The organism is Dankookia rubra (assembly GCF_004355005.1).
Classification (GTDB): domain Bacteria; phylum Pseudomonadota; class Alphaproteobacteria; order Acetobacterales; family Acetobacteraceae; genus Paracraurococcus; species Paracraurococcus ruber_A.
Genome location: NZ_SMSJ01000022.1, coordinates 1 through 56,368, shown reverse-complemented (window position 1 = coordinate 56,368; position 56,368 = coordinate 1). Strand labels below are relative to the sequence as shown.

Sequence of the window (56,368 nt, the reverse complement as noted above, 5' to 3'; positions counted from 1 at the left end):
CCAGCCCTGTTCTGGGATCTCCCAACAGGACAGGTGACCCTATGCCGCAACGCCCCGACGACGCGCACGAGAAGGCCCGCGACCTCGGCGAGAAAGCGCTCGAGGACTTGGCCCAGGGCCGGGAGAAGGATGCCGACCGGCATATCGAGCAGGCCAAGCGCCTGGACGAGAGCGCATTGCGCGAGCTGGTGCAGGACCTCGACGAGGATGCCGGCGCCAGTCCGGACGCGGTAAAGGACCGCTAAGTCAGGGTGCGGGAAGACCGCGGCTCACCCCGGCCGGACGCCTGCGTCGGGCCGGGGTGAGCCCGGCCCGCGACCAGGGCGGGGGCGGCACCCCGCCCCCGGCCCTCAACGGTACCAGCGCTGCTGCCGGGCCCAGGCCTCGCGCTCGCGTTCTTCTTCCCAGCTGTCGCGGTGCCATTGCTCCTGCCGGCGCCGGGCCTTCTGCTCGCGCTGGCGCCATTGGGCCGCGCGCCAGCGTTCGTAGTCGCGGCGGCGGCGCTGGTTCTCCCACCAGCCCGGCGGCGGGGGCGGCTGTGCGACCGCAGGCCCGGCCAGCGGCGCGGTGAGGCCCGCGGCGCCGACCAGCCCGGCCAGCAGGGCGCGGCGGCTTGCCGTGACCATGCGGCTCAGCGGCGCGGCGCGGTCAGGGCGCCGCCCGCGGCGCCGATGCCACCGCCCACCAGAGCCCCGGTGCCGACGTTGCCGCCGGTCAGGGCGCCGACGCCCGCACCCGCCCCGGCGCCGAGCAGGCCGCCCGAGACGGCGCGGCCGCCGGTGGTCTGGCCGCAGGCGGCCAGGGTCAGCAGCAACAGGGTGGCGATCGCAGTCCGTGCCATGTATTCCTCCGCGGTTCGTACCGCAGCGGAACGCAGCGCGGCGGGCGAAGATCGCGTGGCAAAGACTTCAAATAACGCGTCAGTAACGGCTACTTCAACGCCTGCGCTGCCTGCAGCACCTCGGCGGCATGCGCCTCCGGCTTCACCTTGCGCCAGACCCTGGCGACGCGGCCGGCGGCATCCACCAGGAAGCTGCTGCGCTCCATGCCCATGTATGTTTTGCCGTACATGGACTTCTCCACCCAGGTACCATAGGCGGCGGCCACCGCATGGTCCTCGTCCGAGGCCAGCGGGAATTCCAGGTTGTACTTCCTGGCGAATTTCTCGATGGGCGGCAGCTTGTCCGGGCTCACCCCGATCACCGTCAGGCCGAGCTTGCCGAGTTGCGGCAGGGCTTCCTGGATGCCGCAGGCCTGCTTGGTGCAGCCGGGCGTATCCGCCTTCGGGTAGAAGTAGAGCAGGAATGGCTTGCCCTTCAGCCCGTCGAGGCTGACGGTCCGGCCGCCGCTGGCCGGCATGGAAAAGGCCGGCGCCGGAGCGCCCTCGATCGGTCCTGCGTCGCTCATTCCCCAGCCCCCGTTCCCAAGGCGCCGAGCCGCCGCTCGAAGATCGCGCGGACCACCCTGGCCGTCTCCGCCATCTGTGCGCGCAACCCGCCGAGATCAACCGCCGGCGCGAGCAGCAACGGCGCCGTCGCGCGCAGCAGCGCCGCCGCGGCCGGCGCCGGCAGCGCCGGGTCGCGCGACCTGCCATGGGTCAGCCGGACCAACCCGATCACCGTCCGCCAGAGCCGGTCGGCACGGATCAACGCCGCGGCTTCCTCGGCCGGCAGCACCCCGGCGTCGCGCAGCCGGGCCAGGGCAACGCGCGTCGTGGTCGCCAGCACCTTCGGGTTCCCGGCGGCATGGCGGAGCTGCAGCGCCTGGGCGATGAACTCCACCTCGATCAGCCCGCCCGGCATCGCCTTCAGGTCCCAGGGCCCCTCCGGCGGCAGGTCGCGCAGCATCCGCTGGCGCATCGCCACCGCGTCCGTCAGCGCGGTGTCCGCCGCGCCCGGCCGGGTGACCGCGGCGCGCAGCAGCTCGGCGATCCGCCGCCGCATCGCCGGGGGACCCGCGATCGGCCGCGCCCGGGTCAGCGCCATGCGCTCCCAGGTCCAGGCCTCGGTCATGTGGTAGGCCTCGAAGGTCGAGAGCCGCACCGCCACCGGCCCCTTGTTGCCGGAGGGCCTGAGCCGCATGTCGACCTCCCAGAGCCGCCCTTCCGCCCCCGGCGCGGTAATGGCGCTGACCACCTGCGGCGCCAGGCGGAGGAAGTACTCGGACGGCGCCAGCGACCGCCGCCCCCCCTCGCTGCCCGTCGCCTCCGGGTCGTGGTCATACAGCAGCACCAGGTCGAGGTCGGAGCCCGGCAGCATCTCCCGACTGCCGAGCTTGCCCATGGCCAGCACCGCCAGCGCGCCGCCCGGGACGCGGCCGTAGCGCTCGGCGAAGTCGGCCGTGATGCGCGGCAGCAGCGCGGCGATGGCGGCATCGGCCAGGTCGGACCGCAGCTCGCCGGCCGTGTCGGCATCGATCACGCCTTCCAGCGCCGCCGCGTCGATCTCGAATTTCCGCGCCGTCGCCAGCCGGCGGGCGGCATCCATCGCCTCCTCCAGGTGGCGGGCATCCTTGACCAGGGCCGGCAGCCCGGCCGCCGGGTCGGCGGCGCCGGGCGAGACCCCGCCGCCGGCCAGCAGCCCGTCCAGCGCCGCCGGGTTGCGCGCCAGGTGCTCGGCCAGCTGCGGCGCCGCGCCCAGCAGGAAGGCGATGCGGTCGAGCAGCGCCGGGTTGCGGTGCAGCAGGGACAGCAGCTGGACCCCCGCCGGCAGCCGCGACAGCACGGTGTCGAACCGCACCAGCGCCTGGTCCGGGTTGGACTGCCGGCCGAAGGCGGCCAGCAGGGTCGGCATCAAGGCGGTCAGCAGCTCCCGCGCCCGCTCGGACCGGGTCGCCCGCGGCCGGCCGTGGTGCCAGGACCGCACCATGGCGCCGACCGAGGCCGGGTCGGCGAAGCCGAGCCGCTTCAGCGTCGCCATCGTGCCGGGATCGTCCTCCACCCCGGTGAAGACCAGGTTGCCGGTATTGGCGCCGTCCGGCGCCTCGACGCTCAGCGCCGGCGCGGTCTCGAAGAAGCTCTCGTAGTGGCGCTCGACCCGGGCGAGATGCGCCATGAAGGCGGTGGCGAAGGCGTCCCCGTCGGGGAAGCCCATGAAGGAGGCGATGCGGGCCAGCCCCGCCGCGTCCTCCGGCAGCCTGTGCGTCTGCCGGTCGGCCACCATCTGCAGCCGGTGCTCGAGGTCGCGGAGGAAGACATAGGCATCGGCCAGGTCCGCCGCCGCCCGGCGGTCCAGCCGCCCGGCCCCGGCCAGCGCCGCCAGCGCGCCGAGCGTGGTCGGGTCGCGCAGGCCGGGGTCACGTCCGCCCCAGATCAGTTGCAGGACCTGGGCGGTGAACTCGATCTCGCGTATGCCGCCCCGTCCGAGCTTCACGTCGTGCCCGGCCAACGCGATCGTCGCGCCGGCGCCCTGGGCGCCCTTGTGGACATGGATCTGCCGCTTGATGGAATGGATATCCGCCACGGCGGCGAAATCGAGGTGACGGCGCCAGACGAAGGGGCGGATCTCGCGCAGGAAATGCTCGCCGAGCGCCCGGTCCCCGGCGACCGGCCGGGCCTTGATCATGGCGGCGCGTTCCCAGTTCTGCCCCATGCTCTCGTAGTAGACGATTGCCGCATTGACCGAGACCGCGAGCGGCGTCGCCGCCGGGTCCGGGCGCAATCGCAGGTCGGTGCGGAAGACGTAGCCCTCGGCGGTGCGTTCATCGAGCAGGCGCACGAGGTCGCGCGCCAGGCGGACGTAGCAGGCACCGGCGCGATCCGTGTGATAGGCAGCGGCTGCCGGATCATAGAGCACCATGAGGTCGACATCCGAGGAGTAGTTCAGCTCCCGCCCGCCGAGCTTGCCCATGCCGAGCACGATGAGGCCGCTGCCCTTGCCGACGGCCTTCGGGTCGGCGCGCGTACCGTTGGCCGGCCGGGCGATCCGCAGGTCGCCGCGCTCGGCCGCCGCCAGCAGCAGGTGGGCGCAGGCGAAGTCGATGGTGCCGTCGGCGAGGTCGGAGAGCGCGCCGGTGACGGCATCCAGCGGCCAGAGCCCGGCCAGGTCGGCCGCGGCGATGATCAGCGCGGCCTGCCGCTTCACCCGCCGCAGCATGGCCCCGACCGCGTCGCGCGCCGCGCCCGGATCGGCATGGCGCAGCGGGGTCAGGGCGAGGTCGAAGGCCTCGTCCGGGCCGCGCTCGGCCAGCCGCAGCAGCGCCGCCGGCTCGCGCAGCGCGAGCTCCGCCAGGTAGGGGCTGTGGCCGCCGAGCGCGGCGAGCAGCGCCGGGCCGCCCGGCAGCGCGGCGACCGCGCGGGCGGCGGCATCTCCCTCGGTGAATTGCTGCAGGAGGCGGCCGGCGGCCTCCCGGTCATAGGGGCGCGGCAGGTGGTCCGGCGTGAATGCGGGTATGGCCATGATCCCGGAGGGAAGGCGTGAGCGCCGCCCCAGGTCAAGCGGTTCGCCCGCCCGGGAACAACGGCGCGGCCGGGGCGGGGCGGCACTGGAGCTGGCGCTGGGCGCATCGCTGCGCCGCCGTCCTCGTCTTCCTCGCGGTCGCGCTGCTGCTCGGCCTCGGCGGCATTGCCTGGCGGCTGGCGGAGAAGCCGCTCGACCTGCCGCAGCTCGCACGGCGGATCGAGGCGACGGTGAATGCCCGGCCGGGGGGCGCGCGCCTGAGCATCGGCGAGGCCGCGGTCGCCTGGGAGGGGTTCCGCGGCGGCACCGCCGCGCCGCTCGATATCCGGCTGCGCGCGGTGCGGCTGCAGGCCGCCGGCGCCGAGATCGACCTGCCCGAGGCGGCCTTCACGCTTTCCTTCCGCGCCCTGCTGCGCGGCGTCGTCGCGCCGGCGACGATCGAGCTGCGGCGGCCCCGGCTGCGGGCGACGCTGACCGAGGGCGGCATCGCCCTCGGCCTCGGCCCCGCGGCCCCTGGCTCGGCCGCGTCGCAGGACGCCGCGGCGGAGCCGCTGGCCGAGACCGACGTGGCGACGCTGCTGGCCGGGCTGATGCTGCCGGCCTCCGACCGCGACGCGCTGGCGGCGCTGCGCCGCATCCGCATCAACGGCGGCGAGGCGGTGCTGGCCGATCCCGCCGCCGGCCTGACCTGGACCCTGCTGGAGCCGCATATCGACCTGCGCCGCGCCGCGGATGGCGGGCTGGCCGGGGAAGGCGAGGCGCTGCTGCGGGCCGGCGCGGTCAGCGTGCCGGTGCGGCTGTCGGGCGAGGCGCGCGGCACGCCGATGCGGATCTCGCTCGGCCTGCTGCTGCCGGCGCTGCGGCCGGCGGAACTCGCCAGCATATGGCCGCCGCTGGCGCCGCTCGCGGTGCTCGACGCGCCGGTGACCCTGGCCGCCCGCGCCGAATTCGACGCCGCGGCCCGGCCCGACCGCATGCAGGCGCGGCTCGAGGCCGGGCCGGGCGCCCTCGTGCTCGCCCCCGGCCGCCGGCTGCCGGTCGCCGGCCTCGCCGCGACGGTCGAGGGCAGCAGCCGGGCGCTGACGATCCGCGAGGCGGTGCTGCGGCTGCCCGGCCCCGGGGGACCGGCATCCGGGCGCCCGGGGCCGAGCCTGACCGCGCGCGGCGAGGTGCTGCAGCGCGACGGCGCCTGGCGCGCCGCGCTCGACCTCGGCACCGAGCCCTTCCAGGCCAGCACCCTGCCCGCGCTCTGGCCGGCCGACCTGGCGCCGGAAGCCCGTGCCCTGGCGCTGCGGAGCCTGCCCTCGGGCCAGTTGCGGGAGGCGCGGGCGCGGCTCGACCTCGTGGTGCCGCCGGGGCTGGATGCGGTCACGCTGGAAGGCGCCCGGCTCGGGCTCGGCCTCGCCCGGGCGGTCGTCGACCTCGGCGCCGGCCGCCGGGCCGCGGTGGAGACGGCGGAGCTGGCCGCCAGCTACACCCCCGGCCTGCTGCGGCTGGACCGGCTGTTGCTGCGGCCGCCCGCCGCCCCGGTCGGCGCGCGCCCGCCTGGCGGGGCCCTGCAGGGTGGCGGCCGGCCGCCGCCGACCCTGGTGGCGGAAGGCGAGGCCCGGCTGGCCGATGAGGCGGGCGGGGCACGCTGGCAGCTGCAGGCCGGGCTGACGCTGGATGCCCTGGCCGCCGGCGAGCTCGACGCCTATTGGCCGAAGGGCCTGGCGGAGAATACCCGCGACTGGATGGTGCAGAACCTGACCGCCGGGCTGATCCGCAACGGCCGCTGGCAGGTGCAGGCGGCGGCGCCGGCCTCGCTCGACCGCGTCGAGCTCACCGGGCTCGCCGGCACGGTCGAGATGGTGGACGCGACGGTGCACTGGCTGCGCCCGGTGCCGCCGGTGACCGGCGTCTCGGGCAGCGCCGAATTCGGCCCGGGCTGGGTCACCCTGCGCGGCCGCGGCGGCCGCCAGGCGCTGCCGGACGGACGGCCCGGCGGGATCGAGCTGAAGGAATCGACCGTCCGCTTCACCGGGCTCGACACCGACAGCGAGCAGGCGGAGATCACCGGCCAGACCACGGGGCCGCTGCCCGAGATCTTCGCCCTGCTGCGCCACCCCCGGCTGAAGCTCTTCGAGAGGCGCAAGCTGGAGGTCCAGGCCGCCGGCGGCCAGGCCGAGGCGCGGGTGTCGGTCAGCTTCCCGCTGCTGGCCGACCTGCCGATGGACCTGCTGAGGATCGGCGCCCGCGGCCGGGTGACCGAGGCCCGGCTCCCCGGCGCCCTGGTCGAGCGCGACGTCGAGCGCGGCAATTTCGACTTCGCGGTGGACACCGACGGGCTGAAGCTGAACGGCCAGGCGCTCTGGGTCGGCGCGCCGGTGCGGCTGAACCTCGAGATGGACTTCCGCAACGGCGGCCAGTCCCAGGTGACCGAGCGCGGCAGCCTGACCGGCCGGTTCGACGCGGCGCAGGTCAATGCGCTCGGGGTCGAGACCGGCAAGGTCCTCGATGGCCAGGTGGCGCTCGACGCGCGCTACGAGCGCCGCCGCAGCGGCCAGGGCAGCGTCGCCCTGCGCGGCGACCTGCGCGACGCCCGGCTGGGGGTGGAGCCGCTGGACTGGGCCAAGCCGCCCGGCACGCCCGGCCGGTTCGAGGGCACCTTGCGGCTGCAGGGCGAGACGCTCGGCAGCATGGAGCAGATGCTGCTGGAAACGCCGGACCTGGCGCTGCGCGGGCGCGGCGTCTTCGGCCCGAAGGGCCGGCTGGAGCGCTTCGAGCTGGCCGAGGGCAGCCTCGGCATCTCCCGCTTCGCCGGCGAGGTGCGCCGGCCGGAGCGTGCCGGCGGCCCCTGGCAGGCCGACCTGCGCGGCCCGCTGCTCGACCTGCGGCCGGTGCTCCGGACCAAGGACCAGCCGCCGTCCGCCGGCCCGCCGGACGAGAACGGCCTGCCGCTGCAGCTCGACCTGCGGTTCGAGCGGATGACGATGGGCGAGGGCCGCTACCTGCACGCTACCCGGGCGCGGGTGCGGAGCGATGCCGCCGGCCTGCTGCGGGAGGCGCGGGCGACCGGCCGCACCGGCAGCGCCGCGGGCGGCGAGTTCGACCTGACCCTCGCGCCGCAGGGCCAGCACCGGCTGCTGCGGCTGACGGCGGCGGATGGCGGCGCGCTGCTGCAGGCGATGGACCTGACGGATTCGATCCGCGGCGGCAGGCTCTCGGTCAGCGGCAACTACGACCAGCTGCGCCCCGGCGCGGCGCTGGCCGGCACCGCGGAGCTCGAGCAATTCGTCCTGCGCGACGCCCCGGCCCTGGCCAAGCTGCTGCAGGCGATGACGCTCTACGGCCTGGTCGAGGCGGTGCAGGGCGGCAAGGGGCTGGTCTTCAGCCGCCTCGTCGCGCCCTTCTCCCTGACGCCCGAGGCGCTGGTGCTGACCGACGCGCGGGCCTTCTCCGCCTCGCTCGGGCTGACGGCGAAGGGGAGGCTGCTGCGGGAGAAGCGGGTCGCCGCGGTCGAGGGCACCATCGTGCCGGCCTATGTGTTCAACACGCTGCTGGGGCGGCTGCCGATCCTCGGCCGGCTGTTCAGCCCGGAGGCCGGCGGCGGCCTCTTCGCCGCGACCTACCGGGTGCAGGGGCCGCTCGACGACCCGACGGTGACGGTGAACCCGCTGGCGGCGCTGACGCCGGGCTTCCTGCGCGGGCTGTTCGGTCTGGGCGGGGCGCCGGCGCGATAGGGGACCGGGCAGCGCCGCCGGAGCCGCGCGGCGGATTCACCGTATCCTCAGATTTCCGCACCAGGGTGCAGCCTCCTTCGTGCCCGGAGTGCCCATGTCCACCACCATCGCCCTTCCCGCCGATCGCTCGCGGACGACGTCATCCTGGCGGCTCGGCCTCGCGCCGAAGCTGCTCGGCGTGGTCGGGCTGCTCGGCCTGCTCGCGGCGGGCATCGCCACGGGCGCCGTCCACACGACCGCGCGCCAGGCCGAGAGCATAAAAAGCCTGGAAGGGGTGGGCAACCGCGGCATCGTCCTCGGCCGGGCGGACGTGAATTTCGTGGCCTGGGTACGCAGCGTGGAGTTCCTGCCGCTTGAGCTCTCGGCCGAGCAGCGCCGGCACTGGGAGGAGAAGGCGGCCCACCACCTGAATCGGCTGGAGAAGCGGCTCGACGAGCTGCGCCCCGCGCTGGTCCTGCCCAAGAACAGGCGCGACCTGGTCAAGGTCGACGCTGCCGTCGGGTCATACAAGAAGGTGCATGCCGAGGTGCAGGCGCTGGCCCGCGCCGGGAAGCTCGAGGCGGCCACCCGCGCCGCCATGGCCGCCGCCGCCGAGGTGGACGCGGCGGGCGAGCTGCTGAACGAGATGCAGATGCGCGCCATCCGCATGCTCGAATCCGTGAAGACCGCGGCACACGCGGAAACCGCCAGTGCCCAAGCTTGGCTGATCGGCGGCTCGCTCGCCGGCATCCTGCTCGGCACCTCCCTGGCGCTGCTGATCGTGCTGCGCGGCGTGACCGGGCCGCTGAAGCGGCTGACGGCGACCGCCGGCGGGCTGGCCGAGGGCCGGATCGACACGCCGGTCGAGGCGACCGCCCGGGCGGACGAGGTGGGCGCCATCGCCCGCGGCCTCGAGGTGCTGCGGAACGCGGCGCTGCGCACCCGGACGCTGGAGCAGGAAGCCGCCGCCGCCCGGGCCGCGGCCGAGGCGGCGCGGCTGCAGGCGCAGCGCGACCTGGCCGACCGGGTGGAACGCGAACTGGGCGCGGTGGTGCAGGGCCTCTCGGCCACGGTCGGCACGCTGGAGACCGGAATCACCCGGCTCGACGGCACGGCGCAGGGCACGGCGGAACGCGCCGCCTCCGTCGCCGCCGGCGCCACCGAGGCGACCAGCAACGTGCAGACCGTCGCCGCGGCGGCCGAGGAACTGGCCTCCTCGGTCAACGAGATCACCCGCCAGGTGACCGCGGCGGCGCAGGTCGCGCGGCGCGCGGTGCAGGATGCGCGGGAGGCGGACGGGACCGTGACCGGCCTGTCCGAGGCGGCGCAGCGGATCGGCGACGTGGTGCGGCTGATCGGCGACATCGCCGGGCAGACCAACCTGCTGGCGCTGAACGCGACGATCGAGGCGGCCCGCGCCGGGGAGGCCGGCAAGGGCTTCGCCGTGGTGGCGAGCGAGGTGAAGACCCTGGCCAGCCAGACCGGCCGCGCGACCGAGGAGATCGGCGCGCAGATCGCCGCCATCCAGGCGGCGACCGACCGCGCGGTGCAATCCATCAAGGGCATCGCCGAGGTGGTGGCGGAGGTCGACGGCATTTCGGCGACCATCGCCGCGGCGGTCGAGGAACAGGGCGCGGCGACGCGCGAGATCGCCCGCAACGTCGCCGAAGCGGCGCAGGGCACCAACGACGTCTCCGCCAACATCGCCCATGTCAGCGCCGGGGTGGAGCAGACGACGGGCGCGCTGGCCGGGCTGCGCGACGCGACCGGTGCGGTGGCGCAGCAGGGCGGCGCGCTGCGGGACGGGCTGGCCGGGCTGCTGCAGGGGCTGCGCGCCGCCTGAGGCGGGCATCCTTCTGCGGGTCCCGGGTTCCCGCAGGGTCGCGCCGGGAGCGTCAGCCCGCCCGCACCAGCACGTGCCGCTTGCGGCCGAGCGAGAGCTTGGCCGCGCCGTCGCGCAGGTCACCCGGGCCCACCGCCTGCTGCGGGTCGGCGACCGGCGCGTCGTTCAGCCGGACGCCGTTCTGCGCCACCAGCCGACGCGCCTCGCCCTTGCTGGCGACCAGCTTCGCCGCCACCAGCAGGTCGGCCAGCGGCGCCGGCAGGGCATGCACCAGGCTCGGCAGGCTTTCCGCCGCCTCGCCCTGCTCGAAGGCGCGGCGGGCGGTCTCGGCCGCGGCCTCGGCCGCGGCGCGGCCATGCAGCAGCGCCGTCGCCTCGGTCGCCAGGACCTTCTTCGCCTCGTTGATCCCGGCGCCGGCCAGCGCGCCGAGCCGGCGGACCTCGTCCATCGGCAGCTCGGTGAAGAGCGCGAGGAAGCGCGCCACGTCGGCATCCTCGGTGTTGCGCCAGAACTGCCAGTAGTCGAAGGGGCTGAGCTTCTCGGCGCTGAGCCAGACCGCGCCGGCCGCGGTCTTGCCCATCTTGGCGCCCGAGGCGCTGGTGATCAGCGGCGTGGTCACGCCGAAGGCCTCGGCGCCGTCCATCCGGCGGCAGAGCTCCGCCCCCATGACGATGTTGCCCCATTGGTCGGAGCCGCCCATCTGCAGGGTCACGCCGTAGCGCCGCCGCAGCTCCGCGAAGTCGTAGCTCTGCAGCAGCATGTAGTTGAACTCGAGGAACGAGAGGTTCTGCTCGCGGTCCAGCCGCAGCCGGACGCTGTCCATGGTCAGCATGCGGTTGACCGAGAAGTGCCGGCCGACCTCGCGCAGGAAGGGGATGTAGCGGAGCTGGTCGAGCCATTCGGCATTGTCCAGCATGATCGCGTCCGTCGGGCCTTCGCCGAAGCTCAGGAAGGCGTCGAAGACGCGGCGGATGCCGGCCTTGTTGCGCTCGATCGCCGCATCGTCCAGCAGCGGCCGCGCCTCGTCCCGGAAGGAGGGATCGCCGACCTTGGTGGTCCCGCCGCCCATCAGCACCACCGGCCGGTGGCCGGTGCGCTGCATCAGCCGCAGCAGCATGATCTGCAGCAGGCTGCCGACATGCAGGCTGTCCGCCGTGCAGTCGAAGCCGATATAGCCCGAGACCGGCCCGGCCTTCAGCCGCGCATCCAGCGCCGCCGCGTCGGTGACCTGGTGGATGTAGCCGCGCTCCTGCGCCTGGTGCAGGAACTCGCTCTCGGGGCCGCTCATCGCCACAACTGGATCCTCGGGTAGGGCCTGCTGGCTTCGCAGGGGCGGCTCCCCTAGCATAGGGGCCGCATGCTTAGAACCATCGGGCTGATGAGCGGCACCTCCCTCGACGGGGTGGATGCCGCCTGGGTGGAAACGGACGGCGAGGCGATCGGGCGGATGGGCCCGGTGCTGACCCTGCCCTACGAACCCGCGCTGCGCCGCGACCTGCGGCGGCTGCTGGACCTCGTTGCCGGCGCGCAGCCGCGCGACATGGCTGCGGGCGCGCATTCGCGCGACGTGGCTGCCGGCGCGCATTCGCGCGACGCGGGGGAGATCGCGGAAGGCGACCCCTTCCTGGCCGACTGCGTCCGCCGGCTGACCGCGCGGCATGCCGAAGCGGTGGCGACGCTGCGCGCCGAGGTCGCCCGGGTGCTGGGCGAGGCGACCGACCTGGTCGGCTTCCACGGCCAGACCATCCTGCACCGCCCGGCCCGGCCGGGGGATGCCGCGCCCGGCCGCACCTGGCAGGTGGGCGATGCCGCTTGGCTGTCCCGCGCCACGGGGCTGCCCGTCGCGCACGACTTCCGCAGCGCCGACGTCGCCGCCGGCGGCCAGGGCGCGCCGCTGGTGCCGGTGGTGCATGCGGTGCTCGCGGCCAGCCTGCCGAAGCCGCTGGCGGTGCTGAACCTCGGCGGGGTCGGCAACGTCACCTGGATCGGGCCCGACGGGGCGCTGGTCGCCTTCGATACCGGCCCGGCCAACGGGCCGCTCGACGACTGGGCGCGCAAGCACGCGCAGACCGACTACGACCGGGACGGGCTGCTGGCCCTGGCCGGGCAGCCGGACGGCGCGGTGCTCGGCCGGTTGATGGCGCACCCGTACCTGGCGGCGCCGCCGCCGAAATCGCTCGACCGGCTGGATTTCGACCGGGCGCTGCGGGAGGCCGGGGCGCAGGCGCTTTCGCCGCAGGATGGCGCGGCGACGCTGGTCGCCTTCGCCGCGGTCTGCGTCGCCGCGGCCGGCCGCCACTTCCCCGACCCGCCGCTGCAATGGCTGGTGGCCGGCGGCGGCCGGCGCAACCCGGCGATGATGCGGGCGCTGGCCGGCACGCTGGAAGCGCCGGTGCGGCCGGTCGAGGTCGCCGGCTGGAACGGCGATGCGCTGGAAGCCCAGGCCTTCGGCGTGCTGGCGGCGCGCTGCTGGCACGGGCTGCCGCTGACCTTCCCCGGCACCACCGGCGCGCCGCGGCCGCTCGGCGGCGGGCGGATCGTCGGAAGGTAGCGCCTACTCGGCCGCCTGGTCCTTCGCCGCCGCGTCCTTCAGCCAGGGCCAGCGTGCCAGGCTCACCGGGCTGTCCGGCGCATAGGCGATGCAGCTGCCGAGCATGGCCGGCCGGCGCTTCGGCACCGCCCCGCCCCCGGCCAGGATGCGCGCCGTCTCCTCCCGCTCCCGCTGCGCCCGGATGGGATAGAGGGTCTGGAAGGCGACGGTCGCCATCTGCCCGAGCACCTCCCGCAGATGGGTGCAGCCGAGCGCGCCGCCGACCCGCTCGGCCACCGCGCGGTTGAAGCCGGCGCCGATCCTGAGCCCCGCGAGGCGGGCGAAATTCGGCGCGGCGGAGGGACAGACGGCATAGGGCGTGTGGTCGGAGGACGCCTCGGCCGAGACGATCTCCATGTCCTCCCGCACCGTCAGCCGCAGCCAGAGCCCGTGCAGCGGCTCGCCCGGCCGGATGGTACCGCGGTCCTCGTTCTCGAAGGGATGGGCCTTGGTGTCGAGCAGGTAAGCCTCGATGTCGTAGAGCCCGTCCTCGCGCCGCCAGCCGCGGATGTCGATCTCGCGGCGGTGCAGCATCTCGCGCGGGGCGGGCGGCGAAAGGGGCATGCGGTCGGGCTCCGGATGGCGGGGCGGTCAGGACGGTCGACCAACTGCCTAGCCTGCTTTCGATCGGCGTTGAACCACCGCCGGGCGTGGATCAGCCCTGCGGCGGTGCGGCACGTGACGCCTGGCGGGCGCCGGCGAAGCCTATTCTCCGCCCTGTGATCGGCACTCGACCGCTTCCCCCATCGTAGGCGGATATACCATCCGCTAATGGTTCCCAGATGGATGCCGGACCCGGGGGGATAGCGACCATGCCCGAGGATGGCCGGCCCGACCTGCCCGACATCGATTGCATCCGCGGCTTCGCCGGGGCCTCGCCCATGGCGGTCGCGGTGCTGCAGGGCCCGGCCCACCGAATCCGCTACGTGAATGCCGCCTTCCTCGCCGCCACCGGCCGGGACGAGGCGGTGCTGGTCGACCGCCGGGCGGCCGAGGCCTTCCCGGCGCTCGGCCCGACCAGCCTCGCGGCGCTCGACCAGGTGCACGGCACCGGCGAGGCCTGCCGGGCCGAGGCCATGCCCCTGCCGCTCGGCCCCGAGGCCGAGGCGCCCGGCCCGGCGGACCAGCCGCCGCGGCTCTGGGATGCCGAGCTCTCGGCGGTGCGCGGCGGCGGCGGCGCCATCGCCGGCGTGCTGGTGCTGCTGCGCGACGTCACCCTGCGGGAGGCTCAGGCGGCCCGCTACCGCGCCCTGGTCGAAGCCGGCTCGCTGGCGGTCTGGATCGCCGGGCCGGACGGCGCGATCCGCGAGGCGACCGGCTGGGACGGGCTGACCGGCCAGGGCCCGGCCGACTCCGCCGGCCTCGGCTGGCTGGCGGCAATCCATCCGGAGGACCAGGCGCGGGTCCGCAGCCGCTGGCTGGCGGCGATCGCCGGCGGCGAGGCCTACGAGGCCGAGTACCGCCTCGGCCGGCCCGATGGCGGCTGGCGTTGGACCGCGGCGCGCGCGGTGCCGCGGCGCGATGCCGCCGGGCGCATCCTCGAATGGATCGGCGCCAACACGGATATCGAGTTGCGGCGCCAGGCCGAGCTCGGCCTGCTGGCCAGCGAGGACCGCTTCCGCACCCTGGCCGAGGCGATGCCCCACCTGGTCTGGCAGACCGATGCGACAGGCGTGCCGGAATACCTCAACCGCCGCTGGCGGGCGCTGACCGGCCTCGGCCTGACCGCCCTGACCGGCAGCGGCTGGATGGCGGCGCTGCATGCCGACGACATCGCCCGGCTGGCCGACGCCTGGGCCGCCGCGCTGGCGGCCGGGGCGGACTACGACGCCGATGCCCGCATCAGCACCGCGGCCGGGGCCTACCGCTGGCACCGCGTGCGGGCGGCGCCGGTGCGCGACGCCGGCGGCACCATCCGCCACTGGGTCGGCACCTGCACCGACATCGAGGAGCGCCACCAGGCGGAGGACCGGCTGCGCGAGGCGCTGGCGGCGCAGGAACGCCTGCTGCGGGAGGCCGAGCACCGCATCAAGAACAGCCTGCAGCTGGTCGCCGGCCTGCTGCGCCTGCAATCCGGCCGGGTCGAGGAGCCGGCGGCGCGCGAGGCGCTGGAGGCCGCGACCGCCCGGGTCCAGGCGGTCGCGGAGGCGCATCGCGCCCTGCAGATGAGCCCCGACCTGCGCAGCGTGCGGCTCGCCGACATGCTGCGGGAACTGGCGGCCGGCGCCTCGGTGCAGCAGCCCGGCACCGATATCCGCATCGCCGCGCCCGAGGACCTGACCCTCGACGCCGAGCGGGCGATCCCGCTGGCGCTGATCCTGTCGGAGCTGGTGGCGGATGCGCTGCGGCACGAAAGGCCCGAGGGGGCGGCGCATCCGGTGCGGCTCGAAGCCTGGGTGGAAGCGGGCTGCATGGCGGTCGCGGTGGCCGATCGCGGCATCGGCCTGCCGGCCGGCAGCTCGGCCGGGCGGCTCGGGGCGACGGTGATCCGGGCGCTGGCCAAGCAGATCGGCGCCGAGCTGGCGACCGAGAGCGCGGCGGGCAGCGGCACCCGGGTGACGCTGCGGCTGGGGCTGGAGCCGGCGGGCCCTGCCCTGGGCTGACGCGGCCCACCTTCGGCGCGAAGCCGAGTCGCGGGCGACGCGCCGTGCCCGGCCCTCAGCCCATCCCGGCGCCGAGCGGCAGGTCCAGCCGGCAGACCAGCCCGGTCGCCTGCCAGTCCAGCGCCACCGTGCCGCCGAGCTGGCCGCGCACCGTGCCGTCCAGCACCCGGCCGCCGAAGCCGCGCCGCGGCGGCGGGCCCGTCACCGCCGGCCCGCCCGCCTCCGCCCAGTGCAGCCGCAGCCGCGGCGGCTGGCCGTCCGGCACCTCCCAGCGCACCGCCAGCCGGCCGCCGGGCACCGACAGCGCGCCGTGCTTCACCGCATTGGTCGCCAGCTCATGTACCGCCATGGCCACCGGCTGGGCGGCGACCGCCGGCAGCAGCACCGGCGGCCCGTGCAGCTCGACCCGCTGTCCCGCGAGGAAGGGCGCCAGCTCGCCCGCCAGCAGCTCGCGCAGCTCGGCACCCCCGCTGTGGTCGTCGGCCAGCAGGCTCTGCGCCCGCGACAGCGCGGAAACCCGCCCCTCCACCGCGCGGACATAGGTGGGCAGGTCCTCGGCCCGGGTCAGCCGCAGCACGGACTGCACCACCGCCAGCGCGTTCTTCGCCCGGTGCTCGACCTCCCGCGTCAGCAGCGCCTGGCGCGCCTCGGCCCGCTTGCGGTCGGTGACGTTGAGGAAGAGCGCGGCGAAGCGGCCCGGCTCGGTCCGGTAGGCCAGCACCTCGAACCAGCGGTCCAGCGCGGCAACGCGGTATTCGACATGCGCCGGCTCGCCGGTCTCGATCACCCTCGCATAGGTCTCGACCCAGTAGGGCTCGAGGCCGGGGATGACCTCGCGGGCCAACCGGCCGATCACCCGGCCGGCGGGCAGGCCGGTCAGGTGTTCCCAGGCGGCATTCACCTCGAGGTAGCGGAAATCGACCGGGCGGCCCGCGGCGTCCCGCACCAGCTCGCAGAGCGCGAAGCCCTCCTGCATCCGCGCGAAGAGGCCGCGCCAGCGCGCCTCGCTCGCCCGCAGCGCGGCCTCGGCCCGGGCGCGGCCGACCGCGCCCCAGGTGCGCTCCGCCACCTCCTGCACCAGCACCAGGTCTTCCTGGGTCCAGCGCCGCGGCGCCGCGCGGTGGACGAAGAGCGAGGCGGCGAAGCGGCCCGCCTTGACCAGCGGCACGGTCACCGCGGCGCGCACCGCGGCGGCGCGGAAGCTCGCGGCCGTCGACCGGCCGACGGTCAGCGGATCGTCCCGGGCATCGGCCACCGCGATGGTTCGGCCGGCGCGCAGCTCGGCGATCAGCGCCGGGTCATAATCCTCCAGCCGCTGCTGGCCGGCGAGGCTCGGCACGCCGGGCCCGCACCACTCGCCCTCCACCGTGAAGTGCTGCCCGTCGGGGTGGACCTCGGCATAGCCGGCGCGGTCGCAGCCGAGATGCGCGGCCAGCGCCGCGGCGGCGGTCGCCATGACGGCGCGCGGCTCGGCCAGCTCGCGCAGCCGGGCTTCGAGGCCGAGACGGAATTCCTGCCGGCGCTCGGCCATGACCCGGCCGGTGGTCTCGGTGCAGGCGCAGAACATGCCGGCGACCGCGCCCGTGTCGTCGCGCACGGGGGTATAGGAGAAGGAGAACCGGGTCTCCTCCGGATAGCCGTTGCGGTGCATCAGCAGGGCGATGTCGTCCATATGCGTGCCTTCCCCGGCGAAGGCGCGCTCGAGGATCGGCTCGACATCGTCGAGGATGTCGAACCAGACCTCGCGGAAGCGCCGGCCGAGCGCGGCCGGGTGGCGGGCGCCGCAGATGGTGGCGTAGCCGTCGTTGTAGAGCATGGTCCGCTCCGGCCCCCAGGCGACGAACATCGGCTGGCGGGCGCCGAGCATGACGGCGACGAGCGTCTTCAGCGCCGTCGGCCAGGCGCCGGCAGGGCCGAGCGGGGTGGCGGCCCAGTCCATCGCGCGCAGCCGCGCGCCGAGCTCCCCGCCACCGGCGAGGAAGGCCTCGGTGGCTGGCTGGGCGCCACGCTCTGGGACCTCGGAAATTATCACGGACATGTGGTTGTGAACCCGGCCAGGCCGGCCTGCGTCAATACCGAACCGAAACACGGCTCCGGCATATGGGTTGCCGGAGCCGCTGCCGCCATCTTTCGTCCGGCCCGGCTCGCCGCGACATTGCCGCCGAATTGCCGACCGCGTCAGTCCACGCAGCAGCTCGTCGCGCTGCGCGCCGGCGGCACGTCGAGCGCCGGGTTCTCGGCGAAGAACCCCTCCGGGTGCAGCCCGAAGCTGTGCCAGAGCACGAGGTCGGCGCCGTCGAGCGGCCGGTCGGCCGCGGTCCAGGCGGGCAGCCCCTCGCCGCCGCGGCTCTGGTTGGGGTAGCGGCCGGCGGCGTGCAGCTCCTCCGGGTCGAAGGCCGTCACCCAGAGCTGCTTCGTCATGAAGGCGGCGCGGCGGGTGACGCTGGCCGCGGGGCTCGAGAAGGTCGGCAGCGGGTTCTGCACAACCAGCCGGTAGGCGGTCGGCTGACCGAGCGCGTTGCGCGCCGCGGTGCTCTCGACCCGCCAGCCGCGGGCGGCAGCGAAGTCGACGTTGCGCTGGGCGCGAAGCTCGCTCGCCAGCACCGTCTCGCGCAGGGTGAAGGCATTGCCGTGCGGGTTGTCCGGACCCTCGGGCAGGGCGACGGTATCGACCTCGACCACCCGGTTCGGCGTGCCGTCCACGTCCATGTCGAGCCGCATGTTGAAGACGTGCTGGTGGTAGTGCGCCTGGACGCCGGGGGCGACGATGCTGCCGAAGCGCGGCTGCTCGCCTGGCCGCAGCCCGGCGGTGTTCATGATGCCGGTCGCCTTCATCTCGAAATGGACCGAGCCGTCCTGGTGCAGGTACCAGAAGGAGCCGTATTCGTAGTTGCCGATCGTCGAGATGGAGGAGATCACCAGCCGCCGGGCGCGCCGCACCTCGACCTTGCCGGTGAAGAGGTCGGTGTGCTTCCAGAGGATGCCGTGGTCTTCCTCATGCAGGCAGATGGCGCTTTTTATGCAATAGGGGTCGCCCTTGCTGTCGGCCAGCCAGGCATCGAAGTAGCGGATGACGCCCAGGCAGTCGCAGCCCAGCGTCAGCGAATTCGCCAGCACGCCGATGCCGTATTCGCCGACGTCGAAGGCGTTCTTGCGGAAATGCCCGCCGCCGGGATGGGCGTAGGGCACCACCATCTCGGACAGCGCGGCGCGGTGCAGCACCGGGCGCAGCCGGCCGGCATCCTCGTAGCCCAGGGCATGCAGCACCAGTCCTTCGCGGGCGTTGAAGCCGACGCGGAAGCGCCATTTCTGCCAGGCGACCTCGTTGCCCTCGACCCTGAAGCTCGGCCCCTCGGGCTGGGTGATCTCGAGCGGGCGGATGTCGTCGCGGAAGCGGTCGCGGAACTTGGCGGCGTAGTTGCGGTCGGCCGCCGGGACCTCCGCCACGCCGTGGTCGTCGATCCGCAGCACCTCGGCGCGGTCGAGGTCGATGACGGCGCAGAGCCCCTCGATCGGATGCGCATAGCCGTTGTCGTCGGGCGATGACCGCAGCCAGCAGAAGGTGTGCGAGATGCGCCGCCCTTCCTCGTCCGGCAGGCCGTAATTGCCGGCCGACCAGGGGTCCACCTGGACCCGGTCGATCTCGGTGATGCCGCGCTTCGCCAGGGCGGCGACGAAGCGCGGGTCGGCCCGCGCGACGCGGCCGACCAGCAGGACGTCGTCGATCAGGATGCGCGGGCGGACGCCGGGGACATGGCGCCAGTCGAGCACCGTGCCGGCGGCGAGGTCGAGCCGGGCCTCGAAGACCCGGCCGTCGGTGCGGTCGAAGGCGCAGACGAAGGCGCGGCGGGGGACGGGACCGCCGGGGCGGAAATCGCGCACGGCCTCCTTCGCGGGCTCGTCGAGGGTGATCGTCTCGAACATCATCCCAGGCCCGAGGTCGTGCGCGCCGCGGACCAGCGCGGCGGCCTGGCGGATCTCGTCGGGGGTCAGCGGGTCGAGCGGGTGGCGGGCGGGGGTCATGCGGGGGGCTCTCGCGCGGTCTGCGCGGGAGGCTACGCGGTTGCCGGGCGCGGGGTAAGCCGCAGGCGCCGCCTACGCTTCCGCCCCCTCGTCCCGCAGCAGGCTCTCGACCATCGCCACCGGCACGTCGCCGGCGGTGAAGGCCTCGCCCGGGCCGCGCAGCAGGACGAAGCGGAGCGCCCCGTCGCGCACCTTCTTGTCCTTCCGCATCCGCCCCAGCAGCGCGGCGGTGGAATAGGTGCGCGGCAGGTCGCGGATCCGCGCCGGCATGCCGCAGGCCTCGAGGTGGGAGATCACCCGCCCCGGCAGTTCCTGGCTGCACTGGCCGAGCCGGGCCGAGAGCGCCGCGGCGAGGCCGAGGCCGACGCCCACCGCCTCCCCGTGCAGCACGAGGCCGCCATAGCCGCTCTCCGATTCCAGCGCATGGCCGAAGGTATGGCCGAGGTTGAGCAGGGCGCGGCCACCCTCGGCGCTCTCCTCCCGCTCGTCGCCGGCGACCACGGCGGACTTCAGCCGGCAGCTCTCCAGCACGGCATGGCCCTGGCACCCGGCATCGCCGGCGACCAGCGCCGGGCCATTCGCCTCGCACCAGCGCCACAGCGTCTCGCCCGACAGCAGGCCGTGCTTGGCGACCTCGCCGTAGCCGGCGCGGAGTTCCCGCGGCGGCAGGGTGCGCAGCGTCGCCATGTCGGCCAGCACGATGCGCGGCTGGTGAAAGGCGCCGACCAGGTTCTTGCCGAGCGAAAGGTTGATCCCGGTCTTGCCGCCGACGCTGCTGTCCACCTGGGCCAGCAGGCTGGTCGGCACCTGCACGAAGGGCAGGCCGCGCAGCGCGACGGCGGCGGCAAAACCGGCGAGGTCGCCGACCACCCCGCCGCCGAGCGCCACCACCGTGGTGCGGCGGTCGGCCCCGGCGCCCAGCATCTGTTCCAGCACCGACTGCAGCACGGCGAAGTTCTTGCTGGCCTCGCCGGCCGGCACGACGATCTCGGCGAGGGTCGAGAAGCCCGCCTCCTCCAGCCCCGCCCGCAGCGCCGGCAGGTGCAGCGGCGCGACATTCTCGTCGGTCACGATCACCACGCGCCGGGCCGGCAGCACGGGGGCCAGCAGCGCGCCGGCGCGTTCCAGCAGGCCCTCGCCGACCACGATGTCGTAGCTGCGCTCCCCCAAGGTCACCGGCAGCCGGGCCGGCGGCGCCCAGCCTTCCAGCGCCTCCTGCACCCGGCGGGTGGTGGAATCGGGGCTCTCATCGCTGCACTGGATCACCAGGTCGGCCTCGGCATAGAGGGGGTGGCGCGCCGTCATCAGCCGCTGGAGCACCTCCGCGGGGTCGGCGTTCAGGAACATCGGCCGATGATCACGGCCCGCCACCCGGCGCATCAGCACCGGCAGCCGGCAGCGCAGCCAGACGGAGATGGCCCCCGACCGGCGGATCGCCGCCCGGGTGCGGTCGTCGGCGAAGGCGCCGCCGCCGGTCGCCAGCACCACCGGCGGGCCGGCCAGCAGCCGGGTGATCACCCGGCGCTCCCCATCCCTGAAATGCAGCTCCCCGTAGCGGGAGAAGATCTCGGTGATCGGCAGGCCGGCCGCCGCCTCGATCTCGGTATCGGCGTCGAGGAAGGGCAGGCCGAGCCGCAGCGCCAGCCGCCGGCCGATGGAGGACTTGCCCGATCCCGGCATGCCGACGAGCACGACGCTGCGGCCCTGCAGCCAGGTGCTGGCGGCCGGGCGCGGCGCATCCGCCGCCCAATCGGGCGGGGCGGCGGCGGGAAGCCCGGCAGCGGGACCGGCGGGCGCCCCCGGGGCGGGGGCGGGCGCCGGGCCGGACGATGCACAGGCGGTGGCGATGTTGCGTGACACGGTTCCCAAGGCTAGCACACCGCGGCTTCCGCGCGAGGACCCCGCCCGCAATGTTCCGTAGGCCCGTATTGCTGCTCGCCGCGATCCTGCTCGCCCTGGTCGCGGTGGGGCTGGTCGTGGTCGGGGCCTTCCCGCCCGACGTGTCCCCCAAGCCGGTGGAGCGGGTGGTGCCCAACGACCGGTTCCAGACCCGCTAGCCCCCAACCCCAGGGGGACCATCTTGGCCGGCCGCCACCTGGAAGCCTTCCTGGAAATGCTGGCGGCCGAGCGTGGCGCCGCCCGCAACACGCTGGCGGCCTACAATGCCGACCTGGTCGATTTTTTCGGCTTCTGCGCCCAGGCCGGCGCGGCGCCGGCGGAGGCCGGGGCCGAGGTGCTGGGCGCCTATCTGCGGCGGCTGACCGATCTCGGCCTGCGCCCGCGCACCGCGGCGCGGCGGCTTTCGGCGCTCAGGCAATTCTTCCGCTTCCTGGCCCGCGAGGGCATCCGCCCGGACGACCCGACCGAGCTGCTGGCGGGACCCAAGGCCGCGGCCAGCCTGCCCAAGGCGATCACCGAGGCCGAGGTGGAGACGCTGCTGGCCGGCGCCGCCGCCCTGCCCGGCCATCGCGGCCCCCAGGCGGCGGCGGCGGTCGAGCTGCTCTATTGCTCCGGCCTCCGGGCCAGCGAGCTGGTGGCGCTGCCCGCCTCGGCGCTGCGGCCGGATGCGCCGCTGGTGGCGGTGCGCGGCAAGGGCGGGCGGGAGCGGCTGGTGCCGGTCTCGAACCGCGCCCGGGCCGCGGTGGTGGCGGCGCGGGAGGCGCTGGCCGGGACCGGCCGGAAGTCGGCGACCGGCCCGCAGGCGCTGCGCTGGCTCTTCCCGGCGCGCGGGGCCTCCGGCCATATGACCCGGCAGGCGCTGGGGCTGCTGCTGAAGGATGCGGCGCTGGCGGCCGGGATCGACCCGGACCGGGTCAGCCCGCATGTCCTGCGGCATTCCTTCGCCAGCCACCTGCTGGGCCGCGGCGCCGACCTGCGCAGCCTGCAGGTGCTGCTCGGCCATGCCGACATCGCCACCACGCAGGTCTATACCAAGGTGCTGGAGGAACGGCTGAAGGCGCTGGTCGAGGCGCACCACCCGCTGGCGGAGCCGGCCGGGGATTGACGCCCAGGCGAAGGAATCCATCGCTTCGGACGCCAGAGGCTGCACGGTCCGCGAGGCAGCCTTGTCCTCAACCGTCGCGGTCGCCTGCGCCGCCGCGTCCCGGATGTCACGGCTTCACCGCCGCCAGCGAATAGGCCAGCGGCAGCCAGGGCCGGTCCGGCCAAGTCCAGAGCCCCTCGGCATCCCGCACCAGCCCCTGGAACATCCGCCAGGTGACCCGCGGGTGCTCGTGCAGCCAGTCGAGCGCCATCCCGGCCCCGCGCAGCGCGCCCACGACCTCGGCCAGCGGGTGCATCCAGACGGTCTCGGTCCGGTGCTGCAGCGGCGCCCCGGGATTCGCGTAGTCCGTCGTCTGCTCGTAGACCACCGCCTCGCGCCGGAAATAGGGCACCAGCCAGCCCGGCCGGCCCGGCATCTGGCTGGGCGCCTCATCGTCGAGGACATAGGCGGCCGGATGCGCCTCCGCGAGGTAGAGCCGGCCGCCGGGCCGCAGCGCCCCGGCCACGATCCGCGCCCAGCCCGCCAGGTCCGGCAGCCAGCAGAGCGCGCCCCAGGTGACGAAGACCAGGTCGAAGGCGGCCGGCTCGGCCACCGCCTCGGCCGCCTGGTAGAGATCGGCCTCGACGAAGCGGGCGCAGTCGCCGAGGCCGAGTTCGGCCGCCAGCGCCCGCGCCGCCGCGATCGCCCTGCCGGAGAAGTCGAGCCCGACCGCCTGCGCCCCGCGCTGCGCGAGCGTCAGCGTGTCCCGGCCGAAATGGCATTGCAGGTGCAGCACCCGCAGCCCGGCCACCGGGCCGAGCTCGGCCTCGACGATCGCGTCCAGCCGGCCGCGCCCGGCCCGCAGCGGCGCGAGGTCGTAGCCGCCGGGGCCGAGATGAACGCCGACCCGCTCGTCCCAGAGCACCCGGTTCGCCGCCCGCCAATCCTGCCCGGCCGCCATGCGATCCTCCCCGCACATCCTCCGCCCGGGGGCAGCGTGGCGCGGCGGGGCTTGGTCTTGCTAGGGTTTTCCGCAGTGGCCGCCGCCACCCGCGGTGGCATGCCGCCGTCACCGCTTCCGCCGCCGGTGCTTTTCCGCTAACCCCGCGCCCCAGGGGGCAAGGCATGCGGCGCAGCGGCCCCGCGCGCCGCGGCGGTCCCCGTCCGCCATTCGCCTGGCCCACCGCGCCGCGCCACAGGGACCCGATGCGCCACTTCCTCGACTTCGAAAAACCCATCGCCGAGCTCGAAGGCAAGATCGAGGAGCTGCGCCGCACCACCGATGCCGGCGGCATCGACGTGGCCGACGAGGTCGGCAAGCTGCGCGACAAGGCGCAGTCCCTGCTGAAGACCACCTACGCCAAGCTCTCGCCCTGGCAGAAGGCGCTGGTCGCCCGGCACCCGGACCGGCCGAAATGCCTCGACTACATCCGCGCCCATATCGAGGAATGGACGCCGCTGGCCGGCGACCGCGCCTTCGCCGACGACGCGGCGGTGGTCGGCGGCCTCGGCCGCTTCCGCGGCCGCGCGGTCGCGGTGCTCGGCACCGAGAAGGGCGCCGACACCGAGGGCCGGGTGAAGCATAACTTCGGCATGGCCCGGCCGGAGGGCTACCGCAAGGCGCGGCGGATCATGGAGCTCGCCGGGCGCTTCGGCCTGCCGATCCTCTCCTTCGTCGACACCGCCGGCGCCTTCCCGGGGATCGAGGCAGAGGCGCGCGGCCAGGCCGAGGCGATCGCGCGGTCGATCGAGGCGGGGCTCGAGGCGCCGGTTCCCTTCGTGGCGACGATCATCGGCGAGGGCGGCTCGGGCGGCGCCATCGCGCTGGCCGCGGCCGACCGGGTGCTGATGCTGGAGCATTCGATCTATTCGGTGATCAGCCCGGAGGGCTGCGCCAGCATCCTCTGGCGCGACGCGGCGCAGGCGCCGGCGGCGGCCGAGGCGCTGAAGCTCACCGCGGAGGACCTGCGCCGGCTGAACCTGGTGGATGCGGTGGTGCCGGAGCCGATGGGCGGCGCCCACCGCGACCCCGAAGCCGCGCTGAAGGCCGTGGGCGACAAGGTCTGGGAGAGCCTCGAGCCGCTGCTGGCCTATGACGGCGCCACGCTGCGCGCGCGGCGGCGGGAGAAGTTCCTGGAGATGGGGCGCAACAGCGTCGCCTGACCGGGCGGCCTGAAGGCAAGGCTGGGGGAGAAGGTATTCTCCCCCAGGCCCCCTCATCTATTTTTCCGAGTCTTGCACTCGCCGCGCGGCGGCGGCCAACCCACACAAGGGAAGGGTGGGGCTTGGGGAGGGAATACTTTTTTCCCTCCCCAATCCTTTGGTCGGGCGACTGGACAAGCCGCCCCCGATGCCCTCCCCTGCCCGGCCCCGCCTCGGACCTCCACCCGCCGCATGACCCCGCGTGACACTGCCGACCCGGCGCCGGCGAGCATGACCCCGGCCGAGCTGCGCGCCGCCTTCCTCCGCAGCTTCCCCGGCATCGCGCCTGCCATCATCATCGCCGCCATCGACCAGACCATCGTGGCGACCGCGCTGCCCGCCATCGCCGGCAGCCTCGGCGCGGTCGAGCGGATCTCCTGGGTCGTCGTCGCCTGGCTGATCGCGGCAACCATCGCCGCCCCGGTCTTCGGCCGGCTGGGCGACGCGCATGGCCGGCGCCGCATGCTGTTCGTGGCACTCGGCATCCAGGCCGCCGGCGCCCTGGTCTCCGCCACCGCGCCCAGCTTCGCCGTGCTGATCGGCGGGCGGCTGCTGCAGGGCTTCGGCGGCGGCGGCCTGGCGACGCTCGCCATGGCGCTGATCGCCGAGGCGGTGCCGCCGCGCGAGCGCGGGCAGTTCCAGGCCTATATCGTCGCCAGCTTCACCACGGCGTCGCTGCTCGGCCCGCTGCTCGGCGGCTGGCTGGCGCAGGGCTTCGGCTGGCGCGGCGTCTTCTGGGCCATGCTGCCGCTGAGCGCCCTCGCCTGGGGCCTTGCGCTGCGCATCCCGGCGCGGCCGGGCAGCGGCGGCGGCGGTTTCCGGCTGGATGTCGCCGGCGTCGTCCTGTTCGCCGCCTTCGTCACCCCGGCCCTGCTGGCGCTGCAGGCGGCGCAGCGGATGACCCTGGCCGGCCTGCCGCTGGTGCTCGGCCTGGCGGCGCTGGCCGGGCTCGCCCTGGCCCTGCTGCTGCGGCAGGAAAGGCGGGCGCGCGACCCGCTGCTGCCGCTCGGCCTGCTGGCGGAGCCGACCATCCTGCGCAGCAACCTCCTGACCGGCTGCGCCCATGGCGCGCTGGTCGGGCTCGTCACCTTCCTGCCGATCTGGCTGCAGAGCGTGCGCGGCCTGCCCCCGGCCGCGGCCGGGCTGATGCTGCTGCCGCTCTCGCTCGGCGGGGCGATGGGCGGGCTCACCGCGGGGCGGCTGATGACCCGGACCGGGCTGGGCATGCCGATCGCGGGGTTCGGCCTGGCGCTCGCCGCGGTGGCGCTGCTCGGGGTCGCCTGGCTGGCTCCCGTCCTGCCGCAGCCCTGGCTGGCGCTGCTCTTCGTGCTGGTCTCCTTCGGGACGGGATGTTCCTACCCCACCTCGCAGATCACCGTGCAGGTGGCGGCCGGGCCGGCCTGGCTCGGCGCCGCGGCGGGATCGGTGCAGTTCTCCCGCACCCTGGGCGCGGCGATCGCCACCACGCTGCTCGGCGCCCTGCTCTTCGGCACCCTGGCGGCCGGCGACCCGGAGGCCGCGGCGCTCTTCGCCCGGCTGGTACGGGAAGGCCCCGCCCTGTTGCCCGGCCTGGCCGAGGCCGAGCGGGAGACGCTGCGGGAGGGGCTGACCACCGCCTTCCGCGCCGCCTTCGGCGGGGCGGCGCTGCTGGTCGCCGCCGGCAGCTGGCTGGCCTGGCGGGTGCCCGTGCAACGAATCTGAGGCGCCGGGGCGGGGCTGCCTTAATCGGGCTGCAATGCCGCCGGCGATAGGCTCGGCCCGTCGCATATGGAACGCCTCATGCAGCTTCGCTTGACCATCTCGCACCGCGTCCATGCCATCACCGCCATCGCGATGCTCGGGCTCTGCATGCTGGCGGGGCTGGCGACGCAGGAGGCGGCATCCGTGCTGCAGCGCGACCGCGTCGCCCTGCTGCAAAGCGTGGTCGACACCGCCCTCGCCACCGCCCGCCGCTTCGAGTCCGAGGAGCGCGAAGGCCGGCTCGACCGTGCCGCGGCGCAGCGCGAGGCGGCGGCGGCGATCCGCGCCATCCGCTACCGCGGCAACGAGTACGTCTGGATCAACGACCTCGCGCCGCGCATGGTCATGCACCCCTTCCGGCCCGACCTCGAGGGCCGCGACCTGGCCGAATTCAAGGACCCGAACGGCTTCCGGCTCTTTGTCGCCTTTGCCGAGACGGTGCGGCGCGACGGCGCCGGGACGGTGCGCTACCAATGGCCGCGCCCCGGCGCCCCGGCCGGCGCGCCGCCGGTCGACAAGCTCTCCTACGTCGCCGGCTTCGCCCCCTGGGGCTGGGTGATCGGCACCGGCGTCTATGTCGACGACCTCGCGGCGGAGACCTGGTCGCTGGCCTGGCGCAACCTCGCCGCCCTGGCGGTCGCCGGGCTGCTGGTCGGCCTGCTCGCCTGGCGGGTGGCGCGCGGCGTGGTGCGGCCGCTGCGCGCCGCGACCCGGGCCACCACCGCCATGGCCGATGGCGACCTCGGGGTCGCCTCGCCCGGCGCCGGGCGGCCGGACGAGATCGGCGACCTCGCGCGGGCGCTCGAGGGCTTCCGCGCCCAGGGCCTGGAGAACCGCCGGCTGGCCGAGCAGGCGCTCGCCGAGCAGGCGGCGCGGGAGCGGCAGGTGGCGGCGATGGACCGCTATACCGTCGAGTTCAGCTCGGCGATCTCGGCCGTGCTGCATTCGCTGGCCGTCTCGGCGGACGAGATGCGGGTGGTCGGCGCCGGCGTCGCCGAGGTCGCCGGCCGAACCCAGGCGCGGGCCGACAGCACCGCCGCCCAGGCGACCGAGGCGGCGCAGATCCTCGGCGGCGTCGCCGGCGCGACCGAATCCCTGACCGGGAGCGCCAACGAGATCGCTCGCCGGGTCGCCGAATCGACCGAGGCCGCGCGGCGGGCGGTGGCGCGCGCCCGGGCAACGGACGAAACCGTGAAGGGACTCTCCGCCGCGGCCAGCGAGGTCGGCGACGTGGTCCGGCTGATCGCCGACATCGCCGGCCAGACCAACCTCCTCGCGCTGAACGCGACGATCGAGGCCGCGCGCGCCGGGGAGGCCGGCAAGGGCTTCGCGGTGGTGGCGAGCGAGGTGAAGCAGCTCGCCGCCCAGACCGCCCAGGCGACCGAGCAGATCGGCCGGCAGGTCGCCGCGATCCGCGGCGCGACCGGCACCGCCGTCGCCGCGGTCGGCGAGATGGCGGAGGGCATCGACCTGATCAGCGACATCGCCGCCGCCATCGCAACGGCGGTCGAGGCGCAGCGCGTCGCGACCGCCGAGATCGCCGCGCAGGTGGCGGCGACCGCGACGGCGACCGCCGGCACCAACGACCGCATGCGGGAGGTCTCCTCCCTGGCCGGGGAGGCGATCGCCGCCGGCGCCAGCGTCCGCCGCGCCTCCGAGAGCATGTCCGAGGTGACCACGACGCTGCGCGGCGAGGTCGACGACTTCCTCGGCGCCATGCGCAAGGTGGACGTGAAGGAGCGCCGCCGCTGGGAGCGCATCCCCGGCGGGGATGCCCGCGCCCGGCTTCGCGCCGCCCAGGCCGACAGCCCCGCCGCGGAGACGCGGATCGCCGACATCTCCCGCGGCGGCGTCGCGCTGCGCGGCTTCCCCTCGGTGCTGCCGGGCGGCAGCGAGGTCGAGGTCACCCTCCCCGGCAGCACCGACCCGGTCGCCGCGCGCGTGGTGCGGAGCGACGCGCGGGAGGTGGTGCTGTCCTTCCGCCAGGCCCCGGACTTCCTGGTCCGCATCGACCGCGCGCTGGAGATCATCGGCGGCGTGAAGCAGGCGGCCTGAACCGCAACGCCCCGCCCCGCACCCCGCCTGGACCCGGCAGGGTCAGGCCGGCGCCGCCACCACGCCCAGGTCCGGCTCCTGCCGCGGCGCCTCGGGCCGCGGCGCCGGCGTGGTCAGCACCGGCGGGGCGGCATGGCCGGCCTGTTCCGTCGCCAGGTCCAGCGCCTCCGTCAGGCTGCCGGCCAGCAGCAGCGGCGCCGCCTGGCTCTCCGACTTCAGCGCCGCCGCCAGCGTGCCGTCCTGATCCGGCGCCCAGGCCAGCGCCAGGGCCGGCGTCCCCGGCAGCCGCCGCCGCGCCCTTCGCAGCAGGTAGCGCGCCGTGGCCGCGCTGCTGCCGCCCTCGATCAGGCAAAGGCAGATCAGCTTCGGCGGCGCGCCGGGCCCGGCCGCCAGCCCGCCGATCTGCACCCCGAAGCCGCGCCGCTGCAGCACCTGGCCGAGCATCACCGCGGCCAGCGCGTCGAAGGGTCCGCGGCCGGGTAGGCACAGCACCGCGCCCGGCACGTGCCAGGCCGCCGGCACCGGGGGCGGCGCCTCGGCGCCCGGTGCCTCCGCCTCGGTCGCCGTCGCCGGCGGCAGGTCCTCCGCCTCCTCGAGGTCCTCGATCAGCAGCTCGACGCTGCGCTGCAGCGCGTCGCGCCGCTCCGGCGACAGCGCGCCATGCACCGCATCGGCCTGGGCCAGCCGCAGCGCCGGCAGGGCGACGCCGTCGAAGTAATCGGCCAGCGGCTGCTCCTTCAGGCATTTCTCCGCCTGCTCGGCGAGCGCATCGGCATCGCCGGCCAGGGCCCGCTGGTAGAAGGTCTCCTCCGGGTCGAGCGGCGGGCTGTCCCCCAGCATGACCTCGAGGAATTCGAGCCGGTCCACGTGCCGGCCCAGCACCACCAAACAGACCGTCAGCGGCACCGCCAGCAGCAGCCCGATCGGGCCCCAGAGCCAGGTCCAGAAGGTCGCCGCGGCGATCACCGCGATCGGGGACAGCCCGGTCGAGTGGCCGAAGACCAGCGGCTCGACCACCTGGCCCATCAGCATCTCGCTGACCGCGAAGAGCGCCAGCACCCAGACCAGCGTGCTCCAGCCCGGGTCCACCGCCAGCGCCAGCAGCACCGGCCCGGTGATGGTGATGAAGACGCCGATGAAGGGCACGAAGCGCATCAGCCCGGCGACGAAGCCCCAGAGCAGGGGGTTGGGGATGCCGATGGCCCAGAGCGCGGCGGCGACGAACAGGCCGAAAGCGGTGTTCATCCCGGTCTGCGCCAGGAAGAAGCGGGACAGCCGGTAGGCCGCGTCGTCCATCGCCGCCATGGTCCGGTGCAGGTCGCGCGCGCCGGCCAGGCGGATCAGCCGGTCGCGCAGGTCCTCCCGGTAGAGCAGGATGAAGATCACCAGGATGGCGACGATGCCGGCGGTGGCCAGCGGCCCGAGCAGCGGCTCGGCGACCCGCCGGATCATCTCGAAGGGCGTCGGCTCCGGGTTGTGGATCTCGACCGGGATGGGGTCGGTGGCCGGCTGGCTGGGCGTCGCGCTGGTCTTGGCCGGCGTGCCCGGCTTCTCCGCCCCGGCGCCGCGGCCCATCTCCTGCATCGCGCCGGTGACGCGGTCCAGCAACCCGCCCGAGGCCTGCAGCCGGCCGAGCTTCTCGCTGACCGCGGTCTGGTAGGCCGGCAGGTTCTCCGCCAACGAGGTCGCCTGGCCGGCGATCAATGCGCCCATGCCGAAGATGACCGCGCCGGCGAGGACCACGGCGACCAGCACCGAGGCGGCGCGCGGCAGGTGCACCCGCCGCAGCAGCCGGGTGACCGGCGCCAGCACGAAGGAGAGCAGCACCGCCAGCACCAGCGGGATCAGCAATTCCCTGCCGAAGTAGAGCACCGCGCCGACCAGCAGCGCGCCCTGCAGCAGCTGCAGGCCGGAGCCGGGGACGCCGGCGGCGGCGACGCCGCGGGTATTGGCGCCGGGGGAGGGCGTGTCGGGCATGCGGGCTCGGGTGCCTCCAGGCCCTGCGGTCGGGGCCGGGTCTTGGGGCCGGGGATCGGCCACCACAGCCGAACGCCGGGCCGGCCGGTCCGTTGCGCCGGGCGGTGGGTCGCGACCGCGCCAGGGGGCTTCAGGAGGGGGCCTCAGGCCGGCCCCTTGCCCGCCCCGCCGTCGTCCCCGGCACCGTCCTCCTTCTCGTCCCCTTGGGCCTCGTAGACGCCGAGCAGCCAGTGCAGCACCCGGTCCGCGTCATGCGGCCGCCGCTCCCGCTGGGTCGGTCCGCCGAGGCCGTGCAGGTCGGCCTCGGGCGCCGTCGGCGCATGCACCGTCAGGGCCAGCACCGGCAGCGCCGGCCTCGCCCGGCGCAGCAGCCGGATGATCCCGCGGCCATCCGCGCCGGAGGGGTGGAGCTGCAGGTCGACCACCGCCGCCGCCGGCCGGATGGCCGCGGCGATCGCCGCTTCCAGGCCGGCTTCCGGCAGCACCAGGGCCTCGAACCCCGCCATCGCCGCGATGTCCTGCAGGTCGGCGGCGATGTCCGGGTCGATCCCGCAGAGCAGGACCACCGGCTGCGGCCGGCCGCCGGCGACGATGCGCTCGGCATCCTCCCAGATCGCCAGCAGCGCGTCATGCGCGCTGCCGTGCGGGCCGGTGTGGCGGGTGCCGTCGGCGCCCTCGACCATCAGGCTGGCCTGCGACCGGACCAGCCGCCAGCGCAGCGGCGGATCGAAGTCCGGCCGCTCGAAGCGGAGCTCGAGGCAGCGGCCCCAATGCGGGTGCAGCCGGTCGGCGACCTGCCAGCCGGGACGCGAGAAAACGAACCGCGTCGCGCATTGGCGGTCCGAGGCGGTGACGCCGCCGCCACGCCGGGCGGCCGATAACGGGATGACGTTCATGGACCGGGTACCCTGGGACACGTATCGCCGGGCGGGTCTGGTCCCGGCACGGTCGCGCAACTTGAGGGCGATAATCATACCAAGGAATGCATCAATGCTATCATATTTGCTTTTGCGGCGAGAAAGCCGGGACCTGTGACCCTGGTGCCGCCCGGCGCCTTTGCGCGGTGGCGGTCCCGGGGCAGGGCCGCGACCGTCCTGCCGGCGGGTGCCCCGGCTCGATGGGCCGGGTCCGGGGGATGCCCGGCGGCGGCCACCCGGGACAGCGACGCCGCATGCCCCGGGCGGGCCTGGCCGGCCATGCGCGGCATCGGCGGACCGCCGCCCGGGATCGCCTGCCGGGGCGGCGGCGGCGGAACGGGCTCCAGGGCCGGGGTCCACCCTCGCGGGACCCTGGCCGAGCTCAGCGGTAGCGCAGCGTCACCACCGTGCGGACCTCCCCGGTGGCGGGAATGGCGATGCTGGCCGCATCGAAGTCCGGCGGACCGAAGCGGCCGATCGGCGCGTCGTTGCCGAAGCCCACCGCCTCGGTCGGACGGCCGAGCCAGTCCTTGCCCAGCCGGCCATCCGCATCGGCGTCGTGATAGGCGGAAACGCCGAAGCGCCCTTCCGGCAGGCCGCTGATGCGGAACTGCATCGGGCCGAGGCGGGCCGGGGCGCGGGCGATGAAGCGGCAGGTGCCCTCCGGATAGCCGTCCGGCGGGCAGGCGGCGACGCGGACCATGCCCTCGGCCGAGGCGACGTCGCGCAGGGTGACCAGGAGGTCGCCGGCCAGGGCCGGCCCGGAGAGGAACGGCAGGGCGAGCAGGAGGGAAAGGACCAGGCTGGGGCGGCGGAGGGACAAGTCGGGAACTCCGGGTGGGGCAGGGCTGGGGGCGTGGCTTCGCGCCGCGGGCGGATGGGCGGCCAGATCCGGACGCGACCCGCTGTAGCGCAGCGGCGGCCGGCCGGCGCGCGGGAAATCCGCTTGCCGCCGCCGGCGGCGGGTGTAGCCTTTCCGGACCGGTGCGCAGACACCGCAGGAGGATGTTCCATGGATGGCAGCGTTCCGGGCGCCGCGCGCCCAGGCTTCAAGCTGAAGATCACCAAGAAGGCGGACAGCCCGCTGGTCGCCGGCCGCCGACGCTTCTTCAAGTACCGCGACCTCGGCGTGGCGGATGCCACCGACGGCGCGGTGCGGGCGCAGGTGATGGAAGCCGTCACCGGCATGACCGAGCCGACCGGCTGGCACGTGCACCATTGCCAGGCGCAGTTCATCTACGTGCTGAAGGGCTGGGTCACGCTGGAATTCGAGGACGGCTCGCAGCACCGCATGGAAGCGGGCGACAGCGGCCTGATCCCCGGCGAGATGAAGCACAACGAGATCGCCACCTCGGACGACGTCGAGATCCTCGAGCTCTCGGTCCCCGGGCCGATGGGCACCACGCCCTGCGAGCCGCCGCCCGGCATGGGCTGAGCGAACCGATGGCCGCAGCGCCGCCCCACCCCGCGAAGCAGGGCTTCGCGGGGACCCCAGGGGATGGCGCGCGGGCCTGAGTTCGGATCGCGCTTCGCCGGGGGCGCCGCGCGGCGGCGGCGCCCTCGGCTCGTCGTGCCGCCGGGGGGAACGACCAATGATACTCGATCGACGCGCGCTGCTGCTCGGCGGCGCGACATTCGGCGCGCTGCCGCGGATGGCGCGCGCCCAGGCGCAGCAGACCATCCGGCTCGGCATCATCTCCGACATGAGCGGGCCCTTCGCCGACCTGTCCGGGCCGAATTCGGTGCTGGCGGTGCGGCAGGCGATCCAGGACGCGGCGGCGCTGGGACTGAAGGTCGACCTCGTCGCCGCCGACCACCAGAACAAGCCCGACCTCGCCACCAACATCGCCCGGCAATGGCTGGACCGCGACGGCATCGACGCGCTGATCGACGTCCCCGCCTCCTCCGCCGCCCTCGCCGTGAACGGCGTGGTGCGGGAGAAGAACAAGGTCTTCCTGGCCAGCGCGCCCGGCACGGCGGAGCTCACCGGCGCGCAGTGCAGCCCGAACACGGTGCAGTGGACCTACGACACCTGGATGCTGGCGAACTCGACCGCGCGGGCGATGACGCGCGGAGGCGGCGATACCTGGTTCTTCGTCACCGCCGACTATGCCTTCGGCACCTCGATGGAGGCCGAGGGCGGCAAGATCATCGGCGCCGAGGGCGGCAAGATCCTGGGCAATGCCCGCTTCCCCTTCCCCGGCACCACGGACTTCTCCGCCTTCCTGCTGCGGGCGCAGGCGAGCCGGGCCAAGGTCATCGGCATCGCCGCCGGCGGCACGGACCTGGTGAACTGCGTGAAGCAGGCGGCCGAGTTCGGCATCCAGAAGCGCGGGCAGAAGCTGGCGGCGCTGATCCTCTTCATCTCCGAGGTGCATTCGATGGGCCTCGAGGCGGCCAAGGGGCTGGTCTGTTCCGAAAGCTTCTATTGGGACGTCAGCGACCGCACCCGCGCCCTGACCAGGCGGCTGAAGCAGAACTTCAACGCGCCGCCGCCGACCATGGTGCAGGCCGGCTGCTACGCCGCGACGCTGCACTACCTGAAGGCGGCCGCCGCCATGGGCGCCGCCGCGGCGAAGGCGGATGGCGCCGCGGCGGTGGCGCGGATGAAGGCGATGCCCTGCGACGACGACGCCTTCGGCCCGGGCACGATCCGCGCGGATGGGCGGAAGCTCCATCCCGCCTACCTGCTGGAAGTGAAGTCGCCGGCCGAAAGCAAGGGCCCCTGGGACTACTACAAGGTGCTGGCCAGCGTTCCCGGCGACCAGGCCTTCCGGCCGATGGCGGAGGGCGGCTGCCCGCTGGCGTGACCTCCGTCGGGCCGGCGCCGCGCGGCGCCGGCCGTCGAGACCCTGGCGGTTGCGACGCGTGCTCGTGTAGGCTCGCCGCGCCAAGTCGAGCCGTGGGAGAAACGCCATGACACCGCGCCGCTTCGCTGCCCTGCTCGCCGCCCCGCTGCTGCTTGCGCCCGGCGGCGCCTTCGCCCAGCACGACCATGCGCATGCGCCCGCCGAGAAGGTCGGCACCGTCGCCTTCGCCAATTCCTGCACCCCGGCGGCGCAGGCCGACCTGACCCGCGGCGTGGCGATGCTGCATTCCTTCTGGTTCCCCGCCGGGGAGGCCGCCTTCCGCGCCGCGCTGGCCAAGGACCCCGGCTGCGCCGTCGCCGACTGGGGCATCGCATCGACGCTCATGCTGAATGCCCTGGCCGGCGTCGGCGCCACGCCGAAGGGCGCCGAGCTGGCGCAGGCGGCGATCGAGCACGGCCGCGCCACCGGTGCCAGGACGCAGCGGGAGCGCGACTACATCGAGGCGGTCGCGGCCTATTACCAGGACTTCGCCAGCCGCCCGGAACGCGACCGCCAGGCCAGCCGCGCCAAGGCCTTCGAGGCCTTGGCCGCCCGCTACCCCGAGGACGACGAGGCGCAGATCTTCAGCGCGCTCTACATCGCCGGCACGCAGTCGCAGGCCGACCAGACCTATGCCGCCTATGCGCGCTCGGCGGCGATCCTCGAGAAGGAATTCGCCAAGTACCCCGACCATCCCGGCGTCGCGCACTACCTCATCCACGTCTACGACGCGCCGCCGATCGCGGCGCAGGGGCTGACGGCCGCGCGGAAATATGCCGGACTCGCGCCCGACGCGCCGCATGCGCTGCACATGCCGTCCCACATCTTCACCCGGGTCGGCGCCTGGACGGATTCGGCGTCGACCAACCAGCGCTCCTTCGCCGTCGCCAGCCGGGCCGGCGACTTCGGCGAGGCCTGGCACGCCAGCGACTATGCGGTCTATGCCGAGCTGCAGCTCGGCCGCGACGCCGCCGCGCGCGCCGCCTTCGACGCGGTGCGGCAGGTGAAGGCGCCGGGTCCGGCCCCGGCGGCGGCGGCCTATGCCATGGCGGCGATCCCGGCGCGCCTCGCGCTCGAGCGCGGCGACTGGCCCGCGGCCCAGGCGCTGGTGCCGCCGGCCGGCAGCGCCGCTTATGCGCCGGAGGCCATCACCACCTTCGCCAGGGCGCTCGGCGCCGCGCGCGCCGGCGACCTCGCCGCCGCCGGCCAGGGCGCGGCGGCGCTGGCGGCCGAGCAGCAGCGGCTGACGGAGGCCGGCAACGCCTATTGGGCGCGGGAGGTGGCGGTGCAGCAGAAGGCCGTCGCCGCCTGGATCGCCTTCGCGCAGGACAGGAAGGACGCAGGCCTGGCCCTGATGCGGGAGGCCGCCGACCTCGAGGACCGCAACGAGAAGCACATCGTCACCCCCGGCCGCGTGCTGCCGGCGCGCGAGCTGCTGGGCGACATGCTGCTGGAAGCCGGGCAGCCGGCGGCGGCGCTGCGGGAATACGAGGCGTCGCAGCAGCGCGAGCCGAACCGCTTCCGCGGCTTCGCCGGCGCGGCGAAGGCGGCGGCGGCCGCGGGCGATGCGGAGAAGGCGGCGGCGCACTACCGCAAGCTGCTGCAGCTGACCGAGGCGGCCGACACGCCGCGGCCGGAGATCGCCCTGGCGAAGGCGTATCTGGCGAAATAGGCAAGGTCGGGGCGGGAAGGGCATTCCCTCCGGGCCGCGCAACGCGTGCCGGCCCGGAGAAACGGAAGAGGGGTCCGGGGAGAATGGCTTCTCCCCGGCCTTGCCGCCTCAGCCGCGGGCGAAATTCCGCAGCTCGCCCTCGGCCCAGCCCATCGCCTCTGCCATGCTCTGGCCGCCCTGGGCGATGCGGGCGATCATCTTGGTGTTGACCGCCTGGACATAGGCCTGCACCGCCGTCTCCGCCGGCGCCGGGGCGAAGGCCACCGTCAGCTGCGCCTGCTGGTGCGGCTTGTCCGGGTAATTGAAGGCGAAGCCGGCCGGCGGCCCCTCGGTTTCCCAGACCTTGAAGTCGGACATGCTCTGGAAGGGCGGCAGGTCGTAGCCGTTGGTCGCGGTCGACTGCCGTTCGGCGCTGCTGCGGTCGGACAGGAATTCCAGCAGCGACTTCGCCGCCGTCTTGTTCTTCGAGAAGCTCCAGATGCCCCAGAAATACGGCAGGAAGGGCGTGAAGCGGCCCTCCGGCCCGGCCGGGAAGGGCGCGTACCAGGATTTCTCGGCGACCTGCGGCGCGTCCCGCTTGGCGACCGCCCAGGCCGAGGGCGGGTTGAAGATCAGCGCCGACTTGCCGGAGATGAGCGCGCGGTTGTTGGAAGCGTCGTCCCAGGCCCAGACGTCGTCCGGCAGTTGCTTCGAGAGCCGGATGACATATTCGGTCGCCTGCTTCAGCTTGTCGTTGCCGCGGATGGTCACCTGCCCCTCGGCATCCATCATGCTGGCGCCGAAGCTGCGGAACAGCGCGCCGACCCAGTCCACCGCGTCGGAGTACTGGCCCATCGGCAGGGCGAAGGGATAGCCGGCGGCGTTGCACTTCTCCGCCGCCTTGAGGAAGGTATCCCAGTTCCAGGTATCGGCGCCCGGGCCACGCTCCGGCTTGGCCGGCCACATCGCGCGGATGTCGATCCCGGCATGTTGCTGGAACAGGTCGTAGCGGATGCAGGGCGGCTTGGTCTGGGTGCCGGCGACGGCGGGCACGGCGCGCCAGGCGCCTTCGCGCTTCGCCAGGTATTCGGCGGCCGGGGTGATGGCGCCGTACTTCTTCTGCAGCCGGCCGACCACGTCGTCCACCGGCTCCAGCAGCCGGGCATGGGAGGAGGGCTCCCAGGTCGGCATGGCGATGATGTCGTGGCCGCTGCGCGACTGCGCTTCCGACGCGATGGTCAGCAGGATCTGGTTGCCGGCGGAGACCAGGCGGTCGATCTTCACCTCGACCCGGTTCTTCGCGCCCCATTCCTCGCAGAGTTCGCGGATGATGTCGTTGCCGGCGGGCACCCAGTGTTCCCAGAAGGCGCAGCGCAGCACGCCGGCCGAGTTCTGGGCCTGCACGTTGAAGACCGGCAGCGTGGCCCCGGCCACGCCTGCCACGCCCGCCCGCAGCGCCGCGCGCCGCGTCACCTCGTATCTGGTCATGGTTGTTAGCCTCCCGCGGGCGGCTTGCTGCCGCCTCACGGGGGAAGGCTAGCGCGGCGCTCCGGCAGCAGCGGGAAAACCCGCCGCCGCGCCGCAGGCTGTGATCAGGCCGATTGCGGCATTTCCCGCTCGACCACCGCGGCCAGGATGCCGGCGCCATAGGGGATCGCCGCATCGTTGAAGTCGTAGCCGGGATTGTGCACCTCGCAGCTTCCCGGGCCGTCGCCGTTGCCGACCAGGATATAGGCGCCGGGGCGCTCGGCCAGCATGTAGGAGAAATCCTCGGAGCCCATGGCGGCGACGCGGGCGCGATCGACATGCGGCTCGCCCACCATGGCGGCGGCGGCGTCGGCGATCAGCGCGGCCTGCTCCGGGCTGTTGACCACGGGGACGGTGATCTCGCGGAAGTCGAGCTCGGCGGTGGCGCCGAAGCCGGCGGCGATACTGGTGGCGAGCGCCCGCATCCGCGTCTCCAGCAGCCGCATGGTCTCGGTGCGGAAGGCGCGCACCGTGCCGCGCAGCGCGACGCGCTCGGGGATCACGTTGTAGGCGGTGCCGGCCTCGAAGCCCGTCACGCTGATGACGGCGGTGTCGTAGGGCGCGACGTTGCGGCCGACGATGCTCTGCCAGGCGGAGATCACCTGGGCGCCGCAGACCACGGGATCGACGGTCGCCTCCGGCCGCGCGGCATGGCCGCCCTTGCCGCGGATGGCCAGGTCGAAGAAGGCGCAGCCGGCCATCATCGCGCCCTCGCGGATGCCGTAGTGCCCGACCGGCATGCCGGGGCGGTTGTGCAGGCCGTAGACGGTGTCGCAGGGGAAGCGCTCGAACAGCCCCTCGGCGATCATCGCCTGGGCGCCGCCCTGGCCCTCCTCGGCCGGCTGGAAGATGAAGTGGACGGTGCCGTCGAAGGCCCTGGTCTCCGCCAGGTAGCGCGCGGCGCCGAGCAGCATGGTGGTGTGCCCGTCATGGCCGCAGCCATGCATCTTGCCGGGGATGGTCGAGGCATGCGCGAAGCTGTTGGCCTCCGGCATGTCGAGCGCGTCCATGTCGGCCCGCAGCCCGACCGCGCGGTTGCCGCGGCCCGAGCGCAGCACGCCGACCACGCCGGTGCGGCCGATGCCGCGATGCACCTCGATGCCCCAGCTTTCCAGCCGCTCGGCGACCAGGGCGGCGGTGCGGTGCTCCTCGAAGCCGGTCTCGGGATGGGCGTGGAAGTCGCGCCGCCAGGCGGCCAGCTGGTCCTGGTAGCGGCGGATATGCTCGATCGGGGTCAATTCGCTCTCCTGCCCGCGGTGCAGCCGCATGTCTGGTGCCTGGCGCAGCCGCGTGTCGGGTACCTGGCGCGCCGCACCCTGGATGTACGGCGCAGCCGCATCTCCGGTATACGGCGGTGCCGCAGGTCCGGTACATGGCGCAGCCGCATCGCGGGCGGGTGGCAGGGCCGCTTCCCGGCCATGGCGCGCGGCGGGCCCCGGTCATCTTCCGGTAAGGCGGCCGGGGCGCGATGGCCGGCGGCAGGGGACCGGCGCGGCGACGGGCCGCGGTCGCCGCCTCGTGCGGTCTTCCGGGATCGGATTGCCGCACCGGGGCGTTTCCGCCCCGGCTTCATCTGCACTATGCCTGGACGCCGAGGAGGCAGCAGCCGGAACCCCATGGAACAGCGCACGGAGAAAGCGGCGACGCCGAACCGGATCGTGCCGGCGCCGCCAGGGCTGGCCCGCGGTGCCCCGGTGCCGTGGTGGGCGAAGCTCGGGCTGAAGCTTGGGCTCGCCGCGCTCGGCATCCACGGCGCCCGGGCGCGGGCCTTCGGGCTGGCCCGGCCGTCCTTCGAGGCCACCGTCCCGGCCAAGCTGGTCGGCACGCCGGCCGGCTGGATGCAGCGGGCGGAAGCGGTGATCGGCCGCCGCCCGCGCACGGTGCTGGAGATCGGGCCGGGCGCCATGGTGGTCCGCGCGCCGGTCCTCGCCGGGCTCGGCGCGCGGCGGATCTGGTACGTGGACCCGGCGGACAGCGCGCCCACCGCGCCCGCGCCCTATCGCGCGGCGGCGGCGGCGGCGCAGGCGCAGGGCCTGCCGGCGCCGGACCTGACCGGCTGCGCCGACCGCGGCGCGGCGCTGGCCCGCTGCGGCACCACCCTGCTGATCGGCGGGCCGGCGGCGTTGGCCAGCATCCCGGACGGAGCCGTCGACCTGGTGGTGAGCGAGGCGGTCCTGGAGCATGTCCGGCGGGAGGACATCGCGCCGCTGCTGCAGCAGCTGCGGCGGGTGACGGCGCCGGACGGGGTCGGGCTGCATTTCATTGATTTCCAGGACCATCTGGGCGGCGGGCTGCAGCACCTGCGGTTCAGCGATGCCTTCTGGGCCAGCCCGCTGGTCGGCCGGGCCGGGGTCTACGTGAACCGGCTGGGCCTTTCGGCCATGGTCGGCCGCTTCCGCCGCGCCGGCTTCGCCGTGGCGGTACCGGAGGCGGTGGTCTGGGAGAGGCGGCCGCGCGGCCCGGCCAAGCCGCATCCGGAGGCGATGCGCCCGGCGGCGGACGACCTGGTGGCGCGGGCGGCGATCGAGGTGCGGCTGGGCTGAGCGGGTCAGCCAGTCCCTCCCAGGGGCCCCGCCACCGCCTCCCGCGCCAGCCGGATCGCCTCGGCCGCCGCGGCATCGCCCAGCTGGTTGGCCAGCAGGATGACCAGCGCGGCGTCGAGCCGGCGCGACGCCGCCTCGTCCAGCCCGCGATGCGCCTCCATCAACGCGGCGTAGAAGGCATCCGGGTCGGCCAGGCGGGGCTCGGTCGAGATGCTCATGCGGGCTTTCCCAGGGCGCGGTCCCGCGCGGCGGCAATCGCCGCCGGGTCGGGCCGGTCGAAGCGGGCCGCGACATGCTGGTCGGGGCGGAGCAGCACCGCCTGGCCCGGCGCCAGGTCCCAGCGGGCGGCAACCAGCCCGGCATGGTCGAGGAGCGCGCCGGTGGTCTCGGTTTCCCCCACCACCAGCCGGGCGACGCCCGGCGGCGGCGCCGGGCCCGGCGCGCCCGTCCCGGCCAGCGCCAGCAGGGTGAAGCCGTCCTGTCCCAGGTGCCGCAGCAGCCAGTCCGGCCGGCCGCGGTCGAGCACCGGCGCATCCGCCGCCGGCGCGCCGGGCGGCAGCCGCGTTGCCTCCCCGCCCCGGGTGTTCAGCGGGCTGCCGCGCAGCACGGCGGGGCGCGAGAGGCGGCCGGAGTTCACCAGCGGCCGGGCCAGCGCATGTTTGGCCGAAAGCGCCAGGACAGCGTCGCGATAGGCCCGCGCGGCTTCGTTCTTCGGCGTGATGAAGTCGGTGCTGCGGGTGGAGTTCAGGATGTTCTCCTCGGCCGCCGGGATGCGCTCGGCATCGTAGCTGTCGAGCAGCGTCTCGGGCGCCGCGCCGCCCAGCACCGCGGCCAGCTTCCAGCCGAGGTTGTCGGCATCCTGCACCCCGCCGTTGCCGCCGCGGGCGCCGAAGGGGCTGACCTGGTGCGCGCTGTCGCCGAGGAAGATGGTCCGGCCATGGCGGAAGCGCTCCAGCCGGCGGCAGCGGAAGGTGTAGACGCTGACCCATTCGAGCGCGAAGGGGATGTCCGGGCCGAGCATGGCGGCGACCCGGGCGCGGACCTTCTCCGGCTGCTTCTCCGTTTCCGGGTCGGCGTCCCAGCCGAGCTGGAAGTCGATCCGCCAAACGTCGTCGGGCTGCTTGTGCAGCAGCACGGACTGGCCGGGGTGGAAGGGCGGGTCGAACCAGAAACGGCGCTCGGCCGGGAAGTCGCCGCGCATGACGATGTCGGCGATCAGGAACCGGTCGCGGAAGACCTGGCCGAGGAAGGGCAGGCCGAGCGCCTGCCGCGCCGTGCTGCGGGCGCCGTCGCAGGCCAGCAGCCATTGCGCGTGCAGCCGGTAGGCGCCGTCCGGCGTCTCGATGCTCAGCAGCGCGCCATCCGCGCGGTTCTCGAGGCCCGTCACCCTGTTGCGCCAGCGCAGGTCGACGAGGCCGGTCGCCGCGCAGGCCTCCACCAGCCATTCCTCGGCGTAGTATTGCTGCAGGTTGACGAAGGCCGGGTATTCATGGCCCTGCTCCGGCAGCAGGTCGAAGGCATAGGCCTCCCGGTCCTGCACGTAGACCCGGCCCTGGCCCCAGCGCACGCCTTTTTCCAGGAAGCGCCGGCCGAGCCCGAGCCTTCCCATGATCTCGAGCGTCCGCTTGGCCCAGCAGATGGCGCGGCTGCCGAGCGAGACGGTGTCGTCGTCGTCCAGCAGGATCGAGGGCGTGCCGCGCCGCGCGAGGTCGAGCGCCAGGGTCAGCCCGACCACGCCGCCGCCGAGGATGACCACGGCCGCCTCCTCCGCCGCGGCGCGGCCGAGGGCATCGGGGCGGCGCCAGGCATAGCGCGGGTTCTGGTAGGTGGCGGGCATGCGGCGCCTCCCCTTCGGTTCGCAACGACATGGACCGGGCGGCGACGGCTGCCAAGCCTCTACCCCGTGGCCGGCGGCTCCGGCATCCTTGCCGCCGCTTCGCCGGGCCATGCCATGACCACCGCCGCCGACTTCGCGCTCGAGGAATTCCTGCCCTACCGGCTCTCGGTGGTGACCAACCATACCTCCCGGCTCTTCGCCCGGCGCTACTCGGACGCCTATGGGCTCTCCATTCCGGAATGGCGGGTGCTCGCGGTGGTCGGCCGCTTCGGCGGGCTCTCGGCCACCGGCGTCGTCGAGCGCACGGCGATGGACAAGGTCAAGGTCAGCCGCGCCGTCCGCGCCCTGCTCGACCGCGGCCTGCTGGCGCGGCAGGAGGATGCGGCGGACCGCCGGGTCCAGCGCCTGGCGATGACCGCGGCCGGCCGCGCCCTGCACGCCGCCATCGTGCCCGAGGCACGGGCGCTGGAGGCCGGGCTGCTCGAAGCCCTGGCGCCGGCCGAGCGGCAGGCGCTGCACGCCCTGCTCGACCGGCTGGAGGCGAAGCTGCTGGCCATGGGGGCGGCGGCCGGGGATGCCGGGCCCGACTGAACCGGCCCGGCTGACGCAGGCTTGACCCGGGCGCGGCCGGCGTCACCACTGCCCGGCCCCGGCCGCGCTATTCTCGCCGCCCCGAAGGAGGTCCATCGATGCTGCGTCGCGCGTTGCCCCTCGCGCTGCTTGCCCCGCTCGCCGCCCTCGCCCAGCCCGCCACGGAGAGCGACCCGTCCTTCCGCGTGGTCAACAACACGGCCAAGGTGATCAACGAGATCTATGCCTCCCCCGCCAACCAGCCGGACTGGGGCCACGACCGGCTGGGCTCCGAGGTGGTGCCGCCCGGCGGCCGGCAGATCGTCCGCCTGCCGCAGGGCGGCACCTGCGCCTGGGACATCCGCATCGTCTACCAGGGCGCCGGGGCGGAGGAGCGGCGCAACCTGAACACCTGCGGCCTGGTCGATGTCGTGGTCGGCGGCGGCGGGGCGGCGCCGCGCAACGCGCCGCAGGGCAACCCTTCCTTCAACCTGGTCAACCAGGGCGGCCGGCCGATCGAGCAATTCTACGCCTCGCCCAGTTCGGCGCAGGGCTGGGGGCCGGACCGGCTGGGGGAGAACACCATCGTCCCGCCCGGCCAGTACCAGCCGGTGCGGCTGCCGCAGGGCGAATGCCGCTACGACCTGCGCTGGGTCTTCCAGGGCGGCGATGCGGGGGAGAAGCGGGGGGTCAATGCCTGCGCCACCACCAACTACGTGGTGAAGTAGCGGGCGCCCGCCCGCAGCCGGCGCTTTGATTCGGGGCCCTTCTGCCCTATCTCCCCCTCAGCAGACGGCCGGGCCCGACCCAGGCCCGCACTACGGCCTCCGGAACCCCCATGCCCGATACCCCGCTGAACCGCATCCGCAACTTCTCCATCATCGCCCATATCGACCATGGGAAATCGACGCTCGCCGACCGGCTGATCCAGACCACCGGCACGGTCGCGCTGCGCGACATGAAGGAGCAGCTGCTCGACAACATGGACATCGAGCGGGAGCGCGGGATCACCATCAAGGCGCAGACCGTCCGCATCCAGTACAAGGCGCATGACGGGGAGACCTATGTCCTCAACCTGATGGACACGCCCGGCCATGTCGACTTCGCCTACGAGGTTTCCCGCAGCCTCGCGGCCTGCGAGGGCAGCCTGCTGGTGGTCGATGCCTCGCAGGGCGTGGAGGCGCAGACCCTGGCGAATGTCTACCAGGCGCTGGACGCGAACCACGAGATCGTCCCGGTGCTCAACAAGGTGGACCTCCCCGCCGCCGAGCCCGACCGGGTGAAGCAGCAGATCGAGGACGTGATCGGCCTCGACGCCTCGGACGCCGTGCTGATCAGCGCGAAAACGGGCCTGAACATCGAGGGCGTGCTGGAGGCGATCGTCACGCGCCTGCCGCCGCCGACCGGCGATGCGGCGAAGACGCTGACCGCCCTGCTGGTCGACAGCTGGTACGACGCATACCTGGGCGTCGTCGTGCTGGTGCGGGTGCGGGACGGCCACCTGAAGAAGGGCCAGCGCATCCGCATGATGTCGAACGGCGCCGTCCATACGGTCGAGCAGGTCGGCATCTTCACCCCGAAGATGGTCGCGGTGGACAGCCTCGGGCCGGGCGAGATGGGCTACGTCACGGCGGCCATCAAGACGGTCGCCGACACCAACGTCGGCGACACCATCACCGATGACCGCGCCCCCGCGGCCGCGGCGCTGCCGGGCTTCAAGCCCTCCATCCCCGTGGTGTGGTGCGGGCTCTACCCCGTCGATGCCGACGACTTCGAGAAGCTGCGCGAGAGCGTGGGCAAGCTGCGGCTGAACGACAGCAGCTTCCACTACGAGATGGAGACCAGCGCCGCGCTGGGCCTCGGCTACCGCTGCGGCTTCCTCGGCCTGCTGCACCTCGAGATCGTGCAGGAGCGGCTGGCCCGCGAGTTCGACCTCGACCTGATCGCGACCGCCCCCTCCGTCGTCTACAAGCTGAAGAAGACGAACGGCGAGGAGCTCGACCTGCACAACCCCGCCGACATGCCGGACCCCAGCGTGATCGAGGAGATCCAGGAGCCCTGGATCAAGGCGACCATCATGGTGCCGGACGAATACCTCGGCCCGGTGCTGACCCTCTGCAACGAGCGCCGGGGACGGCAGGTGGAGCTGACCTATGTTGGCAGCCGCGCCATGGCGGTCTACCGGCTGCCGCTGAACGAGGTGGTCTTCGATTTCTACGACCGCCTCAAGTCGATCAGCCGCGGCTATGCCAGCTTCGACTACCAGGTCGACGGCTACGAATCCGGCGACCTGGTGAAGATCTCGATCCTGGTGAATGCCGAGCCGGTCGATGCGCTCTCCTTCATGGCGCATCGCAGCCAGGCCGACCGGCGCGGCCGGCAGATCTGCGAGCGGCTGAAGGAGCTGATCCCCCGCCAGCTCTTCAAGATCCCCATCCAGGCGGCCATCGGCGGCCGCGTCATCGCGCGCGAGACCATCAGCGCCATGTCGAAGGACGTCACCGCCAAGTGCTACGGCGGCGACATCAGCCGCAAGCGGAAGCTTCTCGACAAGCAGAAGGAAGGCAAGAAGCGCATGCGGCAATTCGGCAAGGTCGAGATCCCGCAGAGCGCCTTCATCGCCGCCCTGAAGATGGACGCCTGACCGGCCGGCAGCGGAACCGAAGCGGTTCCCCGCCCCGCGCGTCGTCCTGTAACTTGTTTTGTGCCGAATCCGTTTGGCGTCGGCGTGCCGGCCCGCCTAGGCTGCCGGGTAACCAGGGCAGCCCATGGTGACCGATCCCGATCCCGATCCCGCCGGCGATATCGCGCTGGTCGCCCGCATCGGCGCCGTCCCGACCATCCTGCAGATCCTCTGCGACATGACGGGGCTGCGCTTCGCCGCGGTGGCGCGCGTCACCAACCATGACTGGACCGCCTGCGCCGTGCTCGACCGCATCGGCTTCGGCCTGCGGCCGGGCGGCCAGCTCGACCTCCAGACCACCTTCTGCGACAGCATCCGCGCCTCCCGCCAGCCGATCGTCATCGACCATGCGAGCCGGGACCCGGTCTATGCCTCGCATCCCGTCCCGCGCCGCTACGGCTTCGAGAGCTACATCTCGGTCCCCATCATCCGCCGCGACGGCTCGGTCTTCGGCACCATCTGCGCGCTCGACCCCGAGCCCGCCCGGCTGCGCGACGGCAAGGTGCTGCCGACCGTGACCCTTTTCGCCGAGCTGGTCGCGGCGCAGCTCGAAATCGAGGAGCGGCTGCAGGCGAGCCAGACCGCCCTGCTGGACGCCGAGGCGCTCGGCGCGCTGCGCGAGCAGTTCATCGCCGTGCTCGGCCACGACCTGCGCAACCCGATCGCCGCGGTCGGCGCCGGGGCCGACCTGCTGGCCCGCCACCCGGCGGATGCCCGCGCCCCCGAGATCCTGGCGCAGATGCGGCGCAGCTGCCGGCGCATGGCGACGCTGGTGGACGACATCCTCGACTTCGCCCGCGGCCGGCTCGGCGGCGGGATCCCGGTGCGGCAGCGGCGCGTGGCGCTGGACGGCCTGCTGCGGGACGTTGTGGCGGAGCTGCGCGGCACCCACCCCGACCGCACCGTCGAGGCCGCGATCGACCTGCCCGACCTGGTGGCCTGCGACCCCCGGCGCATTGGCCAGCTGGTCTCCAACCTGCTGGCCAATGCGCTGGTGCATGGCGCGCAGGACCGGCCGGTGAGCCTCACCGCGCATGGGCGCGACGGCGGCCTCACCCTCTCGGTCACCAATCAGGGCCGGCCGATCCCGCCCGCCATCATGGCGCGGCTGTTCCAGCCCTTCAGCCGCGACGCGAACGGGCCGCGGGCCGGCCTCGGCCTCGGCCTCTACATCGCCGCCGAGGTCGCCCGCGCGCATGGCGGCACGCTCAGCGTCGCCTCGGACCCGGCCGCCACGGTCTTCACGCTGGAGCTGCCGGCGGGCTGATCCGGCCGCGCCGCCGCGGCGGCGCTCGCCGGCGCCTGCGGGGTCGAGGACTTTGGCACCGCCGCCTGGTCGCGGAGGGTGGCCAGCGGCTGCCCCGGCGCGCTGCCCCGGCGAAAGGCGTCGTCCAGCCGCGCCAGCGCCGCCGGCGGCGTGCCCGGCCGGGCATGGAAGGCTGGCCGAGCTCGGTCGCCAGCGAGGCCGAGGCCCCCGCAGCCGGGCGTCGCGCCCAGGCTTTCCGCATCGACGGGAACCCGCCCGGCCGCGGGACGATTTACCCGGCGTAATGCGGCCGTCAGAAAAATCGCCGACTGGTTGATATGTCCTCGTATCGCCACGGCTCTTGCGATATTCACGCGCCGCGCCCCTGCCACGCCCCGGAGTCATCCATGTCCCGTCTCGCCCGGCGCGCCACCCTCGCGCTTGCCGCCCTCGCCGCCGCTGCCGCCGCTGCGCTGCCCGCCGCGGCGCAGCCCTTCCCCAGCCGGACGCTGACCGTCATCGTCCCCTTCGCCGCGGGCGGCCCGACCGACACGGTCACCCGCCTGGTCGCGGAGAGCATGGGCCGGGAGCTCGGCCAGACCATCGTCGTCGAGAATGCCGGCGGCGCCGGCGGCACCATCGGCGCCCAGCGCGTCGCCAACGCGAAGCCCGACGGCTATACCCTGCTGCTGCACCATATCGGCATGGCGACGACGCCGACGCTCTACCGCCGCCTGGCCTATGACCCGGTCGGCGGCTTCGAGACCATCGGCCTGGTCACCGAGGTGCCGATGACCCTTGTCGCCAAGAAGGACTTCCCCGCCAATACCCTGGCCGAGGCGATCGCCGTCATCCGCCGCGACCAGGAGAAGCTGAACTACGCCAATGCCGGCATCGGCGCCGCCAGCCACCTCTGCGGCCTGCTGCTGATGAAGGCGGTGGACGCGCCGATGACCACCGTCCCCTTCCGCGGCACCGGCCCGGCGATGCAGGAGGTCATCTCCGGCCGCATCGACCTGATGTGCGACCAGACCACCAGCACGACCGAGCAGATCAAGAGCGGCGCGATCAAGGTCTTCGCCACCACCACCCCGGCCCGGCTGGAAGCGCTGCCCGAGGTGCCGACCTCGGCCGAGGCGGGCCTGCCGGAATTCCAGGTCACCGTCTGGCACGGCCTCTACGCGCCGAAGGGAACGCCGGCCGAGATCACGGGGCGTCTGAGCAAGGCCCTGCAGGTGGCGCTGGCCGACCCCAAGCTGGTGGCCCGCTTCGCCGAGCTCGGCACCGCGCCGGTCGCAGCCGCGATGGCGACGCCCGAGGCGCACCGCAAGTTCTGGCTGGCCGACATCGCCAAGTGGAAGCCGATCATCCAGGGCGCCGGCCAGTACGCCGACTGAGTGTCGTTGCGCGGGTGGTGGCCCTTTACGCCCCGCCACCCCGCATGCGAGCCTGCCTCCGAACCTGGCCGCAGGGCGGAGGACGCAAGCAATGGACGGCATGACCAAGGTCGCGTGCCCCTGGAATCGGGCGCTCGAATCGCTCGGCAATTCGGTCGAGCTGCAGCACGTGAACCTGCGGGTGCCCGACCAGGGCAAGGCGACCGCCTTCTACATCTCGGCGCTCGGCCTGACCCGCGACCCCTACCTGGTCGTCGGCATCGAGAACATGTGGGCCAATGCCGGGGTCAGCCAATTCCACCTGCCGACCGGCCCGGCCCAGGTGCTGCGCGGCACCACCGGCCTGGTGCTGCCGGACCGCGCCCAGCTGCTGCACCGGCTGCAGACCGCCCGGCGCTGGCTGGACGGCACGCGCTACGGCTTCGAGGAGCGCGACGACCACGTCGCCATCACCTGCCCCTGGGGCAACCGCATCCGCGCCCATGCCCCGGATGCCGACCGCTTCGGCCGCATCAAGCTCGGCATGCCCTATGTCGAGTTCGACGTGGCGCCGGGTACCCTGCCGGGCATCGTCCGGTTCTACCAGCAGATCGTCCAGGCGCCGGCCAGCATCGAGGACGGCGTGGCGAAGGTCCTCGTCGCCCCCGGCCAGCACCTGACCTTCCGCGAGACCGACGCGCAGCAGCCGGCCTTCGACGGCCACCACATCCAGCTGGCCTTCGTCGATTTCGGCGGCGTCCATGCCCGGCTGTCGGAGCGCGGGCTGATCAGCCAGGAAGACAGCCAGCACCAGTACCGCTTCATCAAGATCGTCGATCCCGACACGGGCAAGCTGCTGTTCGAGGTGGAGCACGAGTGCCGGTCGATGACCCACCCGCTGTTCATGCGGAAGCTGGTCAACCGCAACCCGGCCACCACCAACCAGATCTACGCCCCGGGCGCCGAGGCCATGGCCTGGGCGATGCCGCCGGAGTGAGGCCCCGCCGGGCCGGCCATCAGGCGATGGTCGGCCCGTCCAGCGCCGCGATCTCGCGGATCAGCTTCCGCTTCACCGCATTGCCGAAGCTCTGGAAATCCTCGGCGACCACGACGAAGGCGCCGGCCCCGCCGATCACGCTGTCGCGGTAGTACTCGTCGAGCGGGATGGGCGGCATCCGCCCGAAGGTCGGCCGGTCGTTGACGATCGGCAGGCCGTTGATCGTCACCCCCTCCGCCACCAGCCGGTCGCGCGCCAGCTCCACCGGCCCGCCGCTGTTGTTCACCCCGTCGCCCGAGACGTCGATCACCCGCCGCGTCGCATCGAAAGGCGCCTCCGCCAGCACCTGGCGGGAGAAGTCGAGCCCGCCCGAGATCGAGGTCCAGGACAGCGAGGCCCGCGGCGCCTCGGCCAGCTTCTCCGACCAGGCCCGCGCCTCCCCGGCGCCCGAAACCCGCATCCAGGGCAGCACCAGCCGCTGGTACTCGGCGCCGGCCCATTCGACATAGGCGAGGCCGATCGCGCCGATCATGCCGCCGCGGATCGCCTCGACCACCTGCGGGTCGCTGACCGCGGCGCGGTAGCCTTCCCGCTGCAGCCGCGCCTCGTCGTCGTCGACCGAGCGGGAGACATCGACCGCCAGCACCAGGAGCACGTCGACCGGATCGGCCTGGGCCCGGGCCCGGCGAACGGGGGTGAGCGCGGCCGCACCGGCCGCCAGCAGGGAGCGCCGGCGCATGACCCAAGCCTCCGTCGATGACACGACGCAGCATGGAAACCCGCCGGCCCCTCCCGGTTCAACAGGAACCTTAGAATTATTGCCGGACCCATCAGGCCCCGAGGCCCGCGAGCAGCGCCGCGGCCACCCGGGCCACGTCGTCCTCGCCGAGGTAGGGGTGCATCGGCAGGGACAGGCAGCGGGTGCAGAGGTCCTCGCTGACCGGCAGCGGCGGCGCGCCGCCCTCGATCCCCGCCGCATGCGCCGCGGCATAGGCGGGCTGCCGGTGCAGCGGCTTCGGGTAGTAGATCGCGCTCGGCATCCCGGCCGCCTGCATCGCCGCCTGGACCCGGGTGCGGGCGGCGGCATCCTCCAGCAGCACGGTGTAGATGCCCCAGGCGCTCTCGGCGCCGGGCGTCACCTGCGGGGTCCGCACGCGGCCGCCGAGCGCCGCCTCGTACCAGGCGGCGGCCTGCCGGCGGGCCACCAGCTCGCCCTCCAGCAGCGGCAGCTTGGCCAGCAGGATCGCGGCCTGGATGCTGTCGAGCCGGCCGTTCATGCCGGTGCGCAGCACGTCGTAGCGCGACTTGCCCTCGCCATGCGTGCGCAAGGACCGGTACAGCTCGGCGCGGTCGGCATCCTCGGTCAGGATGGCGCCGCCGTCGCCGTAGCAGCCCAAGGTCTTGGTCGGGTAGAAGCTCAGCGCCGTGGCATGCCCCCAGGTGCCGAGCCGCCTGCCGTCGAGCGACCCGCCGAAGGCCTGCGCCGCGTCGTCGAGGGCGAACATGCCGTGCTTCTCGCAGAGCCCCTCGATCGCCGGCCAGTTCGCCGGCAGCCCGTAGAGGTCGACGCCGATCACCGCGCGCGGCCGCAGCCGCCCCTGCTTCGCCACCTGCTCCACCCGCCTGACGAGATCGGCGAGGTCGATGTTGAAGCTCAGCGGGTCGACGTCGACGAAGACCGGCGTGGCGCCCAGCACCAGCGGCACCTCGGCCGTCGCGGTATAGGTGAAGGCGGGCAGGAAGACCGCGTCGCCGCGGCCGATCCCCTCGGCCATCATGGCGATCTGCAGCGCATCGGTGCCGGAGGAGACGCCGACCGCGTGCTTCGCCCCGGCGAAGGCGGCCAGCGCGGCCTCCACCGCATCGACCTCCGGCCCCTGGATGAAGCGGCCATGGTCGAGGATGCGGGCGATGCCGGCATCGATCTCGGCCCGGATCAGCGACTGCTGCGCCTTCATGTCGAAGAAGGCGACGGGGCGGGCGGTGGTGGTCATGCGATGCCTCGATTCCAGCGCAGGGGGCTTAGCGCGCGCGGGGCCGGATGCACAATCAAGGCGCATGTCGCGGTGCAACAGCGGCGGGTTTGAATTTTCCTAAAACCGCGGTCCTGCGGGTTTCGGACAAAGGCCAGGGGGACGCCGTCCCCCTGGACCCCCTGCCGAAGGCCGAAAGGCTTCCGGACACCACGGGCTTTCATGGCGGGGCCCAGCGGCGGTGCCAGGGCTTGCCCTCGAGGAAACGGATCAGGCGGAGCGAGCGGCGAAGCTCGCGGGTCGGGCCCTCCGGCAGCAGCCGGCCGCGGAAGCCGGCGAGCCAGGCCCCGACCGCGCCGCGGACCAGGGCGAGCGCGGCGGCATGCGGCAGGTAGATCGGCCAGACCGGCAGGGCGGTGAGCAGGCCGACCCGCTGCACCGCCCGGGCGCCGTCCATCCCGAGGATCCGCATGGCCCGCCGGGCGGCGCGGCAGATGAAGTACTCGATCCGGCGCAGCGCCGGCGGGGCCGCTGGATTGGCGCAGGCGCCGACCAGCCGGAGCCAGAGCCCGGCATGGGCGAGGCGGCGGAAGTGGCGGCTGACCGTGTCGGGCTTGCCGTAGTCTTCGGGCAGGCTGTGCCAGGGCAGGCCGGAGACGGCGACCTGGAACATGCCGTCGATCCGCTGGCGGGCGTCGCGCAGCGGCCGGCCCTCGCCCATGACGACGGTGCGCAGATGGGGGAGGACCTCGGCCCATTCGGCATCGGTCATCGGCGACCAGGGGCGTTTCGGGGTGTAGCGGCGGCCGGGCGGCGGGGGCGGATGGGGCATTGGCGGGGCTCCTGGCCGGCGGAAGAGCGGAGCAGGATAGAGGATTATATTCCTTTTTGTCAAGGATGGCGGCCGCGGGGCGCTCCCGGCCCGCGGCTCGGGCGCGCCTTCCTCAACGGCCCCGCATCCTCCGGCCCGGGCGGCCGGCGGGCCTGGCGCATCTCATGGCCAGACCGGCGCGCCATCCAGCCCCGCGGTCTCCGGCAGGCCGCAGATCAGGTTGGCATTCTGCACCGCCTGGCCGGCCGCGCCCTTGCCGAGGTTGTCGACCACGCCCATCGCGATCACCAGGTCGCGCTCCGGATCCGCGGCATAGCTGACGAAGGCGAGGTTCGAGCCGGTGGCCCATTTGGTCTGCGGCGGCGCGTCGGTCACGCGGACGAAGGCCCGCCCGGCATAGAAGCGCCGCGCCGCCTCCAGGCACTGCCCCGTGGTGGCGCGGCCGCGGGCGTAGATCGTGGCGAGCACGCCGCGGGTCATCGGCGCCAGGTGCGGCGTGAACACCAGCCCGGCCGCGCTGCCGCCGCTGAGACGCTCGATCGTCCTGGCCATCTCGGGCATGTGGACGTGCCTGAGCAGGCCGTAGGGCTGCAGGTTCTCGTTGCTCTCGGCATAGCCGAAGCGGCTGTCGGCGCCGCCCCGTCCGGCGCCGGAGATGCCGGTCTTGGCGTCGATGATGATGTTGCCCGGCTCGATCAGCCCCTCGGCCAGCAGCGGCGCCAGCGCGGTCAGCACCGCCGCGGGGAAGCAGCCGGGATTGGCGACGCGGGTCCGGCCCTCGACCTGCTCCGGCCAGACATCGGCCAGGCCATAGGCCCAGCCCTCGGCGTAGCGGTGGTCGCCGCCGATATCGACGACCTTCACCTCCGCCGGCACGCGCGCCAGCGCCTCGGCCGAGGCGCCGGTGGGCAGCGAGGCGAAGAGCAGGTCGAGCTTCGGCAGGGAAGCGGGGTCCCACTTCTCGATCACCAGATCAGCCAGCCTGGCCGGCACGCCGGGGAAGCGGTCCCGCAGCCGGCTGCCGGCGCTGCCCTCGCCCGCGGCGTAGACCAGTTCGAAGGAGGGGTGGCCCGCGACCAGGCGCATCGCCTCGCCGCCGCCAAAACCGCTGATGCCGACGATGCCGACGCGAATGCTCATGGTGGTGTCCTTTGGTTGGGGCAAGCGCAAAGAAAAACCCCCGGAGCCAGGGGCTGCGGGGGTTCGGGGATGCGGGCTGATGCCGTCTCGGGGGTGGGCCGCTAGGGAGCGGTCCTCACCGGGGGAGGGGCCTGTCTGCACGCAGCCGCGGAAGCCGCCGCCGGGAAGCAGCGACGGCGTCGGTTCGCGGTGCGGCGGCGAAGGTCACCCATGCGGCGGACGGTATTGGTCCGCCTGAACATCTGTCAACGAGCATTCGCAGCCGTGCTCCTGTCCCGCCAGGGCCGCCCGGGGTCGAAGCCGGCGATGCCGCAGCGCCGGCCCTTGCTGCCTCGCCGACTTCCCCGCCTCACCCGTCCGCCGCCACCGGGTATCCGGCACGGCACCGGCCGGCGTCCGACACCCTGGCGTTGCCCCGCCAGGCCACGCCGACACGTCGCATCCGGCCGGACAGGCATCGCCCCGTCCGCGGCGGCAGGCCGCCCATCGCGCCCTTGCCCGTCCTTTTCCGCCGCCAGGCGTGTCAACCCGGCCGCCACGCAGCCGGGCGGGCTTCCCGCGCGGCCGCGCCGCGCTATCCCTGCGGCGCCGCCTTCGCCGCCTTCTCGCCCAGCGCGCTGGCGTACTCGTCCGCCTTGTAGATGTCGGAGACGATCGACTTCAGCTTGGTCACGTGGTCCTTCATCCCCAGCGCCTCGGCATAGGCCGTCGCGGTGCCGAAGCCGGCGATGCCGTAATGCGACATGCGCTGGTACTGGGCGATGATCTCCACGTCCAGCAGGTCGGCGTTCTTCGGCGCCTCGTCCCCGGTGTGCTTCAGCGCCTCCCGCACCAGGCCTTCCATGCCCGCGCAATGCTCCTTCGCCACCTCGCCGCCGGCTTCCTGCAGCAGGGACTTCAGGGTGTCGCGGTGCTTGGTGATGCCGGTGACCGAGGCTTCCAGCGTCTGCTTCAGCTTCGGGTCATGCGCCTTGCCGGCCATCGCCTGCACGGCGCGGGTCATCTGGTCGTTGGCCGACCACAGGTCGCGCATCTCGTCGAAATAGACGGCCTTCAGGCTGTCGGGGCTGGACATCGGTGGTTCCTCCGGTTCGAGCCCTCCCCAACGGCAGGCGCGCGGACGCGTTCCTGCCCCGGCCGGACGGATGTCGTTCCAGGCATGCCGCGCTACTGCGCCGCCCTGGCCCCGTCGCCGTCCGCGTTGTGGTCGAACTCCGGCACCAGCCGCCCGAGCTGCGCCAGCGCCGCCCGCGGGCTGCCCGCCCTTGCCGAGGCCGCGATCTCGTCGATCGCGCGGCCCACCAGCGCCGGGTCGGCGGTGCGCGGCGTCGCCACCAGCAGGCCGTGGAACTGCGTCGGGCGCGGCGGCTCCTGGCCGTGGAACAGCTCCTCGTAGAGCTTCTCCCCGGGGCGGAGGCCGGTGAAGCGGATCTCCACGTCCTCCTCCGGCCTGAGGCCGGCCAGCCGGATCATCCGCCGCGCGAGGTCGACGATCTTCACCGGCTTGCCCATGTCGAGCACGAAGATCCCGCCTTCCGCCAGTTCCTTCGGCTGGTCCTCGCGGTCCTCGGCGCCGATGACGCTGGCCTGCAGCACGAGGCCCACCGCCTCCCGCACCGTCATGAAGTAGCGGCGCATGTCGGGATGGGTCACGGTCAGCGGCCCGCCGCGCTCGAGCTGCCGGCGGAACAGCGGCACGACCGAGCCCGTGCTGCCCAGCACGTTGCCGAAGCGGACGGTGACGCAGCGCATGCCGCCGTCGCCGGTGCGGGCGGCGACGTCGAGCGCCTGGCAGTACATCTCGGCCAGTCGCTTGCTGGCGCCCATCACGCTGGTCGGGTTCACCGCCTTGTCGGTGCTGATGAAGACCATCGCCAGGCAGCCGACCGCGCGCGCCGCGTCCGCCACCACCCGGGTGCCGCCGGCATTGGTCAGCAGCCCTTCCAGCGGGTTGTTCTCGACCATCGGCACGTGCTTCAGCGCCGCGGCGTGGAAGACCAGCTCGGGGCGGATATCCTCCAGCAGACGCTTCATCCGCGGCTCGTCGCGGATATCGGCCAGCACCGCGCGGCGCGGCACGTCGGGGTGGCGCTCCCGCAGCTCGAGGTCGATCTCGTAGAGCGCGAACTCCCCGTGGTCGAGCAGGGTAAGCGAGGTCGGGCCGAGCGCCGCGACCTGCCGCGCCAGCTCGCCGCCGATGGTGCCGCCGGCGCCGGTGACCAGCACGCGCCGCCCCTGGATCAGCCGCGCCATGCCTTCCCGGTCCAAGGGCACCTGCGGCCGGTCCAGCAGGTCCTCGATCGCCACCGGGTCGAGCTTGAGCCGCTGCCCCGCCTTCTCCTCGGCTGCCGCCAGCCGCTTCGCCGCGGGGTCGAGCGAGGTGACGGAGGGCGCGCGGCGGACCGGGATGCCGTGCCGGTCGGCGGTATCCAGCAGGCGTTCGAGCGCGAGGCCCTGGACATGCGCGGTGGCGAGGACGATCAGCGCGGGCAGCCGGCCCTCGTCCTTCATCCGGTCGAGCACGGCCGCGATCTCGTCCGCGGTGCCGAGGATGGGGTGGCCCTGGATGCGCCGGCCGGCCTGGCGCGACCGCATCGACAGGATGCCGACGACGCGGAAGGCCGGCTGCCGCTCGGCGGCGAGCGCCCGGATGAAGATGTCGGCCCCGTCGCCGGCGCCGACCAGCAGCACGGGCTGCGGCGCCAGCATCGCCTCCGGGGTGCGGCGGGCATGGTGCAGCCGGCCGGCGATGCGCGGCGCGCCCAGCAGCAGGCCGAGGGTGAGCGCGTGGATCGCCGGGAAGGCCGGGTTGGGCGGCACCCAGGCATCCAGCACGTGCAGCCCGGCCCAGAACAGCGCCGCGGCCCCGACCGCGGCGCCGGCGATCCCGAGCAGGTCGGGCAGGCCGGCATAGCGCCAGTATTGCTGCGGCAGCCGCACCGGCAGGCCGGCCGCCAGCAGCACGGCGGCGGCGCCGGGCAGGGCGCCGAGCCACCAGCCCTCCTCCGGCCAGGCGCCGGGCGCGTCCAGCAGCATCGCCGCCGGCAGGGCCAGGCAGGCGAGGAGGGAATCCAGCGCGAGGTTGAGCAGGATGCGATGCGGCGCGCGGCGGGCCATGGCTTGGCTATAGGACGGACCGCGCCGCGACGCCACCGCCCCGGCCCCTACGCGACCGGCAGCGGCGCGAGCCGCCGGTACAGCCCAACCAGCCGCGCCGCCTCCGCCTCCCAGCCGTAGCGGCCGGCGGCGGCCTGCCGCCCGGCGGCACCCAGCGCGGCGCGGCGGGCCGGGTCGCGCAGCGCCCCGACCGCGGCGGCGATGGCGGCGGCATCCGCGCTGTCCACCAGTAGGCCGCAGCCGGCGTCGCGGAGGATGCCGGCGACCTCCTCGGCGAAGGCCGGGGCGATCACCGGCAGGCCGGCCTGCATGGCGTCGAACAGCTTGTGCGGCAGGGCGAGGCGGTGGTTCTCCTCGCCCGGCTGGAACAGCACCAGGGCGATGTCGGCCTCGGCCAGCCGGGCCATGGCCTCGGGGTGCGGCAGCCAGGGCAGCCGCTCGATGCGCGGCGCCAGGCCGAGGGCCTCGGCGCGGGCCAGGAAATCGGCCTCCGAGCCGTCGGTGAAGCGGCCGATGAGGCGGAGCCGGTCGGTGGCGGGCAGGCGCGCCATGGCCTCCAGCAGCGCCGGCCAGCCGCGGCCGCGGCCCATGGCGCCGGCATGCACCAGCGTCAGCGGCCCGGGGCCGTGGCGGCGGGGCGGGATGGCGACGGGCGCGGCGTAGTTGCGGACGGCGACGATCCGCGCCGCCGGCCCGAAATCGGCCGCGAGCCCGTCCTTCGCCACCACCACCGCATCCGCCGCCTGCCCGGCCAGCCGGCAGGCCAGCCGCAGCGCGGCGCGGGCCAGGGGGCGCAGGCCGCGCGGCAGCCGGGTGTCGAGCCGGCTCGGGTAGTGCTCGTGCACGTCGAGCACGACGCGGGCGCCGCAGCGCCGGCCGGCGAGGATCGCAGCGGCCCAGGCATCCGGCTCGCTGGCATGGATCACCGCGGCGCCGCTGGCCGCGGCGGCGCGCGCCAGCGCCGGCAGGGCGCGCAGGCGCCCGGCCCAGCCGGGC

General features: G+C 74.2%; 44 protein-coding genes. 20 read left to right on the top strand and 24 right to left on the bottom strand.

Going from position 1 to position 56,368, the window contains the following annotated elements; genetic code table 11:
• The first annotated feature begins 41 nt into the window (after nucleotides 1-41).
• Nucleotides 42-245, top strand: coding sequence for a hypothetical protein (locus E2C06_RS17215; RefSeq protein WP_133289852.1), 204 nt, complete (start codon nucleotides 42-44; stop codon nucleotides 243-245).
• Nucleotides 246-350: 105 nt separating this feature from the next.
• Here E2C06_RS17215 and E2C06_RS17210 read toward each other — a convergent pair whose 3' ends face one another.
• From E2C06_RS17210 to E2C06_RS17195, 4 genes are all read right to left on the bottom strand, one after another.
• Nucleotides 351-626, bottom strand: coding sequence for a hypothetical protein (locus E2C06_RS17210; RefSeq protein ID WP_133289851.1), 276 nt, complete (start codon nucleotides 624-626; stop codon nucleotides 351-353).
• 5 nt (nucleotides 627-631) lie between these two features.
• Entirely contained in the window at nucleotides 632-841 is a 210-nt protein-coding gene (locus tag E2C06_RS17205; protein ID WP_133289850.1) for a hypothetical protein, read from the bottom strand.
• An 89-nt stretch (nucleotides 842-930) separates the two neighbouring features.
• A complete protein-coding gene (bcp, locus tag E2C06_RS17200; RefSeq protein ID WP_133289849.1) occupies nucleotides 931-1,407 on the bottom strand; it encodes a thioredoxin-dependent thiol peroxidase in 477 nt (158 codons plus the stop codon).
• Entirely contained in the window at nucleotides 1,404-4,397 is a 2,994-nt protein-coding gene (locus E2C06_RS17195) for a bifunctional [glutamine synthetase] adenylyltransferase/[glutamine synthetase]-adenylyl-L-tyrosine phosphorylase (RefSeq protein ID WP_133289848.1), read from the bottom strand. The genes bcp and E2C06_RS17195 overlap by 4 nt, the downstream gene beginning before the upstream one ends.
• A gap of 17 nt (nucleotides 4,398-4,414) precedes the next feature.
• On the opposite strand from E2C06_RS17195, the gene E2C06_RS17190 reads away from it, so the two are divergent.
• Together E2C06_RS17190 and E2C06_RS17185 are read left to right on the top strand one after the other, a co-directional pair.
• Nucleotides 4,415-8,119, top strand: a complete 3,705-nt coding sequence (locus E2C06_RS17190) for a YhdP family protein (protein ID WP_133289847.1) — start codon at nucleotides 4,415-4,417, stop codon at nucleotides 8,117-8,119.
• A 94-nt stretch (nucleotides 8,120-8,213) separates the two neighbouring features.
• Nucleotides 8,214-9,941, top strand: a complete 1,728-nt coding sequence (locus E2C06_RS17185; RefSeq protein WP_133289846.1) for a methyl-accepting chemotaxis protein — start codon at nucleotides 8,214-8,216, stop codon at nucleotides 9,939-9,941.
• Nucleotides 9,942-9,993: 52 nt separating this feature from the next.
• Here the strand turns inward: E2C06_RS17185 and tyrS are convergent, their stop codons facing one another.
• A complete protein-coding gene (tyrS, locus tag E2C06_RS17180; protein WP_133289845.1) occupies nucleotides 9,994-11,229 on the bottom strand; it encodes a tyrosine--tRNA ligase in 1,236 nt (411 codons plus the stop codon).
• A gap of 69 nt (nucleotides 11,230-11,298) precedes the next feature.
• Between tyrS and E2C06_RS17175 the strand changes: the two genes are divergently transcribed.
• Nucleotides 11,299-12,492: an anhydro-N-acetylmuramic acid kinase gene (locus tag E2C06_RS17175; RefSeq protein WP_133289844.1), complete on the top strand. Its 1,194-nt coding sequence runs from the start codon at nucleotides 11,299-11,301 to the stop codon at nucleotides 12,490-12,492.
• Between the two features lie 3 nt (nucleotides 12,493-12,495).
• On the opposite strand, the gene E2C06_RS17170 is transcribed toward E2C06_RS17175, so the two are convergent.
• On the bottom strand, nucleotides 12,496-13,095 hold the full coding sequence (locus E2C06_RS17170) for a DUF2889 domain-containing protein (protein WP_133289843.1): 600 nt from the start codon (nucleotides 13,093-13,095) through the stop codon (nucleotides 12,496-12,498).
• A gap of 248 nt (nucleotides 13,096-13,343) precedes the next feature.
• On the opposite strand from E2C06_RS17170, the gene E2C06_RS40320 reads away from it, so the two are divergent.
• Complete coding sequence (locus tag E2C06_RS40320) at nucleotides 13,344-15,134, top strand: sensor histidine kinase (RefSeq protein WP_165982444.1); 1,791 nt, start codon at nucleotides 13,344-13,346, stop codon at nucleotides 15,132-15,134.
• 55 nt (nucleotides 15,135-15,189) lie between these two features.
• On the opposite strand, the gene E2C06_RS17160 is transcribed toward E2C06_RS40320, so the two are convergent.
• The 3 genes from E2C06_RS17160 to aroB form a co-directional block, all read right to left on the bottom strand.
• A complete protein-coding gene (locus E2C06_RS17160; RefSeq protein ID WP_133289841.1) occupies nucleotides 15,190-17,172 on the bottom strand; it encodes an HWE histidine kinase domain-containing protein in 1,983 nt (660 codons plus the stop codon).
• Nucleotides 17,173-17,312: 140 nt separating this feature from the next.
• Nucleotides 17,313-19,157 (bottom strand): primary-amine oxidase, encoded by a 1,845-nt coding sequence (locus tag E2C06_RS17155; RefSeq protein WP_133289840.1) that lies wholly within the window; start codon nucleotides 19,155-19,157, stop codon nucleotides 17,313-17,315.
• A gap of 72 nt (nucleotides 19,158-19,229) precedes the next feature.
• Nucleotides 19,230-21,017, bottom strand: a complete 1,788-nt coding sequence (gene aroB, locus E2C06_RS17150) for a 3-dehydroquinate synthase (RefSeq protein ID WP_241671329.1) — start codon at nucleotides 21,015-21,017, stop codon at nucleotides 19,230-19,232.
• A 50-nt stretch (nucleotides 21,018-21,067) separates the two neighbouring features.
• Between aroB and E2C06_RS37630 the strand changes: the two genes are divergently transcribed.
• Nucleotides 21,068-21,214: a hypothetical protein gene (locus tag E2C06_RS37630; RefSeq protein WP_165982443.1), complete on the top strand. Its 147-nt coding sequence runs from the start codon at nucleotides 21,068-21,070 to the stop codon at nucleotides 21,212-21,214.
• Between the two features lie 23 nt (nucleotides 21,215-21,237).
• Nucleotides 21,238-22,161, top strand: a complete 924-nt coding sequence (locus E2C06_RS17145) for a tyrosine recombinase (RefSeq protein ID WP_277751839.1) — start codon at nucleotides 21,238-21,240, stop codon at nucleotides 22,159-22,161.
• A 106-nt stretch (nucleotides 22,162-22,267) separates the two neighbouring features.
• Here E2C06_RS17145 and E2C06_RS17140 read toward each other — a convergent pair whose 3' ends face one another.
• Nucleotides 22,268-23,101, bottom strand: coding sequence for a class I SAM-dependent methyltransferase (locus E2C06_RS17140; RefSeq protein WP_133289838.1), 834 nt, complete (start codon nucleotides 23,099-23,101; stop codon nucleotides 22,268-22,270).
• 245 nt (nucleotides 23,102-23,346) lie between these two features.
• On the opposite strand from E2C06_RS17140, the gene E2C06_RS17135 reads away from it, so the two are divergent.
• The 3 genes from E2C06_RS17135 (at nucleotide 23,347) to E2C06_RS17125 (ending at nucleotide 28,137) form a co-directional block, all read left to right on the top strand.
• Nucleotides 23,347-24,303, top strand: coding sequence for an acetyl-CoA carboxylase carboxyltransferase subunit alpha (locus E2C06_RS17135; RefSeq protein WP_133289837.1), 957 nt, complete (start codon nucleotides 23,347-23,349; stop codon nucleotides 24,301-24,303).
• Between the two features lie 231 nt (nucleotides 24,304-24,534).
• The gene (locus E2C06_RS17130) at nucleotides 24,535-26,043 is read left to right on the top strand and encodes an MFS transporter (RefSeq protein ID WP_133289836.1); all 1,509 of its coding nucleotides are present in this window, start codon (nucleotides 24,535-24,537) and stop codon (nucleotides 26,041-26,043) included.
• Between the two features lie 78 nt (nucleotides 26,044-26,121).
• Nucleotides 26,122-28,137, top strand: coding sequence for a cache domain-containing protein (locus E2C06_RS17125; protein ID WP_165982442.1), 2,016 nt, complete (start codon nucleotides 26,122-26,124; stop codon nucleotides 28,135-28,137).
• A 42-nt stretch (nucleotides 28,138-28,179) separates the two neighbouring features.
• Here the strand turns inward: E2C06_RS17125 and E2C06_RS17120 are convergent, their stop codons facing one another.
• The 3 genes from E2C06_RS17120 to E2C06_RS37625 all read right to left on the bottom strand — a co-directional run bounded on the left by E2C06_RS17120 (nucleotide 28,180) and on the right by E2C06_RS37625 (nucleotide 31,854).
• On the bottom strand, nucleotides 28,180-30,114 hold the full coding sequence (locus tag E2C06_RS17120; protein ID WP_133289834.1) for an AI-2E family transporter: 1,935 nt from the start codon (nucleotides 30,112-30,114) through the stop codon (nucleotides 28,180-28,182).
• A gap of 143 nt (nucleotides 30,115-30,257) precedes the next feature.
• The gene (locus tag E2C06_RS17115; RefSeq protein WP_133289833.1) at nucleotides 30,258-31,010 is read right to left on the bottom strand and encodes a hypothetical protein; all 753 of its coding nucleotides are present in this window, start codon (nucleotides 31,008-31,010) and stop codon (nucleotides 30,258-30,260) included.
• Nucleotides 31,011-31,413: 403 nt separating this feature from the next.
• Nucleotides 31,414-31,854 carry a DUF2141 domain-containing protein gene (locus tag E2C06_RS37625; RefSeq protein WP_165982441.1) on the bottom strand — a complete coding sequence of 147 codons (441 nt, stop codon included), beginning with the start codon at nucleotides 31,852-31,854 and terminating at the stop codon, nucleotides 31,414-31,416.
• Nucleotides 31,855-32,043: 189 nt separating this feature from the next.
• Between E2C06_RS37625 and E2C06_RS17105 the strand changes: the two genes are divergently transcribed.
• The 3 genes from E2C06_RS17105 (at nucleotide 32,044) to E2C06_RS17095 (ending at nucleotide 35,552) form a co-directional block, all read left to right on the top strand.
• Nucleotides 32,044-32,466 (top strand): cupin domain-containing protein, encoded by a 423-nt coding sequence (locus E2C06_RS17105; RefSeq protein ID WP_165982440.1) that lies wholly within the window; start codon nucleotides 32,044-32,046, stop codon nucleotides 32,464-32,466.
• 157 nt (nucleotides 32,467-32,623) lie between these two features.
• A complete protein-coding gene (locus E2C06_RS17100) occupies nucleotides 32,624-33,841 on the top strand; it encodes an ABC transporter substrate-binding protein (protein WP_133289831.1) in 1,218 nt (405 codons plus the stop codon).
• Between the two features lie 106 nt (nucleotides 33,842-33,947).
• A complete protein-coding gene (locus E2C06_RS17095; protein WP_133289830.1) occupies nucleotides 33,948-35,552 on the top strand; it encodes a hypothetical protein in 1,605 nt (534 codons plus the stop codon).
• 108 nt (nucleotides 35,553-35,660) lie between these two features.
• Here the strand turns inward: E2C06_RS17095 and E2C06_RS17090 are convergent, their stop codons facing one another.
• Together E2C06_RS17090 and E2C06_RS17085 are read right to left on the bottom strand one after the other, a co-directional pair.
• Nucleotides 35,661-37,019, bottom strand: coding sequence for an ABC transporter substrate-binding protein (locus E2C06_RS17090; RefSeq protein ID WP_133289829.1), 1,359 nt, complete (start codon nucleotides 37,017-37,019; stop codon nucleotides 35,661-35,663).
• A 104-nt stretch (nucleotides 37,020-37,123) separates the two neighbouring features.
• Complete coding sequence (locus tag E2C06_RS17085) at nucleotides 37,124-38,326, bottom strand: M20 aminoacylase family protein (RefSeq protein ID WP_133289828.1); 1,203 nt, start codon at nucleotides 38,324-38,326, stop codon at nucleotides 37,124-37,126.
• A gap of 348 nt (nucleotides 38,327-38,674) precedes the next feature.
• Here E2C06_RS17085 and E2C06_RS17080 point away from each other — a divergent pair, with 348 nt between their 5' ends.
• Nucleotides 38,675-39,601 (top strand): class I SAM-dependent methyltransferase, encoded by a 927-nt coding sequence (locus tag E2C06_RS17080; protein WP_165982439.1) that lies wholly within the window; start codon nucleotides 38,675-38,677, stop codon nucleotides 39,599-39,601.
• Between the two features lie 5 nt (nucleotides 39,602-39,606).
• Here E2C06_RS17080 and E2C06_RS17075 read toward each other — a convergent pair whose 3' ends face one another.
• Together E2C06_RS17075 and E2C06_RS17070 are read right to left on the bottom strand one after the other, a co-directional pair.
• On the bottom strand, nucleotides 39,607-39,819 hold the full coding sequence (locus tag E2C06_RS17075) for a DUF2783 domain-containing protein (RefSeq protein ID WP_133289826.1): 213 nt from the start codon (nucleotides 39,817-39,819) through the stop codon (nucleotides 39,607-39,609).
• Complete coding sequence (locus tag E2C06_RS17070; protein ID WP_133289825.1) at nucleotides 39,816-41,438, bottom strand: FAD-dependent oxidoreductase; 1,623 nt, start codon at nucleotides 41,436-41,438, stop codon at nucleotides 39,816-39,818. Before E2C06_RS17070 ends, E2C06_RS17075 begins: the two co-directional genes overlap by 4 nt.
• A 66-nt stretch (nucleotides 41,439-41,504) precedes the next feature.
• Between E2C06_RS17070 and E2C06_RS17065 the strand changes: the two genes are divergently transcribed.
• The 6 genes from E2C06_RS17065 to E2C06_RS17040 all read left to right on the top strand — a co-directional run bounded on the left by E2C06_RS17065 (nucleotide 41,505) and on the right by E2C06_RS17040 (nucleotide 48,310).
• On the top strand, nucleotides 41,505-42,029 hold the full coding sequence (locus tag E2C06_RS17065) for a MarR family winged helix-turn-helix transcriptional regulator (protein WP_241671328.1): 525 nt from the start codon (nucleotides 41,505-41,507) through the stop codon (nucleotides 42,027-42,029).
• 98 nt (nucleotides 42,030-42,127) lie between these two features.
• Nucleotides 42,128-42,736, top strand: a complete 609-nt coding sequence (locus E2C06_RS17060) for a hypothetical protein (RefSeq protein WP_133289824.1) — start codon at nucleotides 42,128-42,130, stop codon at nucleotides 42,734-42,736.
• 110 nt (nucleotides 42,737-42,846) lie between these two features.
• Nucleotides 42,847-44,652: a translation elongation factor 4 gene (gene lepA / locus E2C06_RS17055; protein WP_133289823.1), complete on the top strand. Its 1,806-nt coding sequence runs from the start codon at nucleotides 42,847-42,849 to the stop codon at nucleotides 44,650-44,652.
• Nucleotides 44,653-44,776: 124 nt separating this feature from the next.
• Nucleotides 44,777-45,958: a GAF domain-containing sensor histidine kinase gene (locus E2C06_RS17050; protein WP_133289822.1), complete on the top strand. Its 1,182-nt coding sequence runs from the start codon at nucleotides 44,777-44,779 to the stop codon at nucleotides 45,956-45,958.
• 386 nt (nucleotides 45,959-46,344) lie between these two features.
• Complete coding sequence (locus tag E2C06_RS17045; RefSeq protein WP_133289821.1) at nucleotides 46,345-47,334, top strand: tripartite tricarboxylate transporter substrate-binding protein; 990 nt, start codon at nucleotides 46,345-46,347, stop codon at nucleotides 47,332-47,334.
• Nucleotides 47,335-47,434: 100 nt separating this feature from the next.
• Nucleotides 47,435-48,310 (top strand): VOC family protein, encoded by an 876-nt coding sequence (locus E2C06_RS17040; RefSeq protein WP_133289820.1) that lies wholly within the window; start codon nucleotides 47,435-47,437, stop codon nucleotides 48,308-48,310.
• Nucleotides 48,311-48,329: 19 nt separating this feature from the next.
• Here the strand turns inward: E2C06_RS17040 and E2C06_RS17035 are convergent, their stop codons facing one another.
• From E2C06_RS17035 to E2C06_RS17005, 7 genes are all read right to left on the bottom strand, one after another.
• A complete protein-coding gene (locus tag E2C06_RS17035; protein ID WP_133289819.1) occupies nucleotides 48,330-49,049 on the bottom strand; it encodes a DUF1194 domain-containing protein in 720 nt (239 codons plus the stop codon).
• A gap of 91 nt (nucleotides 49,050-49,140) precedes the next feature.
• A complete protein-coding gene (locus tag E2C06_RS17030) occupies nucleotides 49,141-50,304 on the bottom strand; it encodes a DegT/DnrJ/EryC1/StrS family aminotransferase (RefSeq protein WP_133289818.1) in 1,164 nt (387 codons plus the stop codon).
• 199 nt (nucleotides 50,305-50,503) lie between these two features.
• Entirely contained in the window at nucleotides 50,504-51,115 is a 612-nt protein-coding gene (locus E2C06_RS17025) for a transposase (RefSeq protein ID WP_133289817.1), read from the bottom strand.
• Between the two features lie 162 nt (nucleotides 51,116-51,277).
• Complete coding sequence (argC, locus tag E2C06_RS17020; RefSeq protein WP_133289816.1) at nucleotides 51,278-52,255, bottom strand: N-acetyl-gamma-glutamyl-phosphate reductase; 978 nt, start codon at nucleotides 52,253-52,255, stop codon at nucleotides 51,278-51,280.
• Nucleotides 52,256-52,829: 574 nt separating this feature from the next.
• A complete protein-coding gene (locus E2C06_RS17015; protein WP_133289815.1) occupies nucleotides 52,830-53,330 on the bottom strand; it encodes a DUF892 family protein in 501 nt (166 codons plus the stop codon).
• A gap of 92 nt (nucleotides 53,331-53,422) precedes the next feature.
• Entirely contained in the window at nucleotides 53,423-55,372 is a 1,950-nt protein-coding gene (locus E2C06_RS17010; RefSeq protein ID WP_133289814.1) for a polysaccharide biosynthesis protein, read from the bottom strand.
• A gap of 47 nt (nucleotides 55,373-55,419) precedes the next feature.
• Nucleotides 55,420-56,368, bottom strand: a 949-nt coding sequence (locus tag E2C06_RS17005; protein WP_133289813.1) for a glycosyltransferase, incomplete at its 5' end; no start/stop codon positions are given.

What these genes read in the sequence shown, in the direction of transcription:
- E2C06_RS17215 (WP_133289852.1), top strand. Translation starts at nt 42, where the DNA reads ATGCCGCAACGCCCCGACGACGCGCACGAGAAGGCCCGCGACCTCGGC.
- E2C06_RS17210 (WP_133289851.1), bottom strand. Translation starts at nt 626, where the DNA reads ATGGTCACGGCAAGCCGCCGCGCCCTGCTGGCCGGGCTGGTCGGCGCC.
- E2C06_RS17205 (WP_133289850.1), bottom strand. Translation starts at nt 841, where the DNA reads ATGGCACGGACTGCGATCGCCACCCTGTTGCTGCTGACCCTGGCCGCC.
- bcp (WP_133289849.1), bottom strand. Translation starts at nt 1,407, where the DNA reads ATGAGCGACGCAGGACCGATCGAGGGCGCTCCGGCGCCGGCCTTTTCC.
- E2C06_RS17195 (WP_133289848.1), bottom strand. Translation starts at nt 4,397, where the DNA reads ATGGCCATACCCGCATTCACGCCGGACCACCTGCCGCGCCCCTATGAC.
- E2C06_RS17185 (WP_133289846.1), top strand. Translation starts at nt 8,214, where the DNA reads ATGTCCACCACCATCGCCCTTCCCGCCGATCGCTCGCGGACGACGTCA.
- tyrS (WP_133289845.1), bottom strand. Translation starts at nt 11,229, where the DNA reads ATGAGCGGCCCCGAGAGCGAGTTCCTGCACCAGGCGCAGGAGCGCGGC.
- E2C06_RS17175 (WP_133289844.1), top strand. Translation starts at nt 11,299, where the DNA reads ATGCTTAGAACCATCGGGCTGATGAGCGGCACCTCCCTCGACGGGGTG.
- E2C06_RS17170 (WP_133289843.1), bottom strand. Translation starts at nt 13,095, where the DNA reads ATGCCCCTTTCGCCGCCCGCCCCGCGCGAGATGCTGCACCGCCGCGAG.
- E2C06_RS40320 (WP_165982444.1), top strand. Translation starts at nt 13,344, where the DNA reads ATGCCCGAGGATGGCCGGCCCGACCTGCCCGACATCGATTGCATCCGC.
- E2C06_RS17160 (WP_133289841.1), bottom strand. Translation starts at nt 17,172, where the DNA reads ATGTCCGTGATAATTTCCGAGGTCCCAGAGCGTGGCGCCCAGCCAGCC.
- E2C06_RS17155 (WP_133289840.1), bottom strand. Translation starts at nt 19,157, where the DNA reads ATGACCCCCGCCCGCCACCCGCTCGACCCGCTGACCCCCGACGAGATC.
- E2C06_RS37630 (WP_165982443.1), top strand. Translation starts at nt 21,068, where the DNA reads ATGTTCCGTAGGCCCGTATTGCTGCTCGCCGCGATCCTGCTCGCCCTG.
- E2C06_RS17140 (WP_133289838.1), bottom strand. Translation starts at nt 23,101, where the DNA reads ATGGCGGCCGGGCAGGATTGGCGGGCGGCGAACCGGGTGCTCTGGGAC.
- E2C06_RS17135 (WP_133289837.1), top strand. Translation starts at nt 23,347, where the DNA reads ATGCGCCACTTCCTCGACTTCGAAAAACCCATCGCCGAGCTCGAAGGC.
- E2C06_RS17130 (WP_133289836.1), top strand. Translation starts at nt 24,535, where the DNA reads ATGACCCCGCGTGACACTGCCGACCCGGCGCCGGCGAGCATGACCCCG.
- E2C06_RS17125 (WP_165982442.1), top strand. Translation starts at nt 26,122, where the DNA reads ATGCAGCTTCGCTTGACCATCTCGCACCGCGTCCATGCCATCACCGCC.
- E2C06_RS17120 (WP_133289834.1), bottom strand. Translation starts at nt 30,114, where the DNA reads ATGCCCGACACGCCCTCCCCCGGCGCCAATACCCGCGGCGTCGCCGCC.
- E2C06_RS17115 (WP_133289833.1), bottom strand. Translation starts at nt 31,010, where the DNA reads ATGAACGTCATCCCGTTATCGGCCGCCCGGCGTGGCGGCGGCGTCACC.
- E2C06_RS17105 (WP_165982440.1), top strand. Translation starts at nt 32,044, where the DNA reads ATGGATGGCAGCGTTCCGGGCGCCGCGCGCCCAGGCTTCAAGCTGAAG.
- E2C06_RS17100 (WP_133289831.1), top strand. Translation starts at nt 32,624, where the DNA reads ATGATACTCGATCGACGCGCGCTGCTGCTCGGCGGCGCGACATTCGGC.
- E2C06_RS17095 (WP_133289830.1), top strand. Translation starts at nt 33,948, where the DNA reads ATGACACCGCGCCGCTTCGCTGCCCTGCTCGCCGCCCCGCTGCTGCTT.
- E2C06_RS17090 (WP_133289829.1), bottom strand. Translation starts at nt 37,019, where the DNA reads ATGACCAGATACGAGGTGACGCGGCGCGCGGCGCTGCGGGCGGGCGTG.
- E2C06_RS17085 (WP_133289828.1), bottom strand. Translation starts at nt 38,326, where the DNA reads ATGCGGCTGCACCGCGGGCAGGAGAGCGAATTGACCCCGATCGAGCAT.
- E2C06_RS17080 (WP_165982439.1), top strand. Translation starts at nt 38,675, where the DNA reads ATGGAACAGCGCACGGAGAAAGCGGCGACGCCGAACCGGATCGTGCCG.
- E2C06_RS17075 (WP_133289826.1), bottom strand. Translation starts at nt 39,819, where the DNA reads ATGAGCATCTCGACCGAGCCCCGCCTGGCCGACCCGGATGCCTTCTAC.
- E2C06_RS17070 (WP_133289825.1), bottom strand. Translation starts at nt 41,438, where the DNA reads ATGCCCGCCACCTACCAGAACCCGCGCTATGCCTGGCGCCGCCCCGAT.
- E2C06_RS17060 (WP_133289824.1), top strand. Translation starts at nt 42,128, where the DNA reads ATGCTGCGTCGCGCGTTGCCCCTCGCGCTGCTTGCCCCGCTCGCCGCC.
- lepA (WP_133289823.1), top strand. Translation starts at nt 42,847, where the DNA reads ATGCCCGATACCCCGCTGAACCGCATCCGCAACTTCTCCATCATCGCC.
- E2C06_RS17050 (WP_133289822.1), top strand. Translation starts at nt 44,777, where the DNA reads ATGGTGACCGATCCCGATCCCGATCCCGCCGGCGATATCGCGCTGGTC.
- E2C06_RS17045 (WP_133289821.1), top strand. Translation starts at nt 46,345, where the DNA reads ATGTCCCGTCTCGCCCGGCGCGCCACCCTCGCGCTTGCCGCCCTCGCC.
- E2C06_RS17040 (WP_133289820.1), top strand. Translation starts at nt 47,435, where the DNA reads ATGACCAAGGTCGCGTGCCCCTGGAATCGGGCGCTCGAATCGCTCGGC.
- E2C06_RS17035 (WP_133289819.1), bottom strand. Translation starts at nt 49,049, where the DNA reads ATGCGCCGGCGCTCCCTGCTGGCGGCCGGTGCGGCCGCGCTCACCCCC.
- E2C06_RS17030 (WP_133289818.1), bottom strand. Translation starts at nt 50,304, where the DNA reads ATGACCACCACCGCCCGCCCCGTCGCCTTCTTCGACATGAAGGCGCAG.
- E2C06_RS17025 (WP_133289817.1), bottom strand. Translation starts at nt 51,115, where the DNA reads ATGCCCCATCCGCCCCCGCCGCCCGGCCGCCGCTACACCCCGAAACGC.
- argC (WP_133289816.1), bottom strand. Translation starts at nt 52,255, where the DNA reads ATGAGCATTCGCGTCGGCATCGTCGGCATCAGCGGTTTTGGCGGCGGC.
- E2C06_RS17015 (WP_133289815.1), bottom strand. Translation starts at nt 53,330, where the DNA reads ATGTCCAGCCCCGACAGCCTGAAGGCCGTCTATTTCGACGAGATGCGC.
- E2C06_RS17010 (WP_133289814.1), bottom strand. Translation starts at nt 55,372, where the DNA reads ATGGCCCGCCGCGCGCCGCATCGCATCCTGCTCAACCTCGCGCTGGAT.